This window comes from Asticcacaulis sp., from assembly GCF_051954415.1.
Lineage (GTDB): Bacteria > Pseudomonadota > Alphaproteobacteria > Caulobacterales > Caulobacteraceae > Asticcacaulis.
This window is the reverse complement of record NZ_JBQCHT010000004.1, coordinates 1-42,908: the sequence shown is the minus strand read 5'-3', so window position 1 is coordinate 42,908 and position 42,908 is coordinate 1. Positions and strand designations below refer to the sequence as shown.

At 59.8% G+C, this 42,908-nt stretch carries 43 protein-coding genes and 1 tRNA gene; 24 read left to right on the top strand and 20 right to left on the bottom strand.

All coding sequences use genetic code 11. The annotated features are described in order from the left end of the window. Positions 1 to 262: 262 nt before the first annotated feature. The 4 genes from ACTHND_RS01230 to ACTHND_RS01215 form a co-directional block, all read right to left on the bottom strand. Positions 263 to 2,134 carry a ribonucleoside-diphosphate reductase subunit alpha gene (locus ACTHND_RS01230; protein WP_440175439.1) on the bottom strand — a complete coding sequence of 624 codons (1,872 nt, stop codon included), beginning with the start codon at positions 2,132 to 2,134 and terminating at the stop codon, positions 263 to 265. Between the two features lie 242 nt (positions 2,135 to 2,376). Next, positions 2,377 to 2,754 carry an aspartate 1-decarboxylase gene (panD, locus tag ACTHND_RS01225; RefSeq protein WP_440175438.1) on the bottom strand — a complete coding sequence of 126 codons (378 nt, stop codon included), beginning with the start codon at positions 2,752 to 2,754 and terminating at the stop codon, positions 2,377 to 2,379. Positions 2,755 to 2,848: 94 nt separating this feature from the next. Continuing rightward, positions 2,849 to 3,391 carry a hemerythrin domain-containing protein gene (locus ACTHND_RS01220; RefSeq protein ID WP_440175436.1) on the bottom strand — a complete coding sequence of 181 codons (543 nt, stop codon included), beginning with the start codon at positions 3,389 to 3,391 and terminating at the stop codon, positions 2,849 to 2,851. Positions 3,392 to 3,492: 101 nt separating this feature from the next. Then, entirely contained in the window at positions 3,493 to 4,152 is a 660-nt protein-coding gene (locus ACTHND_RS01215; protein WP_440175435.1) for a TetR/AcrR family transcriptional regulator, read from the bottom strand. 274 nt (positions 4,153 to 4,426) lie between these two features. Here ACTHND_RS01215 and ACTHND_RS01210 point away from each other — a divergent pair, with 274 nt between their 5' ends. Beyond that, positions 4,427 to 5,506, top strand: a complete 1,080-nt coding sequence (locus ACTHND_RS01210; RefSeq protein WP_440175434.1) for a glycosyltransferase family 4 protein — start codon at positions 4,427 to 4,429, stop codon at positions 5,504 to 5,506. Between the two features lie 234 nt (positions 5,507 to 5,740). Further along, a complete protein-coding gene (locus ACTHND_RS01205; protein ID WP_440175432.1) occupies positions 5,741 to 6,400 on the top strand; it encodes a hypothetical protein in 660 nt (219 codons plus the stop codon). Between the two features lie 152 nt (positions 6,401 to 6,552). Here the strand turns inward: ACTHND_RS01205 and ACTHND_RS01200 are convergent. The 3 genes from ACTHND_RS01200 to ACTHND_RS01190 all read right to left on the bottom strand — a co-directional run bounded on the left by ACTHND_RS01200 (position 6,553) and on the right by ACTHND_RS01190 (position 9,139). Then, positions 6,553 to 6,629, bottom strand: a tRNA-Arg gene (locus ACTHND_RS01200). A gap of 61 nt (positions 6,630 to 6,690) precedes the next feature. Beyond that, positions 6,691 to 7,683 carry a LacI family DNA-binding transcriptional regulator gene (locus tag ACTHND_RS01195; protein ID WP_440175430.1) on the bottom strand — a complete coding sequence of 331 codons (993 nt, stop codon included), beginning with the start codon at positions 7,681 to 7,683 and terminating at the stop codon, positions 6,691 to 6,693. A gap of 49 nt (positions 7,684 to 7,732) precedes the next feature. Next, positions 7,733 to 9,139 carry a helix-turn-helix domain-containing protein gene (locus ACTHND_RS01190; protein WP_440175428.1) on the bottom strand — a complete coding sequence of 469 codons (1,407 nt, stop codon included), beginning with the start codon at positions 9,137 to 9,139 and terminating at the stop codon, positions 7,733 to 7,735. A 330-nt stretch (positions 9,140 to 9,469) separates the two neighbouring features. Here ACTHND_RS01190 and ACTHND_RS01185 point away from each other — a divergent pair, with 330 nt between their 5' ends. The 5 genes from ACTHND_RS01185 to ACTHND_RS01165 all read left to right on the top strand — a co-directional run bounded on the left by ACTHND_RS01185 (position 9,470) and on the right by ACTHND_RS01165 (position 13,669). After that, the gene (locus ACTHND_RS01185) at positions 9,470 to 9,622 is read left to right on the top strand and encodes a hypothetical protein (protein WP_440175426.1); all 153 of its coding nucleotides are present in this window, start codon (positions 9,470 to 9,472) and stop codon (positions 9,620 to 9,622) included. 6 nt (positions 9,623 to 9,628) lie between these two features. Continuing rightward, entirely contained in the window at positions 9,629 to 10,927 is a 1,299-nt protein-coding gene (aceA, locus tag ACTHND_RS01180; protein WP_440175425.1) for an isocitrate lyase, read from the top strand. An 11-nt stretch (positions 10,928 to 10,938) separates the two neighbouring features. Beyond that, complete coding sequence (locus ACTHND_RS01175) at positions 10,939 to 11,145, top strand: hypothetical protein (protein ID WP_440175424.1); 207 nt, start codon at positions 10,939 to 10,941, stop codon at positions 11,143 to 11,145. A 194-nt stretch (positions 11,146 to 11,339) separates the two neighbouring features. Continuing rightward, the gene (locus tag ACTHND_RS01170; protein WP_440175423.1) at positions 11,340 to 12,779 is read left to right on the top strand and encodes a glycosyl hydrolase family 8; all 1,440 of its coding nucleotides are present in this window, start codon (positions 11,340 to 11,342) and stop codon (positions 12,777 to 12,779) included. A gap of 86 nt (positions 12,780 to 12,865) precedes the next feature. Continuing rightward, positions 12,866 to 13,669, top strand: a complete 804-nt coding sequence (locus ACTHND_RS01165) for a DUF4253 domain-containing protein (RefSeq protein WP_440175422.1) — start codon at positions 12,866 to 12,868, stop codon at positions 13,667 to 13,669. A gap of 4 nt (positions 13,670 to 13,673) precedes the next feature. On the opposite strand, the gene ACTHND_RS01160 is transcribed toward ACTHND_RS01165, so the two are convergent. Further along, complete coding sequence (locus ACTHND_RS01160) at positions 13,674 to 14,948, bottom strand: MFS transporter (protein ID WP_440175421.1); 1,275 nt, start codon at positions 14,946 to 14,948, stop codon at positions 13,674 to 13,676. A gap of 88 nt (positions 14,949 to 15,036) precedes the next feature. On the opposite strand from ACTHND_RS01160, the gene ACTHND_RS01155 reads away from it, so the two are divergent. Next, complete coding sequence (locus ACTHND_RS01155; RefSeq protein WP_090649999.1) at positions 15,037 to 15,252, top strand: zinc-finger domain-containing protein; 216 nt, start codon at positions 15,037 to 15,039, stop codon at positions 15,250 to 15,252. A 116-nt stretch (positions 15,253 to 15,368) separates the two neighbouring features. After that, positions 15,369 to 15,824, top strand: coding sequence for a VOC family protein (locus ACTHND_RS01150; RefSeq protein WP_440175420.1), 456 nt, complete (start codon positions 15,369 to 15,371; stop codon positions 15,822 to 15,824). Here ACTHND_RS01150 and ACTHND_RS01145 read toward each other — a convergent pair whose 3' ends face one another. Beyond that, positions 15,825 to 16,115 (bottom strand): hypothetical protein, encoded by a 291-nt coding sequence (locus ACTHND_RS01145; protein ID WP_440175419.1) that lies wholly within the window; start codon positions 16,113 to 16,115, stop codon positions 15,825 to 15,827. Between the two features lie 203 nt (positions 16,116 to 16,318). Here ACTHND_RS01145 and polA point away from each other — a divergent pair, with 203 nt between their 5' ends. The 4 genes from polA (at position 16,319) to ACTHND_RS01125 (ending at position 23,394) form a co-directional block, all read left to right on the top strand. Beyond that, positions 16,319 to 19,177 (top strand): DNA polymerase I, encoded by a 2,859-nt coding sequence (gene polA, locus ACTHND_RS01140; RefSeq protein WP_440175418.1) that lies wholly within the window; start codon positions 16,319 to 16,321, stop codon positions 19,175 to 19,177. 190 nt (positions 19,178 to 19,367) lie between these two features. Continuing rightward, positions 19,368 to 21,050 carry a methyl-accepting chemotaxis protein gene (locus ACTHND_RS01135; protein WP_440175417.1) on the top strand — a complete coding sequence of 561 codons (1,683 nt, stop codon included), beginning with the start codon at positions 19,368 to 19,370 and terminating at the stop codon, positions 21,048 to 21,050. Positions 21,051 to 21,255: 205 nt separating this feature from the next. Continuing rightward, positions 21,256 to 22,938 (top strand): methyl-accepting chemotaxis protein, encoded by a 1,683-nt coding sequence (locus ACTHND_RS01130; protein ID WP_440175416.1) that lies wholly within the window; start codon positions 21,256 to 21,258, stop codon positions 22,936 to 22,938. 63 nt (positions 22,939 to 23,001) lie between these two features. Continuing rightward, entirely contained in the window at positions 23,002 to 23,394 is a 393-nt protein-coding gene (locus ACTHND_RS01125; RefSeq protein ID WP_440175415.1) for a VOC family protein, read from the top strand. On the opposite strand, the gene ACTHND_RS01120 is transcribed toward ACTHND_RS01125, so the two are convergent. Beyond that, positions 23,391 to 25,112: a hypothetical protein gene (locus tag ACTHND_RS01120; RefSeq protein ID WP_440175413.1), complete on the bottom strand. Its 1,722-nt coding sequence runs from the start codon at positions 25,110 to 25,112 to the stop codon at positions 23,391 to 23,393. The two genes, ACTHND_RS01125 and ACTHND_RS01120, sit on opposite strands and share 4 nt — an antisense overlap. A 251-nt stretch (positions 25,113 to 25,363) precedes the next feature. Here ACTHND_RS01120 and ACTHND_RS01115 point away from each other — a divergent pair, with 251 nt between their 5' ends. Together ACTHND_RS01115 and ACTHND_RS01110 are read left to right on the top strand one after the other, a co-directional pair. Further along, entirely contained in the window at positions 25,364 to 26,074 is a 711-nt protein-coding gene (locus tag ACTHND_RS01115) for a response regulator transcription factor (protein WP_090650010.1), read from the top strand. 184 nt (positions 26,075 to 26,258) lie between these two features. Further along, on the top strand, positions 26,259 to 27,824 hold the full coding sequence (locus ACTHND_RS01110) for an ATP-binding protein (RefSeq protein WP_440175412.1): 1,566 nt from the start codon (positions 26,259 to 26,261) through the stop codon (positions 27,822 to 27,824). Positions 27,825 to 27,849: 25 nt separating this feature from the next. Here ACTHND_RS01110 and ACTHND_RS01105 read toward each other — a convergent pair whose 3' ends face one another. The 3 genes from ACTHND_RS01105 to ACTHND_RS01095 form a co-directional block, all read right to left on the bottom strand. Further along, positions 27,850 to 28,530, bottom strand: a complete 681-nt coding sequence (locus ACTHND_RS01105) for a hypothetical protein (RefSeq protein ID WP_440175411.1) — start codon at positions 28,528 to 28,530, stop codon at positions 27,850 to 27,852. 84 nt (positions 28,531 to 28,614) lie between these two features. Next, the gene (locus ACTHND_RS01100; protein ID WP_440175410.1) at positions 28,615 to 28,905 is read right to left on the bottom strand and encodes a type II toxin-antitoxin system RelE/ParE family toxin; all 291 of its coding nucleotides are present in this window, start codon (positions 28,903 to 28,905) and stop codon (positions 28,615 to 28,617) included. Beyond that, positions 28,898 to 29,143: a type II toxin-antitoxin system ParD family antitoxin gene (locus tag ACTHND_RS01095; RefSeq protein ID WP_440175409.1), complete on the bottom strand. Its 246-nt coding sequence runs from the start codon at positions 29,141 to 29,143 to the stop codon at positions 28,898 to 28,900. The genes ACTHND_RS01100 and ACTHND_RS01095 overlap by 8 nt, the downstream gene beginning before the upstream one ends. Positions 29,144 to 29,308: 165 nt before the next feature. Between ACTHND_RS01095 and ACTHND_RS01090 the strand changes: the two genes are divergently transcribed. From ACTHND_RS01090 to ACTHND_RS01075, 4 genes are all read left to right on the top strand, one after another. Continuing rightward, positions 29,309 to 29,746, top strand: coding sequence for an HPr kinase/phosphorylase (locus ACTHND_RS01090; protein WP_440175408.1), 438 nt, complete (start codon positions 29,309 to 29,311; stop codon positions 29,744 to 29,746). A 207-nt stretch (positions 29,747 to 29,953) separates the two neighbouring features. Further along, a complete protein-coding gene (locus tag ACTHND_RS01085; protein ID WP_090649276.1) occupies positions 29,954 to 30,358 on the top strand; it encodes a PTS sugar transporter subunit IIA in 405 nt (134 codons plus the stop codon). 78 nt (positions 30,359 to 30,436) lie between these two features. Then, entirely contained in the window at positions 30,437 to 30,724 is a 288-nt protein-coding gene (locus ACTHND_RS01080; protein WP_440175407.1) for an HPr family phosphocarrier protein, read from the top strand. After that, positions 30,721 to 31,473, top strand: a complete 753-nt coding sequence (locus tag ACTHND_RS01075) for a hypothetical protein (protein ID WP_440175406.1) — start codon at positions 30,721 to 30,723, stop codon at positions 31,471 to 31,473. The genes ACTHND_RS01080 and ACTHND_RS01075 overlap by 4 nt, the downstream gene beginning before the upstream one ends. On the opposite strand, the gene ACTHND_RS01070 is transcribed toward ACTHND_RS01075, so the two are convergent. Next, positions 31,470 to 33,041: a DUF5060 domain-containing protein gene (locus ACTHND_RS01070; RefSeq protein WP_440175404.1), complete on the bottom strand. Its 1,572-nt coding sequence runs from the start codon at positions 33,039 to 33,041 to the stop codon at positions 31,470 to 31,472. The genes ACTHND_RS01075 and ACTHND_RS01070 overlap by 4 nt on opposite strands. A 175-nt stretch (positions 33,042 to 33,216) precedes the next feature. Between ACTHND_RS01070 and ACTHND_RS01065 the strand changes: the two genes are divergently transcribed. Beyond that, positions 33,217 to 33,414 (top strand): CsbD family protein, encoded by a 198-nt coding sequence (locus tag ACTHND_RS01065; protein WP_440175403.1) that lies wholly within the window; start codon positions 33,217 to 33,219, stop codon positions 33,412 to 33,414. A gap of 675 nt (positions 33,415 to 34,089) precedes the next feature. On the opposite strand, the gene ACTHND_RS01060 is transcribed toward ACTHND_RS01065, so the two are convergent. From ACTHND_RS01060 to ACTHND_RS01040, 5 genes are all read right to left on the bottom strand, one after another. Further along, the gene (locus ACTHND_RS01060; RefSeq protein WP_440175402.1) at positions 34,090 to 34,443 is read right to left on the bottom strand and encodes a hypothetical protein; all 354 of its coding nucleotides are present in this window, start codon (positions 34,441 to 34,443) and stop codon (positions 34,090 to 34,092) included. Positions 34,444 to 34,548: 105 nt separating this feature from the next. Then, the gene (locus tag ACTHND_RS01055; RefSeq protein WP_440175401.1) at positions 34,549 to 34,911 is read right to left on the bottom strand and encodes an endonuclease domain-containing protein; all 363 of its coding nucleotides are present in this window, start codon (positions 34,909 to 34,911) and stop codon (positions 34,549 to 34,551) included. After that, entirely contained in the window at positions 34,859 to 35,335 is a 477-nt protein-coding gene (locus tag ACTHND_RS01050) for an endonuclease domain-containing protein (protein ID WP_440175440.1), read from the bottom strand. The genes ACTHND_RS01055 and ACTHND_RS01050 overlap by 53 nt, the downstream gene beginning before the upstream one ends. Positions 35,336 to 35,627: 292 nt before the next feature. After that, positions 35,628 to 36,686, bottom strand: coding sequence for a ribonucleotide-diphosphate reductase subunit beta (locus ACTHND_RS01045; RefSeq protein ID WP_440175400.1), 1,059 nt, complete (start codon positions 36,684 to 36,686; stop codon positions 35,628 to 35,630). A gap of 343 nt (positions 36,687 to 37,029) precedes the next feature. After that, positions 37,030 to 37,890: a tetratricopeptide repeat protein gene (locus ACTHND_RS01040; RefSeq protein WP_440175398.1), complete on the bottom strand. Its 861-nt coding sequence runs from the start codon at positions 37,888 to 37,890 to the stop codon at positions 37,030 to 37,032. Positions 37,891 to 37,983: 93 nt separating this feature from the next. Between ACTHND_RS01040 and ACTHND_RS01035 the strand changes: the two genes are divergently transcribed. Then, on the top strand, positions 37,984 to 39,381 hold the full coding sequence (locus ACTHND_RS01035) for a leucyl aminopeptidase family protein (RefSeq protein WP_440175397.1): 1,398 nt from the start codon (positions 37,984 to 37,986) through the stop codon (positions 39,379 to 39,381). A 238-nt stretch (positions 39,382 to 39,619) separates the two neighbouring features. Continuing rightward, on the top strand, positions 39,620 to 40,483 hold the full coding sequence (locus ACTHND_RS01030; protein ID WP_440175395.1) for a C40 family peptidase: 864 nt from the start codon (positions 39,620 to 39,622) through the stop codon (positions 40,481 to 40,483). Positions 40,484 to 40,710: 227 nt separating this feature from the next. On the opposite strand, the gene ACTHND_RS01025 is transcribed toward ACTHND_RS01030, so the two are convergent. Next, positions 40,711 to 41,349 (bottom strand): c-type cytochrome, encoded by a 639-nt coding sequence (locus tag ACTHND_RS01025; RefSeq protein ID WP_440175393.1) that lies wholly within the window; start codon positions 41,347 to 41,349, stop codon positions 40,711 to 40,713. A gap of 297 nt (positions 41,350 to 41,646) precedes the next feature. Between ACTHND_RS01025 and ACTHND_RS01020 the strand changes: the two genes are divergently transcribed. Together ACTHND_RS01020 and ACTHND_RS01015 are read left to right on the top strand one after the other, a co-directional pair. Continuing rightward, positions 41,647 to 42,510: a prephenate dehydratase gene (locus tag ACTHND_RS01020; protein WP_440175391.1), complete on the top strand. Its 864-nt coding sequence runs from the start codon at positions 41,647 to 41,649 to the stop codon at positions 42,508 to 42,510. Beyond that, on the top strand, positions 42,510 to 42,710 hold the full coding sequence (locus ACTHND_RS01015; RefSeq protein WP_440175390.1) for a SlyX family protein: 201 nt from the start codon (positions 42,510 to 42,512) through the stop codon (positions 42,708 to 42,710). Before ACTHND_RS01020 ends, ACTHND_RS01015 begins: the two co-directional genes overlap by 1 nt. The last annotated feature ends 198 nt before the right edge of the window (positions 42,711 to 42,908 follow it).

Sequence of the window (42,908 nt, the reverse complement as noted above, 5' to 3'; positions counted from 1 at the left end):
CGCGCTACCGCGCGCTCACGCAGGTCCATGGACAAAGGACGACCCATCACTGCCTCCAGCAAAAAACGGCTGAAGGTAGTGAATCAAAATATCGCTGATTTGGGAATCCCGATTCAGCTAAAACTCATACCGCTCTAGCGTTTGGATGATTATATAACCAAATAAAAAGGGCCTCCTAAAGAGGCCCTTTTTATTTGGTATTAAGCCTGCCCATACGCGAATAACATATGGGTGCAGGGGCTGTGCCCCTGCGTCTTTCATCTTACTGACAGGCCAGGCATTCCTCATAGTCCGTCTTCGGCGTGTCCATCTTTTCGACGGCTTCCTTGGTGTCGCTGCCGGCGTGCGAGGCGCGCTGAACTGACTTGGAACGCAGATAATAGAGCGACTTGACGCCCTGTTCCCACGCCGTCCAGTGCAACATGTGCAGGTCCCACTTGTCGACATCGCCGGGCAGGAAGATGTTCAGCGACTGCGACTGGCATATTTCCGGCGTGCGGTCGGCGGCCAGTTCAACCACCCAGCGCTGGTCAATTTCGAAGGCGGTCTTGAAGACGTCCTTTTCATCCTGCGACAGGGCGTCGAGGTGCTGGACGGAGCCTTCGTGCTGGACGATCGAATCCCAAACGTCCGACGTGTTCAGACCCTTTTCTTCCAGCAGGTCGACGAGATAGGGGTTCTTGACGGCAAAGGAGCCGGAAAGCGTCTTGTGGGTATAGATATTGGCAGGGATCGGCTCGATGCCCGCCGAGGTGCCGCCGCAGATGATCGAGATCGAGGCGGTGGGGGCGATGGCCAGCTTGTGCGAGAAACGCTCCATGACGCCGCGTTCCTCGGCGTCCATACAGGCGCCGCGCTCTTCGGCCAGCTTGACCGACGCCTTGTCGGCTTCGCGGCGCAGGTGCTTGAACAGGCGCATGTTCCACGACTTGGCCATGGCCGATTCAAAGGCCACGCCCTGGCTTTGCAGGAAGGAGTGGAAACCCATCAGGCCGAGGCCGACCGAGCGCTCGCGCATGGCGGAATAGACGGCATTATCCATCGAGGACGGCGCGCACTGGATGAAGTCTTCCAGCACGTTATCGAGGAAGCGCATGATGTCTTCGACGAAGCCCGGCTGGTCGCGCCATTCCAGGAAGGTCTCGGCATTGACCGACGACAGGCAGCACACGGCGGTGCGGTCGCGGCCCTTGTGGTCGATACCGGTGTGCAGCATGATTTCCGAGCACAGGTTCGACTGACGGACCTTCAGCCCCAGCTCGCGCTGGTGCGCCGGCATGGCGCGGTTCACGGTGTCGGAGAAGATCAGGTACGGTTCGCCGGTTTGCAGGCGGATTTCCAGGATCTTCTGCCACAGCGAACGGGCGTCGATAAAGCGGACGATTTCGTTGTTCTTCGGCGAGCGCAGGCCGAACTGGGCGCCTTCGCGGACAGCTTCCATGAATTCATCGGTGATGCCGATGCCGTGGTGCAGGTTCAGCGATTTGCGGTTGAAATCGCCTGATGCCTTGCGGATTTCGAGGAATTCCTCGATTTCCGGGTGGAAGACATCGATATAGACGGCGGCGGAACCGCGGCGCAGGGAGCCTTGCGAAATAGCCAGGGTCAGCGAATCCATGACGCGGATGAAGGGGATGATGCCGGAGGTCTGGCCGGCGCCCTTGACCTTTTCACCGATGGAGCGAACGCCGCCCCAGTAGGTGCCGATGCCGCCGCCGTTCGAGGCGAGCGCGACATTTTCATTCCACACCGAAACGATGCCTTCGAGATTATCCGGCACGGCGTTGAGGAAGCACGAGATCGGCAGGCCGCGCTTGGCGCCGCCGTTGGAAAGCACCGGCGTGGCGGGCATGAACCACAGGCGCGAAATATAGTCATAGATGCGCTGGGCGTGGTCGGCATCATCGGCATAGGTGGTGGCGACGCGGGCGAACATGTCCTGGTAGGTCTCGCCCGGCATCAGGTAACGGTCATCGAGCGTCGTCTTGCCGAAATCGGTCAGCAGCGCGTCGCGCGACGGATCGGTGACAACCTTGGTGACCAGCTTGAACTCGGCGCGCTCCTTCGGGCGAACAGCCATGTTAACCTTACCGGCGGCCACTGTTTCACGCTTGACTGCTTCGTTCGCTGACATTGTCACTCTACCCTTGAAATCTCGAAATCGCTCCGGACCCGGAGCTACCCATATGGGAGACGTTAACAACTATATCTAGTGTCTGCGTCGGCCCGCCCGTCTATATAAGGGGCCATAGGCCAGAGTTTTCGTCAAGGATCAAGTCGATGTTTTGGCGAACTTTTTCGTTAATGAAGGGTTAAATTTCGGCTTTTTCCATACCGCTCAAGGGCTTGCGAAAGCCGGACGCTTTTTCGCCTCATTCACGATTCCTGTGTAAGAATCGTATGCGGCGTTTCGGAGAGATAGCGGTCAAGTTTATTGTGCCGATCGACGAGCACGACATTGGGGATAATCGGCTTGTCCGACAGCTCGAACCCCATGATGATGATCTGTTCCGACTCATTGATCAGGTGCGCCGCCGCCCCGTTCATGGCGATAACGCCGGAATCGCGTTCCCCCCGGATGACATAGGTCTCCAGCCGGTGACCGGAGGTATTGGAAACCACCAGCACACGCTCGCCCTCCCACAGACCGGCTGCCTCCATCAGGGCCTCATCTATGGTGATGGAGCCGATATAGGCGAGGTTGGCTTCGGTGACATAGGCGTTATGGATCTTGGAACGCAGGACGTGACGCATGATAAACACTCGGCAGTGACAGGACTGCCGCGCTTATGCGCGCCCCGACCCCGCGGGGTCAAGTCTATCGGGATCGGGGCGCGCCTGGCCAGGGTCAGTGCATACGTGTCATTTCAGCCGGGGAATCAGCGATGCCATATTCGGCGATCAGGGTCTGCTCGGCGAAGGTGGGAACGCCTTCCGCCTTGAGTTCTTCCTTGCGCGCCGCCATTTCGGCGCCCAGGGCGTCATAATCGATATCCAGCTTGCGCGCCTGCGGGAACATCTCGCCCTCTTCTTCCTTCACATGGTGCAGGACATTTTCGGACAGGACGGTGAACTTGGCTTCCCAGTGATCGTCGGATGCCTTCATGGTGCCCAGTTCGGCGATCAGAAGCTTGGCGACATGGTGCTCTTCGTCGGCTTCGTCCATCAGGCTGGTCGCCTCTGCCTTGCCGATGGCCTTGTTCAGCGCCTTGCGCACGGCCGGATAGAAGAGTTCTTCCTCGATCTGGGTGTGAATCTTCAACTCGGTCATGGCCTGGGTGGCGAGCTTCGCCTTTTCCCGTTTCGTCTCGGCTTTTTTGAACTGCTCGAACAGATCCTTGACGGCGCGGTGATCGGCCTTCAGCATTGCGATGGCGTCGGTTGTGCTCATGGTGTTTGGCTCCCAAATGTAAGGTGAAGCCGGACCCTACGCCTTCATGTGTTGGAAAGCGGTGGGGCATATGAACGCCGATTATAATTTTCCGGTGAGGGCTATTCGCCCCACAGATCCGTGACGTCGCCCTTGCGGTTGAGCATATGAATCGCACGCTTGATCACAGTCAGCACGTTCTCGATCCGCGCCTCGTTTTCATAAGTGAGGGCGGCGCGGTGCATCCCGTCGAGGGCAAAGCGGGCCAGGTCGCGGCTGGCCTGGAAGCGGGCATCATTGCCGGCCATGATGAAGCCCGGCGTGGCGCGGCCCATGGCGGCATTATCGAAGGCTTCCTGCGCCGGCTTGATCGCCTTGGCGACATCGGCATCCTGGCGACCGGCACGCTCAAGCGCCAGGAAGGCGGCGAAAGGCACGGAATCGAGCAGGCGCCAGTAGGCGTCAATCGCGCCATCCAGCGCATCCTGGCCCGGTTTCAGCTTCTTCGCCTCGGCCTCGAACGCGGCTTCGCGCGCGGCATGGATATGCCAGGCGGCGGCTTCGACCAGGTCTTCGCGCGTCGGGAAATGGTAGAGCATGGCGCCGCGCGTCAGGCCGCAGGCTTCAGCAATGGCGGCATTGCCGGCGCGGTCATAGCCCAGCTCGGCGAAGAGGCGCATGGCGGTTTCCAGAATCTGAACGCGCGTGCGCCGTGACTTGGGCGTATCCTTGGCGCCCCCATCCTTATCTCGCACCTGCGTTGTTCTTGCTCGCTCTGCCATGATTGCCTGTTTTGTCCGCCCCATGCACCCATTTGGATTATCCGGCGCCCTGAGGGGGTTCCTGACTTTAAAAATAAAGCTTTTTGACCTTTACGCAAGCGGCAAACGATCAATTCGCTTATCGCTTCCTTACAATTCGCACTTGTGCGCCGCACAAATGCAAAATTCGTCTGTCCGTGCCGGCAATCCGGCCGCCACCGGCTTTGGCCTTGCCAAACGGCGAGACAACCGGCATTGAAGGCGGAACATCCGAAACGCCCTGAGGACTGACGAATTGCGTATCTTGCTGGCAACCGATGCATGGGAACCCCAGGTCAATGGCGTGGTAACGACGCTTCGCCGCACCATAGAGGAGTGCGAAAAGCTCGGCCACGAGTTCCACATCATCGATTACAACCAGTTCAAGACCGTATCCTGGCCGGACTATCCGGAGGTCAAGCTGGCGCTCGGCTGCTATGAAGAGGTGCGCGAAATCATCCTCGATTACGAGCCGGACGCCATCCATATCGCCACCGAGGGCTTTGTCGGCATGGCGGCGCGGCGCGTCTGCCAGGAATTCAAGCTCCCCGTCACCACCAGCTATCACACCAAGTTCCCGGAATATGTCTCGGCGCGCCTGCCCATTCCCTTGAGTGTCGGCTATGCCTTCATGCGCTGGTTTCATAAGCCCTCCGGCCGGGTGATGGTGGCAACGCCGACCCTGCAAAAAGACCTGGAATCGCGCGGCTTCACCAATATTTCGCCGTGGACGCGTGGCGTCGATACGGTCACCTTCCGTCCGAACCTGGAGCCGATCTTCGGCGACCTGCCGCGCCCGATCATGACCTATATCGGCCGCGTGGCGGTGGAAAAGAATATCGAAGCTTTCCTGAAGCTCGACCTGCCCGGCACCAAGGTCATCGTCGGCAAGGGCCCGCAACTGGAGGAACTGAAGGCGAAATATCCCGAGGTGGTCTTTACCGGCCCGCGTTTCGGCGAAGATCTGGCGCGCTCCTATGCCGACTCGGATGTCTTCGTCTTTCCGTCGCTGACCGATACGTTCGGCCTGGTGATCACCGAAGCCATGGCCGCTGGCACGCCGGTGGCGGCCTTCCCGGCGCATGGACCGATCGACCTGATTCCCGGCTCCGGCGCCGGTGCGATCAATGACGACCTGAAGGTGGCGATCGAAGAAGCGCTGCAGATCGACCGCAAGGCCGTGCGCGCCTATGCCGAGAAATTCTCGTGGCCGGAATGCGCCGCGGAATTTATCCGCAATCTCGAACCCTATCCGGAGCCAGCCAAGACCAAGCTTTGGACGAAGCTGCGCCAGTTGCCGCGTAAAATTCGCCGCAAGAAAACAAACGCCGCCTGATTAACGGCTGGTTCGCTTTAGATTGTTAGAAAATTTATCTGACACGGTATTCCCAAATCAGGCGTGAGCGCACGCGTTAAGGCTGGTGAATCTGTGCGTACCGATTAAAGTGGCGGCGGCATAGCGTCGGTCCTTGTTTGCCAGATGGCCGCCGAGCGACATTGCCAGGCGGCTTGTGATCTCCTGATGTGCCTGACAAACGATCCGTCACGCGAGGGCCGCCGAATTGCTGTGATGGATATGGGAGCAGCAGACTTAGTGGCTATTATTCGAGATGGCGATGTCAAATTGGTGGAAAAGGCGCAGGCGGCTCTAGCATTGGGAGGCGGACTGGCCGACGGACAGCCTCTTCATCAAGCCGCAGCCGTTTTCAGAGCGCTTGAAGGCATCGGGTTTAGTTCCCACGTCTTCGTCACCTGTCAGGCCGCATGGCGGCTGTGTCGCAATCCGATGGCCCTTCTTATGCCGTTCATTTGGTTGGAATGGATCAAGGAAAAGGGGGGCGGGACTGCTGACGACCAAATGCCGGAAACTAAGATGATCGGTCGGGTTCCTTCATATGCCATTGACCAGTTCACGCGGGTCGGTGGTCAGGTCGCAAGAGCGTTTCTGGCTCGAAATCCTAAGTTGCTTGAAATGATGGACAGTCGAAATATTCATTCTGCGAGCCGTGCGAGAATAGTTGGCGATTTGATTTTTCTCACGGAAGGAGGCCGAGTGATAAATCGTCCGGTTTGGGACTTGTCCAATTGGTTGCGGCAGCCACAACGCCCCTTGCCGGCACTTTTCAGTCTCGGTGACCGGTTGGACGAAGCAATGGATTATATCACCGACAAAGCCTCGGACATCGAATTACTTCGCCGGCACTACCTTTCCTTAGCTAGCGCAGATTAGGGCGTTAAATGGCGCTAAAACGGCGCAAAACTGCAAAGACAGGGTAATCATAACTGCGCGGCTAAAATTTGGAATTTAGTTCCGGTGCTTCCGTAGCGCTTCCGTGAAATAAAGGCTTGCCAAGCGAATACTCAGCAAGCCTTTATTTAATATGGCGCACCCAAGAGGATTCGAACCTCTGACCTTTGCCTTCGGAGGGCAACGCTCTATCCAGCTGAGCTATGGGTGCCTTTTAGCCGGTCCAAGCTACCTAAGCGAAACCGCCCGCGCACTCAACCGCAAAAATGCGATTATCCGGATTTGTGGCGAGAACTCGCCCGGCGCACCAGTTCCGGTGCCACGATAATGCCCTGGCCGGCTGTCTCGTCTTCACCTTCCAGCGTCGCCACCAGCATTTCCAGGCCGCGACGCCCCAGGTCGAACACACCGACGCGCAGGGTGGTCAGCGGCGGCGAGGTGAAGCGGGCGATGGGGATATCATCGAAACCAACCACGGCGATATCTTCCGGCACGCTCACCCCCGCCTCGCGCAGGGCCAGCAGGCAGCCCACCGCCATCATGTCATTGGCGGCGAAGATGCCGTCCGGGCGCGCGTCAAGCGCCAGAAAAGCCTTGGCGCCGCGATAACCGGATTCCTCGGTGAAATCGCCCTCGAACACGGGCGGCGGTTCACCATCGAAAACCGACAGGAAGCCGCGCCGGCGCTCCTCGGCCTCGAAATTGCGCGACGGACCGGAAATCAGGGCTGGCCGGCGACAGCCCTGTTCGCGCAAATGACGGGCCGCCGTGACGCCGCCGCCGAAATTATCCACGCTGATGCCGCCGCGCCCGGCGCCAATTTGGCTGGCGATGGTCACCACAGGCAGATTGAGCGGCAGGGCAGTCGCCAGATCGTGAGATTCGACGAAGGGCGACATGACCAGCAGGCCGTCGACCCGGCCGCCCATGGCGCGCATGATGCTGAGCGCTTCATCCGGATTGCCGTGCGAGCCGGAAACCAGCAGATGCAGGCCGCGCGCCCGCGCCGCCACATCGATGCCGCGAATGATCTCGGCGAAGAATTCGCCGTAGATATCCGGCAGCAGCACGCCGATGGTATTGGTGCGCGACATGACCAACGACCTCGCGCCACCATGCGGCACGTAGCGCAGGCGCTTGGCAATCTCCAGGACGCGCTGCTTCACATCGTCGGCGACATTATCGAGACCATTGATGGCGCGGGAGGCCGAGGCGATCGACACATTGGCTTCGCGCGCGATATCTTTCAGCGTAGCCCCGGCCATGATGTCTCCTTCATTCCAAAATGTAAGAGGTTAAGAACCGGCTGTAAAGCTAGAAGGGAAAGGCTGTCACGCCCTTGATCCATTCATCGATGACCAGCGCCTTGACCGCCGGAGGGGCGGCGCGTTCACGGCAGTTGGGCCGTTCGCACAACCGGCACATCGGCCCGGTCTGGACGGCATTCGGCTGGGCCAGGTCGAGCCCGCGGGCATAGATCAGTTTCTCGGCATATTTCAGTTCGCAGCCCAAGCCGATCGCCTGTTCGGCATAGGCGCCATCGGCATAGGCGCGCAGGGAGCGGTCGAGCGTGCGCGACAGGGTGAAATAGCGCTGGCCATCGGGTGTTTCGATCACCTGGGTGATAATGCGGCCTGGCGTCTGGAACGCCTGATGGATATTCCAGCGCGGACAGGCGCCGCCATATCGGGAAAACGGGAAGTGTCCGGCGGCGAAGCGTTTGGAGACGTTACCGGCAGAATCGATGCGCATCAGGAAAAAGGGCACGCCGCGGCTGCCGGGGCGGGAAAGCGTGGTCAGGCGCTGGGCGGCCTGCTCGTAGGAAACTTCAAATGGCGCGCGCAGAAGCTCGATATCATAAGCATTGCCTTCGGCCTCGCTGAGGAAACGACCATAGGGCATCAGGGTGGCGGCGGTCAGGGCATTGAGCAGGGCGATCTTGTAAAGCCGCGCCGTCGCCAGGTCGGGGGCTTTGGCCTTTTCGGTCAGGGTATTGATCTCGGCGCCATATTCGCTGAGCGCCAGTTGGTAGAGGATGGCGAAGCGCCGCGAGGAGGGGCCAAGCGTTTCCGAAATCATCAGACGGCGGCGGTGCGGATCGAACCGGCGCTGATAGATCATCATCACCTGGGCCGGCATCAGGCGGATATCGATGCCGTATTGATCTTTCAAGCGCGCCTGTGCCGCCTCTTCGAGCGTATGCGGATCACCACCGAGCGTGGCGAAGAGTTGTTCGCCCAGCTCATCCAGTTCGGGGAAGAAGTTGTGATGGCCCTGAATCTGATCGCGTACCCAGTCGGTGGGCGATTGCTCGGTCTCTTCCGGCCCCGCCACCAGGGCATCGCGTTTGCGGCGCTCAGTATAGGCACGATAGAGCCGCGTCACGGCCTCGGCCGCCATGGGGGACGAGGCCACGAGTTCTGAAATTTCCCGCCGCGGCAGGTGCAAATCCTTGAATAAAGGATCGGCGAAGATCTCGACCAGATCGGCCTCGCCGGCGGGTTCAGAGTCGTCGGTAAAGGTGCGCAGATCGAGATCATAGGTCGCTGCCAGCTTGAGCAGCACCTGCGCCGTGACCGGGCGCTGATTGCGCTCCAGATGGTTGAGATAGGAGGCCGAAACGCCGAGGTCGGCCGCCATCTGGGTCTGAGTCAGGCTGAGGTCATAGCGCAGCCGCTTCAGCCGTCCGCCCAGGAAGAGTTTGCGATCCAGATCAGGCATTGTAGGTGCTCCCAAAGCAAGAACCCCCACCACCGCATCTCACCGCTTCGCGGCATCGTGCGGTCCCCCTCCCCGACAAGTCGGGGAGGTACAAGAATTTTACTTACCTATACCTCCCCAGTTTTACTGGGGAGGGGGACCGACGCGCACTTGCGCGTTGGTGGTGGGGTTTCTTGTTTCATGCTTTTTGTCATAAATTTACAAACTGTGCAATGTCACAATTTTCCAAATGACGCCATTTATGCGGCTACAAATCTATCTTTCCCAATAATATAAGCGCTTTATGTCTCCATACACATAGGCAGCACATCGCCGGAAAGGAGACATATTATGACACAAAAGCTTAAATCTACACCGATCATCACCCCCTGGGATATGGCAACCGTGTACGCGGCCTCCTTTGGGCTTTTCGCCCCCGGCACGCTGATGGCCGCCCGCCGCCAAGCCATGCAAATGACCTCCCAACCTCCCCAGCAAGGATAATTGACCATGACAATGTCTAAGACCACGTTCCAGGATTTAGTCCCCGTCGCCCCGAAAGGCCGTTTCGACGGCATAAAACGCAACTACACCCCCGAAGATGTCCAGCGTCTGCGCGGTTCCTTCCCGATCCAGCACACCCTGGCCGAGCGCGGCGCCAACCGGCTGTGGGAGCTGCTGCACACCGAGCCCTTCATCAATAGCCTCGGCGCCATGACCGGCAACCAAGCCATGCAGATGGTCCGCGCCGGACTGAAGGCCATCTATCTCTCCGGCTGGCAGGTCGCGGCCGATTCCAATACCGCGTCGTCCATGTATCCGGACCAGTCGCTCTACCCGGCCAATGCCGCGCCGGAACTGTGCCGTCGCATCAACCGCACGCTGCAACGCGCCGATCAGATCGAGCACTCGGAAGGTGGCAGCAAGCGTGACTGGTTCGCGCCGATCGTTGCCGACGCCGACGCCGGTTTCGGCGGTCCGCTGAATGCCTTCGAGATCATGAAAGCCTTTATCGAGGCGGGCGCCGCCGGTGTCCATTTCGAGGACCAGTTGGCGTCTGAGAAAAAGTGCGGCCATCTCGGCGGCAAGGTGCTGATCCCGACCCAGGCGCATGAGCGCACCCTGACCGCCGCCCGCCAGGCCGCCGATGTCATGGGCACGCCCACCCTGACGGTTGCCCGTACCGACGCGGAATCGGCGCAACTGATTACCTCCGATGTCGATGAGCGCGACCATCCGTTTATCGAGCGGGACAATCGTACCGTCGAGGGCTTTTACCGCCTGAAACCCGGCACCGGCCTCGATCACTGCATCGCGCGCGGCCTGGCCTATGCCGATTATGCCGACCTCTTGTGGTGGGAAACCTCGCACCCGGATCTCGACGATGCCCGCAAATTCGCCGAGGCTGTTCACAAGGTTCATCCAGGCAAGCTGCTGGCCTATAACTGCTCGCCCTCCTTCAACTGGAAGGCCAAGCTGGATGACGCCACCATCGCCAAATTCCAGCGGGAACTGGGCGCCATGGGCTACAAGTTCCAGTTCGTGACCCTGGCCGGTTTCCATAGCCTGAACAACGGCATGTTCGAGCTGGCCGACGGCTACCGCGATCGCGGCATGGCGGCCTATTCCGAGCTGCAACAGCGCGAATTCGCCAACGAAGCCGCCGGCTACACCGCCACCCGCCACCAGCGCGAAGTCGGCACCGGCTATTTCGACAAGGTCGCGGAGACGATCAGCAATGGACAATCTTCCACCACGGCCATGAAGGCCTCAACCGAGACGGCGCAGTTTGTCGCCGCCGCAGAATAGGAGATATGACAATGGAAACCAGTAATCGTGACTCGATCATCGCCTACTGCCTGGCGCCGCTGAACCTGGATGCCCACAGCGACGCCGCGCGCGAAACCATGCGCCGCCTCGATCATGCGCTCAAGACCTTCCAGTCTCAGGCGGCACGCCCGGTCTCGGTGGATTTCTCGAAGATGCCGTCATTGGTCATCAATGAAGCCGCTCACGGTTACGAATAAAACCCGGCATAAACAAAACTATAAGCGCCGGCACAAGCGCCCTCTTCGCTACCCCCCGCGAAGAGGGCGCGATTTTGCGCTCTGCTCTTTTCCTGAAGCGGATTGCGTGTCATGTTGCGGCCAGGAAACGTATCGGCGGCCATAAAAAGGATGATACCCCGCGCCGCGCCACTGACCAGGAAAGACAAACAGACATGAAGACGCGCCGCGCTCTGATCTCAAATGTTACCGCTATCATATTGGCTCTGACACTGCCGGTTACCGTACAAGCCGCAGCGCCCGCAACGCCCACCGTGAGCGATGGCGCCGGCGCCTACAAGACCGGCCAATATCGTAACCTGTTCGTTGAACGGCTGGGCCACACGGAGGCCGAAACGCGGCAGAAGATCGAAGACACCTTCCAGCAGCTCTTCCACGGCGACGGCCAGGAGCAGCGCGTCTATTTCGAGACCGGCGCCAATTCCGACGGTCCGCTGGCCTATATCACCGACTGGGCCAATAACGATGCCCGCTCCGAAGGCATGAGCTATGGCATGATGATCGCCGTGCAGCTTGATAAGAAGCGCGAGTTCGACGCCCTGTGGAACTGGTCGAAAACCTATATGCTGACCACTGATCCGGAAAATCCATCATACGGTTATTTCGCGTGGTCGATGGGCACGGATGGTTCCCCGCGCGCGGTGGGTGCCGCCCCGGATGGTGAGGAATATTACGCCATGGCGCTCTATTTCGCCGCGCATCGCTGGGGCAATGGCCAGGGCATTTATAATTATCAGGCCGAGGCCGACAAGATCCTGAGCGGGATGCGCCATCATCCGCTCAAAACCGCCACCACGCCCTTCCGCATCCATCCGGGTGACGCGCCGTTTGTCGAGCCGGACATGCCTTGGCCCAGTCCGAATAACCGCAGGGCCGAGGCCGAAGCGCTAAAAGCCGGCAAGCCGTGGCCGCCCTATCGTTTCCCTCACACGCCGCATGAGGTAACGGTCGGGCCGATGGTCGATGAAGACCACACCATGATCCGTTTCGTGCCGGAAACCAGCATTCCCGGCACCGACGCCTCCTATCACCTGCCGGCTTTTTATGAACTGTGGGCGCGCTGGGGGCCGGTCGATGATCGCGCTTTCTGGGCCAAAGCCGCCGATGTCAGCCGTAATTTCTTTGAAACGGTTGCCGATCCGAAAACCGGCCTGGCACCCGATCGCAGCACCTTCGATGGCCAGCCGGCCATGGGCTGGGACGGCAAGCCGAGCCAGTTCGCCTATGATAGCTGGCGCACGGCCAGCAACTGGTCGGTCGATTACAGCTGGTGGGGAAAGGACGCGCGGGCGAAGACCCGCAGCGACCATATCCAGGGCTTCCTTTATAGCCAGGGCATTGATACCTTCCCCGATCGCTATTCGCTGGATGGTCAGCCGATGTCCGATCGTCATTCCACCGGCATGGTGGCGGCCACCGCCGTCGGCAGCCTGGCAGCGACACCGGGCGAAGTGTCGAATGCCTTCTTGAAAGAGCTATGGGATACGCCGGTGCCGGCCGGCGAGCAGCGCTATTTCGACGGGATGCTGTACCTGATGAGCCTGATGCATCTCAGCGGCGAGTTCCGCATTATTGAGCCGGAGGGGCAGAAGTAGGCGCGTCTTGGCTATGTACATTTATCGTATTTGCATATGCAAAACGGCAGGTCTAAGGTTGCATGATGGATGCAGGGAGGCGGGATGTGACAGGATTTACCAAACGATGGGTGCTGAGTTTTTTGAGTTTTGCGGGCGCGCTGACCCCGTTCCGGAGTAGAGCCAAATCGCAGGATGCCATGCCCGAACCGCCTTCGCTGGATACCATACTGGCCTCCTTCCCCTATGAAGTAATCACCACCACGGGCGCAAAAGCTACGGATGACTGGACGCGCCTTAAAACGGCTGGCAAGGGCTGGCCGGTCGTGGTTGGAAATGATGACAACCTGCGCATGATACTTGAAAGTTTCAGTTTCCAGAGTGAACAGGCATCCCATGCGGCGGCTGATATCCTCAAAGCCGCTGAAAACCTTTCCATGGAAGATTTAAAGGCATGGCAGGCAAGTGACGGTTACGGCGAATTGGATGAACCCGTTGGGGACTGGCCGGTTGAAGCTCAAGGCGGCGACCTGGGTTTAAGTGTGGCGAACGATATCCTGACAGGCAAGCCCTATCCCAAGGTGCATATTATTCTTGTACCTACACAGAATAGTTGGGAAGCGCCGGCATATTTGTACTGGGGTGGCTGGAATGCCTGCCCGCCGCCAGAATACCATGTCGCTATATTGCGATCATGGCATGAACGGTTTGGTGCCGAGTTGGCCGGCCTGAGTGAAGATGTTCTGGATTTGCAGATCGCCAAACCTTTGCGTGGCAAGGCGGAGGCAATGATCGTTGCCAAGGAACAGTATATTTATTGCGCCGATATAGTCGATCAAGGTGTTGGCGATATTTCAACCTTGGCCGCAACTCTGATCGGACAGAATTGGTGGTTTTTCTGGTGGGATTAACATCCTATCCTTCATCTGGATGAAAAGCCATGTTCGCCTTAGTATCCGCCGTAAAGACGTAGACCAGCAATGACACGGCGATACAGGCGGTGACGTACCAGAAGAAGCTCTCTTCCGCGCCCGCCTGCTTCAGCCACAGCGCCACATATTCCGCCGAGCCGCCGAAGAGGGACACCGCCACGGCATAGGGCAGGGCGACGCCCAGCGCCCGGACATGGGCGGGGAACAGTTCGGCCTTCACCACAGCATTGATCGAGGTGTAGCCGCTGACGATGATCAGTGCCGCCATCACCAGTCCGAAGGCCGGCCAGAAGCCCTGCACATGGGCGAGCGCCGTCATGATCGGCACGGTGAAGATCACCCCCAGTACACCGAAGCCGATCAGCAGGGGGCGGCGGCCTATGCGATCCGATAAAGCTCCGAAAAGCGGCTGAGCCAGCATATAGAGAAACAGGGTCAGGGCTGACAGGCTGGTCGCCTCGGTCTTGCTCCAGCCGGCGGTATTGACCAGGAATTTCTGCATGTAGGTGGTGTAGGTATAGAAGGCGACCGTGCCGCCCATGGTCAGGCCGACCACCTGAAGCGCCTGCCAGGGATGCTCTTTCAGCAGGGTCAGGGTGCGGTTGCGCGTAAATTTCTGACTTTCCAGAAATGATCCTGTTTCGCTGATATGGCGGCGAATAAACAAAGCGGCAAGCGCCAGCAATGCACCGATGACGAACGGAATCCGCCAGCCCCAGGCCTCAAGCTGTTCATGGGTCAGCAGCCATTTTTGCAGCAGGATCAGCACGCCGAGCGCGATCAGTTGCCCCATGATCAGGGTGACATACTGGAAACTCGACCAGAAACCGCGGTGACGGCTGCCGGCCATTTCCGACAGATAGGTGGCGCTGGCGCCATATTCGCCGCCGACGCTCAGGCCCTGCAACAGCCGCGCCAGCAACAGCAGGGCCGGCGCGACGATGCCGATGGTCGTGTAGCCCGGCGTGATGGCGATGATCAGCGAACCGGCACACATCAGCAGGATCGACGCCGTCAGCCCGGACTTGCGGCCGTAACGGTCGGCATACCAGCCGAGCAACCAGCCGCCGATCGGCCGCATGAAGAAGCCGACCGCGAAAATGGCCGCCGTATTGAGCAGTTGCGCCGTAGGGCTGGCATTGGGGAAGAAGGCCGGTGAGAAATAGAGGGCGAAGGCCGAATAGGCGTACCAGTCGTACCACTCGACCAGATTGCCGATCGATCCGCCGAGTATGGAACCTAATTTTCCCTGTTTCATGCCATAAGGGTTTCACAGTTCAATTGACGAAACAAGGCGGTTTGTTTTAAGGATCGGCAACGGTTTTTCCGCAAGGTTATTAAGCATCATGAGCGATATCATCCCGCCCCCCGAAGTCATCTATGTCGACAGCCACAAGGTCGCCTGCAACGGTGGTGGCGGCGCGCTGGGCCATCCGCTGACCTATTACGAACTGGGCGAGGACGGTACGGCCGAATGCGGTTATTGCGACCGCAAGTTCGTGCATAAGGATCACGCGCATGACTATGTCGATCCTGCGCCGCGTCCGGAAGGCGAGCACTAAGCATAATCTCCTCCCCTGCGCAGCGGCAACTTCGTTGGGAGGGAGGTGTCAGCGCCAGGCGCGAAGCGCCGGTGTCGCTGACGGAGGGGGCAATTCACCCCGATTCGGAGTTATTTATGCGCTTTTTACATACCATGGTGCGGGTCCATGACCTGGACGCCTCGCTGAAATTCTGGTGCGGAGGCTTAGGTCTGATCGAGACCCGCCGCATGGACTCCGAAAAGGGCCGCTTTACCCTGGTCTATCTGGCCGCGCCGCTTGATGAGGATCATGCGCGGTCCTTCAAGGCGCCGGAACTGGAACTGACATATAACTGGCCGGATGCCGACGGTAACGCCGAGGTCTATACCGGCGGCCGTAATTTCGGCCATGTCGCCTATGAGGTCGATGACATCTATACCGCCTGCCAGCGCTTTGTTGACATGGGCGTGGTGATCAACCGCCCACCGCGCGACGGCCATATGGCCTTTGTCCGCTCGCCGGACGGCATTTCCGTGGAACTGCTGCAAAAGAACGGTGCGCTCGAACCGGCGGAGCCGTGGGTGTCCATGGCCAATACCGGTAGCTGGTGATCAGCTAAAAGCGTAAGGCGTCTCAACATACAGCACATGGGTCGTGGCCAGACGCACCAGATGCGTCACGGCGAAGTCGTGGTCGATCTCGCCGTTTGCTGCCAGGGTCAGTGTATCTGCCAGGCGTTGATTCATGCCGGGACCATTCAGGTGGCAGAGGTCCAGCCGGCAAAGGAGCCCCAGATCAGAAACAGCCTCACGCAGAGTAACGTGCTGCTGCAGGAAGCCTTCGAGAATGCTGCTGGCCTGGATGTGCAGGCGGTTCTGGTCGGTCTCTTTCATCATGGACATGGGGGTACTCCGAATTTACTGGGGCGGGCTGAAAGTTTATCTCGCACTAGCACAACGAATTTTATATTGCACTGCGGCACAAAAGCACTTGCCGACATAACTGATTTCAGAATGTAAATCCTGCCGTTACCTGTCGCTTTGAATTGGCATAGATTGCGGAACGGCCTATGAAGACAGCCGAATACCTTCCGAACAGAAAACGCATGTCAGACACCGAAAAACAGAAGCGCCTCGTCCTCATCGACGGCTCCGGCTATATTTTCCGCGCCTATCACGGTCTGCCGCCCCTGACGCGCAAGTCGGACGGCCTGCCGGTCGGGGCCGTCGCCGGCTTCTGCAACATGCTGTTCAAGCTGATCAAGGAACACCGCGGCGATGACGCGCCCTCACACCTGGCGGTCATTTTCGACGCCGGTTCCAAGACCTTCCGCAACGAGATCTACGACCAGTACAAGGCCCACCGCCCGCCGGCGCCGGAAGACCTGATCCCGCAATTCCCGCTGATCCGCGAGGCCACCCGCGCTTTTGGATTACCCGCCATCGAGATGGAGAATTTCGAGGCCGACGACCTGATCTGCACCTATACGCACCTGGCCAAAAAGGACGGCTTCAAGGTCACCATTATCTCATCGGATAAAGACCTGATGCAGCTTGTCGATGACGATGTCAGCCTGATGGACCCGGTCAAGGGCACACTGGTCGGCCGCGAAGGCGTGATCGAGAAGTTCGGCGTGCCGCCGGAACTGGTGGTCGATGCCCAGGCCCTGATCGGCGACTCGGCCGATAATGTACCCGGCGCCCCTGGCATCGGCGTCAAGACCGCCGCGCAATTGCTGCTCGAATACGGCAATCTCGATGCCGTGCTGGCGCGCGCTTCTGAGATCAAGCAGGAAAAACGCCGCCAGACCCTGATCGACTTCAAAGAGCAGATCCTGATGTCGCGCGAACTGGTCACCCTGCGCTGCGATAGTCCCACACCGGTCGATATCGACACCTTCACCCTGAAAGAACCCGAACAGGATGTCCTTTTAACCTTCCTCGGCCTGATGGAGTTCAACTCCCTGGCCAAACGCGTCGGCGGCAATTCCCTAAGCCTGCTGCAAGCCTCTTCGGCGCTGGATAAGCTGCCGACAGCGCCGATCCTGCGGCCGCTCTATGGCGCGCCGAAGCCAGGCCCGGCCGAGGCCGCCATCCAGCCGGTCCACCGCGAGACCTATGAATGCGTTCAGACCCTGGAGGCCCTCGAAAAGTGGATCGCCTGCGCTTACGAAGCCCAGGTGATTGCCATCGATACCGAAACCGACGACCTCTCGGCCTCTCACTCCGGTTTGGTCGGCATCTCCCTGGCCGTTGGGGTCAATCAGGCGTGCTATATTCCGCTGGCCCACACCTCAAATGAGGGTTTCGATTTTGGTGATGGCGGCGGAATCGAGCAGATCGATTTCCAGACAGCCATTGCCGCCCTGAAGCCCTTGTTCGAAGACCCGACCATCCTCAAGGTCGGCCAGAACATCAAGTACGACCTGTCGGTCCTGCACCGCCACGGCATTGATGTGGCGCCTTATGACGACACCATGCTGATTTCCTATGTGCTCGAAGGCGGCCAGCACGGCCACGGCATGGACGAGCTTTCAGAACTGCACCTCGGCCACACCCCGATCCCGTTCAAACAGGTGGCCGGCAGCGGCAAGTCGGCGAAATCGTTCAAATATGTCGGTCTGAAGGAAGCCACCGAATACGCCGCCGAGGACGCCGATGTCACCCTGCGCCTGTGGCATATCCTGAAGCCGCGCCTGCAACGCGAGGGCCTGGTGACGGTGTACGAGACGCTGGAACGACAAATGCCGGCCGTTTTGTCCGAAATGGAGCTGGCCGGCATCCGCATCGATCCGGCCATATTGCAAAGCCTGTCGCACGATTTCGGTACGCGGATGAATGCCATCGAACAGGAAGCCCAAGCCCTGGTTGGTCGGCCATTCAATATGAACAGCCCGCAGCAACTCGGCCAGATCTTCTACGACGAAATGCAGTTGCCCGGTGGCAAGCGCACGGCCTCCGGCCAGTGGGCCACTGACGTCAAGGTGCTGGAGGAGATCGCCGAGGGCAAGCCGGGCCTTGAAGCGGGCCAGCCGCTGGCCAGAATGCTCCTCGATTACCGCCAGATGGCCAAGCTGAAGGGCACCTATACCGATGCCCTCACCGGCTATGCCGACAAGACCACCCAGCGCATCCATACCAGCTTCCATCTGGCCGCGACGCCGACCGGACGCCTCAGTTCCAACGAACCCAACCTGCAGAATATCCCGATCCGCACCGCCGAGGGCCGCAAGATTCGCCAGGCGTTTATCGCCAAACCCGGTCACAAGCTGATCAGTGCCGACTATTCCCAGATCGAACTGCGCATCCTGGCCCATATCGGCGACATTCCGCAATTGAAGGAAGCTTTCCAGCGCGGCGACGACATCCATGCCATGACTGCCTCCGAAATGTTCAATGTGCCGATGGAAGAAATGACCTCGGAAATCCGCCGGCGCGCCAAGGCGATCAATTTCGGTATTATCTATGGCATTTCCGCCTTCGGCCTGTCCAACCAACTTGGCATCGAGCGCGGCGAGGCCGGCCGCTATATCGAGACCTACTTCGACCGCTTCCCCGGCATCAAGGGCTATATGGACGCCACCAAGGCCTTCGTGACCGCCAACGGCTTCGTGATGACCCTGATGGGTCGCAAGATCCATATTCCGGAAATCAATGGCAAGGGCGCGCTGAAAGCCTTTGCAGAACGCGCCGCCATCAATGCCCCCATCCAGGGCACCGCCGCCGATGTCATCCGCCGCGCCATGATGCGGATGCCGCAGGCGCTGCTTGATGCCGGCTTCAACACGAAAATGCTGCTCCAGGTCCACGACGAACTCATTTTCGAGGCGCCGGATTCGGAAATCGAGGCCGTGATCCCGCTCATCAAACGCATCATGTCGGATGCCACTTTGCCGGCGCTGGAAATGAGCGTGCCGCTGGTGGTCGAGGCCCATGCCGCGCTCAACTGGGACGAGGCGCATTAAAGCCCTTGCATTTGTAAGGCTTTGCATAACAAAGCACGGTTTTTACAGAATTTTTCAGCCATTACAAAGTGCGAGATAATTTCGCATTCTGTATGATATTTACCGCCTGTTAATCTGTGAATAGTCAAAAACAACGTTATATGCGCCTGCATTCGGTGGCAGACACTAATGTGCGTTTTTGGGGATCAACATGCTGAAGAATTTCACCATTCGCCTGCGCCTAATCGCGGCGATTTCTCTTCTCCTGCTGACGACGGTCGGGATCGGAATATTTTCCTGGCTCAGTCTGGACACAGTAAATGCACAGTCCAATGCCGTCGCCACCAACTGGCTGCCGGCGACACAGGCCATAGGCAGCCTGTCAGAAGATTTCGAACGCTATCGGCTGCTGCACGGGGTCGCCCTGCTGCGGAGCGGGGCGGATCGTGACGAAACCCTGGCCAAGGCACGTAACACGCTTGAAGAAATAGGGCAGGATTTAAAGGAATATGATCCGACCATAACGCAGGGTAAGGAAGAGGGGCTGGCAAAGGCAATGCACGCAGCCCTTGAGGACTATTTTGCTATTTCCGCAAAATTTGAATCCAGTCTGGCCATCAATGACACTGAAATGGCCACCAGAATATATATTGAAGACATGCAACCCATTGTCGACCGCGTGCGCGCAACTGTAACCGCTGATCGGGAATTTCAGGTGGAAATGGGCAATGCCGCGGCTACTGGCAGTATGCAAAAGGGCGCTCAAGCCAAGACCTTCATTATGGCGGCCATCGGCGTGGCGGCCCTGCTGGGCGGCGTCATTGGCTGGGTGATGATCACCGGCATTTCAAACCCTGTCCGCAAAATGACGGATGCCATGCGCACCCTGGCCGGGGGCGATACATCGGTGAAAATTCCCAATATCGGCGAACGCAACGAAATCGGCGATATGGCTTCCGCCGTCGAGGTCTTCAAGGACAACATGATCCAGAACCGGGCGCTGGAGGCAGAGACCCGTCAGGCGCGTGAAGATGCCGAAGTTCAGCGTAAAAAGACGATGTTCGATCTCGCCGATCAGTTCGAACATGCCGTCGGCAGTATCGTTGAAATGGTATCCTCCGCCGCCACTGAAATGCAGGCCACGGCCTCGCAACTGACCTCATCGGCGCAGGAATCGGCGGCACAGGCCACATCCGTTTCCACCGCCGCAGAAGAGGCCGGCGCCAATGTCACCTCGGTGGCCAGCTCAGCCGAGGAACTGGGCGCTTCCGTGTCCGAAATCGGCCGTCAGGTCGAACATTCGTCGGTCATGGCGCGTGAGGCGGTGCGCGAAGCCGACTCCACCGCCGCCATCGTTCAGGAACTTTCCGAAGCCGCTGACCGGATCAATGGCATTGTCGACATGATCTCCGGGATTGCCTCACAGACCAATCTGCTGGCGCTCAACGCTACCATCGAATCCGCCCGGGCGGGCGAAGCGGGGAAAGGCTTTGCCGTCGTCGCCTCGGAAGTGAAGGCCCTGGCCGGCCAGACCAGCCGCGCCACGGCGGAGATCAGCCAGCATATCGGCAGCATCCAGACCACAACAAGACGAGCGGTCGAGGCCATCGGCAATATCACCGGCACCATCCGCGATATCAATGACTCGTCCTCTACTATCGCCGCCGCCGTCGAACAGCAGGGCTCGGCCACCAACGAGATTGTCCAGGCGGTCAATCAGGCCTCGATGGGCACACAGGAAGTAACCGCCAACATCACTGGTGTGGCCCGCATGGCCGAAGAAACCGGCGCCGGCGCAGCGCAGGTGCTTTCCGCTTCCGGCGAACTGGCCCATCAGGCAGCCAATTTGCGTAGCCAGATCAACAGCTTCCTGGCACATGTGCGGGCAGCTTAAGACAGGCGTTAAGCTTTTTGTCATAGAAATGTAATAAATACAGGTGCATCCCCAGGGTTTATAATTAATACCTTCTTTACCATAGCTGCGTTATTTGGACAGGAATCGAAGTGGGCTGCGTATCAGGGCCGAGACCGATCCGACGCAGAACGCAGGCTGCCGGATACGATAGTGTTTGTGTATGTGCGGCCCTGGGGAAATGCTTATGTTGAAGAACATGACGATCCGGGTGCGCGTGATCGCTGCCTTCGCCCTGGTGCTCTGCGCCACTGTCGCCCTTGGGCTTTTTGCCATCCAGCGCCTGAGCGCGGTCAATGCCTCCGCCAGGGATGTCGGCACCAACTGGCTGCCCGCCGCCAACTTCCTCGGTGACCTGTCTCAGGATTTCGAAACCTATCGCTCCCGCCAGGGCCAGGCCCTGCTGCTGACCGGGGAGGCGCGCGAAAAGATGCTGGCGCGAATGCAGGGCTCGCGCGACGCGCTCGAAAAGGATTATGCTAGTTATAATGCCACGGTGACGACGGATGAGGAGCGCGTCCTCGCCGATGCCATTCACAGCAATCTGACCGCCTATTACGAGGCCAGCAAGCCGCTGGAAGCGGCGACTGCCGCCAATGATGTCGCCGGCGCCACCATCATTTACCTGACAGACATGCAGGCCGGAACGGACGCTCTGCGCAAGGCGATCCGCGATGACCGCGCCTATCAACTCAAGGAAGGACATAACGCTGCCGATAAGGGCATCAAGCTCGGCAACGCGGCCATGACCCTGATCATGATGGCGCTGGCGGCTACCGCCGCCATCTGTTTCGGTATCGGTTTCATGATGATCCGCACCATTTCCCTGCCGATCACGCGCATGTCCGGCGTAATGCAGAAACTGGCCGACGGCGATACCCAGGTCACTATTCCCAATGTCGGCGAGCGCAACGAAATTGGCGACATGGCCGGCACGGTCGAGGTCTTCCGTGACAACATGATCCGCAACCTGGCCCTGGAGGAAGAAACGCGCCAAGCCCGCGAAGATGCCGAAATCCAGCGCAAGAAGACCATGTATGAACTGGCGGATCAATTCGAAAGCGCCGTCGGCGGCGTGGTCGAGGCGGTGTCTTCCGCCGCCACCGAAATGCAGGCCACAGCCTCGCAACTGACCTCGTCGGCGCAGGAATCCGCCGCCCAGGCGACCTCGGTTTCCGCCGCTGCCGAAGAAGCCGGCACCAATGTCACCTCAGTTGCCGGTTCGGCCGAAGAACTGGGGGCCTCGGTGCAGGAAATCGGCCGCCAGGTCGAGCATTCCTCGATCAAGGCGCGCGAAGCCGTCCGCGAAGCCGACTCGACCGCGGCCATTGTTCAGGAGCTTTCCGAAGCCGCCGCCCGTATCAATGGCATTGTCGATATGATCACCGGCATTGCCGCCCAGACCAACCTGCTGGCGCTCAACGCCACTATTGAATCGGCGCGTGCCGGCGAGGCCGGCAAGGGCTTCGCGGTTGTCGCCGCCGAGGTCAAGCAACTGGCTCAGCAGACCGGCAAGGCGACCTCCGAGATCAGCCAGCATATCGGCAGCATCCAGTCGACGACGCGCCGCGCCGTGGAAGCCATCGAGAATATCACCGGTACGATCCGCGACATCAACGACTCGTCATCGACCATCGCCGCCGCCGTCGAGCAGCAGGGCGCCGCCACCAGCGAGATCGTCCAGGCGGTCAATCAGGCGTCGCTCGGCACCCAGGAAGTGACCTCCAATATCACCGGCGTGGCCCGCATGGCCGAGGAAACCGGCGCCGGCGCCGCCCAGGTGCTGTCCGCTTCCGGCGAACTGGCGCACCAGGCCGAAAACCTGCGCACCCAGATCAATAATTTCCTGGCGCATATCCGGGCGGCGTAAGCCCATAAGAAAGCCTAAAGGCGCGGCGGTTGCATATCGCCGCGCCTTTTTCTATTCTGCGGCATGACCGTCAAAACCCTCGACCACGTCAATATCCAGACCCGCGACATGGCCGGGACGATCGCCTTCTATGGCGACCTGCTGGGTCTTGTGGCCAGGACAGCGCCGCGCCGCAAGCCGGAGGAGCGCCAGTGGCTCTACGCCGGCGAACGCGCCGTCATCCACCTCAATCTCTTCGGTACGGATAATACTTACGAACGCCAGGTCATTCCCGGCGGCAATACCGGCGCCATCCATCATGTCGCGTTCGAGTGCGACGATCTGAATGGCATGGTGTTACGGCTTGAAGCGCGCGGTCTGCGCTATGAGCGCGCCGAACTGCCGGAAATCGGCCTGACGCAACTGTTCGTGGTTGATCCCAATAATGTGCTGCTAGAACTGAATTTTCGAACTTAAGCCGCCAGAACGCCTGCGGCCTGCATCATCGGTCGGAGCGTGGCCAGGATCTGCGGCTGCGCCGAAAGGCCGGAGCGCAGGGCCGGATCGCGCATCATCTTCATCACTTCGGCTTTCGCCTGTTCGCTTAAGGGGCCAAAAGGCGCGGACTGCCCGGCCGCGAAGCTCAGCAGCATCGAAAACTTCTGCATGGGGGAAGCGCCGCCGCGCAGAATATGGGCCAGCAGCTTCACGTCCGCGGCGATCTGACTGCCGATCTGGCCCAGCCGGCGGCTGACCTCTTCGCCATCCTGATCGATCAGGGCGGCGGCCGTCACGCGGCCCTGCATCTGCGCCAGGGCCAGCAGGCGTTGTGCCGCCGACTGCTGGCTTTCACGCATATGCCGCTCAAATTTTTCGGCGCCGACGATCTGCGCCAGCCAGCGCGCCGCCTGGCGCTTGTTGGCGGCGCCGACCATGTTTTCACACAGCCAGATCAGGCGGTCGGCCTCCTCGGCCGGCGTTTCGGCGGTTTCCAGCAGACTGGTGATGAAATCGGCCGACACCAGCTTGCGGGACCGGTCGGAAAAGGCCTCGGTGATATCATCCTTCTGGCTTTCGTCGCGGGCCGCAGCGGTCATGCACAGGGCCAGGACGCGCAGGATCTCGATCTCGCCCATCGGATCATTCGGGCGCAGACGACGCGGGCTTTTCAGTTCCTGCATCAGGCGCTTGGAAATATGATAACTCAGGTGCGGCAGGCGGTTGTTCAGGATCAGGTCATGGTAGCCGCCCAGAACACCACTGAGCGGCGGGGTCAGGCGGGCGACGCGGGCATCGGCGCGGGCGATCAGGTCCACCTCGCGGCCGGCGGCCAGGCGCGTCATGATCATCATGGCGCCACCAAGGTCCATCTCCTCGCCAAGCACATCGTTCAGGCTGCCGCGCGCGGCAAAAAGTTCCACAACCGGAATTTCGATCAGTTGCAGCGCCCATTCGCGCTCCGGGTGCGCATCGAGCCAGGCATTGATCAGGCCGGCATGGATCAGCAGGGTTTCCAGTTTCACCGATGGCCGGCGCTGGCCTTTCAGGGCGGCTGCCAGCGCGCCGCCGAAGACATAGGCGCGTTCGGGGTGGTCATGCAGGCGATCGACCACCTCCAGGCAATTCTCCGGCGTCAGTTCCGGGAAAAGCCCCTTGCGGCCATCCTGGATCAGGCGCGTACACGCCTTGTCGAACAGGCTTGACCAGCGCCGCATCAGGTCATGCAGGGCCTGGCCGGTTTCGTGGCTTTCCGGCACGGCCAGCTTTTGCACCACATGCAGCAGTTCGCTGCCGGAAGCTTCCAGCCGCTCGGCCAGGTCGGGCCGGTGCAGCAGTTCAAACGCCGTCACACCCTGCAGCTTCAGCCAGTCTTCCAGCAGACGGGAAATTTTCTCACGGGCAAGCGCACTGTAAAGATCCTGAGGGCTGGTGCAGACCGTATCGGTTGTGGGGGCCAGCTTCGGCTTTTTCGCCGCCACCGCCACGCCCTTGTCCAGCACGGTCACGCTGCTGTATTCACCGCTTTCGGGATCGAGCATTTCCTTGGTGACCCGCACCGCGGCGCGGCCGCTTTTCAGCATCTCATCCGCCGCGGCCACCACCTGATCGCGCGATTCCGACGCCATCTCCAGTACCCACGACGATTGCGGGGTGCGGCGGGAAAAGAGTTCGTAATGCACCGGGCGGTGGCTCATGTGGTCCTGAAATGGTCGTTTAGTGATTGATCTGCATGGAATTATTACACCCCCGACGTTAAATTATGATTTAGGCCGCAATTGCGGGCCCGAAGGCCAGAAAACGCCGTGTTCAGGCCCTGAAAAGACCGCAGCCATGCGTTTAGTGCCTTATAAGGAACTGCCAATGGTGGTTTTACACGCCAAAGTTCAATTGAACTTTGGAGATATGCGTTTATTTAAGAGACAGCTTTTTCAATTCCGGAGATCACATGGCCAAGATTACTTTGGTGGACGACGACGAGAACATTGTCACCAGCGTGTCGCTCGCGCTGGAAAGCGGCGGCCACACCGTCCAGGCCTATTATGACGGCGCCTCCGGTCTGGCCGCGCTCGAAAAGGATCCGCCCGACCTGGCCATTCTCGACGTCAAGATGCCGCGCATGGACGGCATGGAAGTGCTGCGCCGCCTGCGCAACACCTCCAACCTGCCGGTCATTATCCTGACCTCGAAGGATGACGAGATCGACGAGGTGCTGGGCTTCAATCTCGGCGCCGACGACTACATGCACAAGCCGTTTTCGCAGCGCCTGCTGCTGGAGCGCGTCAAGGCCGTGCTGCGCCGCGCCGGCATTGTCGAACAGGGCGAGGCCCCGGAAGTCACCGAGGCGCTCAACGCCAAGTCGCTCAAGCGCGGCAAGCTGGTGATGGACGCCGCCCGCCACGAATGCACCTGGGACGGCAAACCGGTGCGTCTGACCGTCACCGAGTTCCTGCTGTTGCACGCCCTGGCCCAGCGCCCCGGCTTCGTCAAGAGCCGCGACAACCTCATGGATGCCGCCTATGACGACCAGGTATATGTCGATGACCGCACCATCGACAGCCACGTCAAGCGGATGCGCAAGAAGTTCCGCCAGGTCGACCCGACCTTCGATTCGATCGAAACCCTCTACGGCGTCGGTTATCGCTATCGGGAAATCTAGCATATTTCCCCTCTCCCCACCTTGTGGGGAGAGGACGAGAGCCGAGCGCCGCGAAGGCGATCGGGTGAGGGGCCATTCGCAAGGACAAGCCCCTCATCCGGCCTTCGTTACACTCAGGCCACCTTCTCCCCGCAAGCAGGGAGAAGGGATAAGCATCGCATTTTAACCCTTGGAAAGCACTTTGGTGTCCAAACCCTGGCTAAAACGGCTCCCTTTCGGTCAATCCCGTCTGGGACGACTGATCTTCGGGCTGAATCTGCTGGGGCTGTTGATCATTGTCATCGGCGCACTGGTGCTGAGCGATTTCCGCGGCGGCCTGATCAACGCCCAGAGCGATTCTCTGCTGTCACAGGCCCAGCTTATGGGCGAGGTGATCGCCGAGGTCGCCACCGAAGGCGTGCCGGAGCCGCATCTCGAAGCCGAAAATGCCGCCATTGTGCTCGGCCGGTTTATCCCCTCCGGCCAGCGCGCCCGCCTGTTCGACGACAAGGGTAACCTGATTTCGGATTCCTATGCGGTTTCCGACACGATCGACGTGTCGCAGCTTCCACCAGCGCGGCGGCCCAATGACCCGCTGCCGGAGGATAAGTCCGCCAAGCGCCAGGCCCGCCGCGCTCTGGCCGAGCAGCAACTGCACGGCGAGGTGATGATGGCCCTGTCCGGCGCGCCACCCACGGCCGTCGTGCGTCTCAACGAGCGCGGCATCAAGGTGGTGTCGGTCTCCGTCCCCTTGCGCCATGTGAAAGAGGTGCTGGGCGTCCTGACCATCGAACGCGGCGATGTCGACAAGATTGTGGCGGCGCAGCGCTGGTCCATGCTGCCCTTCATCCTCGTCGCCTTCGGCGTCACCATGCTGTCGTCGCTGCTGTTGAACTGGCTGGTCAGCCGGCCGATCCACCGGCTTTCGGCGGCGGCGGATAATGTCCGCCTGGCGCGCACCCGCGCCATTTCCCTGCCGGATCTGGAATCGCGCAGGGACGAGATCGGCACCCTGGCGCGTTCGCTGGAATCGATGACCGATACTCTGTGGCGCCGCATGGAGGAAATCGACCGCTTCGCCGCCGATGTGTCGCATGAGATCAAGAACCCGCTGACCTCGATCCGGTCGGCGCTGGAAACTCTGCCCCTGGTGAAGAACGACGAAGCCAGGGACAGGCTGATGGCGGTCATCAACCAGGATGTGCGCCGTGCCGACCGCCTGATCACCGATATTTCCAACGCCTCGCGCCTCGATGCCGAACTGTCACGCGATACGCCGAAAAAGGTTGAGGTCGGCACCCTGCTGGAGGATATCATTTCGCTCTATCAGCAGAGCCATATTGCCGGACAGGTCGCCGTCAGTTTCAAGCGTACCCTGTCGCCGGCGGCGTCTCTGGTCAATGGCCGCGAAGGGCCGCTCGGCCAGGTCTTCCGCAATATCATCGATAATGCCCGTTCCTTCTCACCGGAAGGCGGCGAGGTCCGCGTCACGCTCGCCCACAGTAATGCCGATCCGGTGCGGCCGACGAGCATTGTGTTCGAGGATGACGGCCCCGGCATTCCGGAGGATAACCTGGAGACCATCTTCCAGCGCTTCTATACCTCGCGGCCCAAGGGCACGAGCTTCGGCAAGAATTCCGGCCTTGGCCTGTCGATTTCGCGCCAGATCATCGAGGCGCACGGGGGTAAGGTCTGGGCGGAAAACCGCAAGGACGAAACCGGCCATATCGTCGGCGCCCGCTTCTCGATCCTGTTGCCGAACGCGAATTGAGCAATCACCAGCCGTCTTAAGAGCCTTAAGGCTTTGTCCCTTGCGAAGTCATATCTATTACGGGGATCGATGCGGTCGTACACGCTTTCGGATCAGCGGCAGCGACTCTCCGTGCCGCCTTGGCGAGAAGCGCATCCCTTGCATCCCAATTGCCAAGATCGAATGTGGTATCCGAAAGCGCTTGTCCCTTTCGAATCAATTTTACACTCAGGCGCCCCCCCTCCGTTATCGCCGCCTTGATCGCGGACCAATCTTCATTTGGGAAAACGATATCCATTGCGGGCTGCGTCTCATCGTCACTCCCAAAATCGCGCCCATATTTTAGCTGTTCACGCTTAAACACGACGCTTTCGGTGGGCAGATCTAGGATTACCTGTGTATCGTCCGGTTGTGTTGGCGGCGGGATACGGAATCTAATATATCCGCCACTAGGGACTCTACCCATTTCCGCCAAGGTCGAATTTGCAAATTTCAAAGTGAGCCGAGGACTCATCGGTGCCGGCGCAGGTCGCCAGACGATTTGCGGCTTGTTGCCTTCTGGCCACCAGGCTGGGGCGAGAGTCTCATCGGTAAGAACCTCGACCGTGCCGCCGGTGTCAGAATGCTCTATGACATGGCAACGAAGAGGCCCCCCGAAAGCCACACCAGAAGAGAACACGACCGACGCAAACACCAGCGTGACGAATGACCAAGCTCCTTGCCTCATTGCTCTCTCCCAGATGTATATGTGTAAAACAACAGCTTGCACGTCAGTAATAGCAATACGACTAAACAAGTAGGTGCAAAATGGCTACAGATGGCGGCTGGCATCCATGCGATCATGTAAGATGCGCATAATATCAATGCCATTTGCCGCCTTGCGAAAGTAAATGACGTGGCGTTCCACATTGCGGCGTCTATACCCAATCCGGATATGGTCGCAGGCGGGCGCTCTGTCTGGCGTTTCGGCCAGTTTATCAAAAGTGGCGATCAGTTTGTCTGTATAGCGGTCAGCCTGATCGATGCCCCACGCCGTGACGGTGGTTCGCCAAATCTGTTCCATGTCGCGCTCTGCTGTCGGTGCAAGGCGGTATTCAGCCATGTGTTGATCGCATCCGACGCTTGAAGGCTTCCGGGTCGAAACGCTGCGGCTCGCCGCTGTTTTCGGCCTCAATGAGTGCGGCCCGGACGCGCTCTATCTCTGCCACTCGCTCCTGTTCACGCCGAATGAGGTCGCGGATTATCTCGCTGTCGTTGGTATAATTTCCGGTCTCGATCTGGGATTTAACCCACGCGTCTTGCTGATCGGTAATGGTGATGGTCTTGCGCACAGTCGCCATATCTGCTCCTTCACAAAATATCATACTATTGGTGCGATTTTACACATTATCCGTCAGTTGCCAATCTCCTTTATCCATTGAGACCAAATCGAGGTCAGGGCTTTTTCCTTACCTCCGCCGCTAGAAACGACTTTCACGCCCCGCCATCCGTGCCTAAATACCGGCATGAGCAAACTTATCATTCACGCTACGTCTTTAAGCCTGCATATTGGTCAGGCATGGCGCGGCGTGCTGATCATGGGGCCTTCCGGCAGCGGCAAGAGCGACCTGGCCCTGCGCCTGATCGAAACGGCCGGACATACCGGCTGCGCCCTTGTCAGTGATGATTGCAGCGTGCTGTGGACTTCCGGCGGGCAGCTTTATGCCGGCGCGCCCGAAACGATAGAGGGCCGCATGGAAATCCGCGGGCTGGGCATCATGGCGGCGGAAACGCGCAAGCTGACGCGCATCCACCTGGCGGTTCTGGCACAATCCGACCCCATCGAGCGGATGCCGGAAAACGAAATCACGCCCATTCTGGGACAGGCTATCCCCACCATCCGTCTCAACCCGCGCGAGGCGTCCAGCGTCAGCAAACTCCTTCACCGCTTGAAAATTGCTTAAAAAGACTTACCTATACGTAAGCTCTCGGACTAATTCATACCCTGTAAATGTCACCTCTGGCATATTTGGCACACCGGTCTATTGCGGCGCAAAATTTGCTGGAGACTCCTAAATCTCGTTTTGCAGTGCGATGAAATCGGGACTAGTATGACGGGCTACCCCGCTTAATGGTGACAAGCCCAAGGCGTTAGTAAGGATGTTGCTTTAATGATCGGACTGGTCATCGTGACTCACGGCAAGCTGGCTGACGAGTTCGTATCGGCGATGGAACATGTGGTCGGGCCCCAGACTCAGGTGGCCGCCATCTGTATCGGGCCCGAAGACGATGTCGCCCAACGCCGCAAGGATATTCTGGAGGCCACCTTTGCCAACGATTCCGGTGACGGCGTTATCCTGCTGACCGACATGTTCGGCGGCACCCCCTCCAATCTCGCCATTTCGGTCATGGAACAGACCAAGGCCGAGGTCATTGCCGGCCTCAACCTGCCGATGCTGATCAAGCTGGCGTCTTTACGTAAAAACGAAGACCTCGGCGCCTGCGTCTGCCATGCCCAGGAAGCCGGCCGAAAATACGTTACCGTCGCTTCCTATGTGTTGTCCGGCGATAACTGACGCTTCCTTTTTTCTGGACTAAAATCCCGAACGCCCGCATTCTCCGCCGCGATAAGCCCTGACTGAAGGGGGATGCGAGTGAGCGAGACTGAGCCCGGCGTGCGTACTGAGGTCGAAATCTGCAACATGAAGGGCCTGCACGCGCGGGCTTCCGCCAAGTTTGTCAAGCTGGCTTCGGCGTTTGACGCGCAGACCTATGTCATCAAGGACGATACCCGCGTCGATGCCCAGTCGATCATGGGCTTGCTGATGCTGGGCGCCGGCATAGGCACGGTTATCGGCATCGAGGCCGAAGGGCCCCAGGCCGAAGAAGCCGTGGCTGCCCTGGCCGAACTGGTCAATAATCGCTTCGACGAGGAAGCATGAGGGCCGCATTCAAGCTTTGCCTGGCGCTTATGGTGGCTTCCGCGCTCGGTGCTTCCGGCCTGGTCCATGCCGAGGGCGAGCCCTATGACGAAAACGCCCCCGCACCCAAGCCTGTGGTGAAGCGCAGGAAGCCCGCCGCCAAACCGGCGCCGGTCCTGACGACGCCGGTGGCACCTATCCCTTACGCCGCAGGTAAACTCAGCCCCGATATGGCGAAGGCCCTGACCCCGGAGCCGCCGGCCACGCTAGCCCCCCTGCCGCCGCCGATCGCCATAGCCCCGGCGCCCATCACCATGCAGCCGATTGCCGATCCGCCGCCGGCCCCACCGGTGGCCGCCGCATCGCATGTCCTGCCGCCACCGGATCAGATCAGCCTGAAATGCGAAACCCAGGTCACCGAGGGCAAGCGCTTCGTCTCGCAGGGCATCTTCTATATCGACCTGTTCCCTTCGCCGGTCTTTCCCGATGAACACGCCGATTTCAAGTTCCTGCGTGTCGATCCGGCGCATCCGTCGCTGATCCGTCAATCGATCTGCCTGGATGTCTTGTGTCCGGCCAATGTCACCGCCTCGGCCTATTACCTCGTCAATCGCGTGACGAAACATGGCAGCGCCCTGCGCATCACGCTCGATCGTTCCAATGGCGCTTTCTATGCCGAGGAGATCGACAACAAGCGCATCGGCAAGGACGCCCACCGCGGCGAAACCGGCTATTGCACGCCGCAAAAACGCCCGGATACCCTGTTTTAAACCCGCACGACCCTGACCGCCATCCAAGGCTGGCCGGGCAGGGCGATGACCGGCCGCGCCGAATCGTGGAAGCTGTAGTTGTCCTTCTTCTGCACAGTGAAAACGCCCTCAACAGGTGCCACCGTCATGTTCCAGGTATCGATCAGGTCGACACGGAACTGTTCGCCGCCGGCCAGTTCCTGCTTCGGCAGGTCTAGTGTCCAGTCTGACGGCGCCTCACTGCCGAAATAGCGCAGGTAATACTGCCCGGCCTGGCCGCCGATATGGCGGTCCCACCATTTATCGACCGGATCGATACCCGGCTTCGGCCCCGCCTCCATCACCGTTTTCAGGAAGGCCAGCCGCGGCACACTGGTGCCGAGCAGCCGCCCGCCGATGCCGCTCCAGCCGCCATCCGGACTGAGGTTTTCAGCGGTCAGCACCTCGCCATGCCCGACATAGGTGCCGGCGATCAGGCCATGCCAGAAGCGCGACACCATCTCTTCACCGGTGAGATTACCCCAGCGCAGGTCTGACTTGCCCTCGTAGCAGATCTCATCGAAGACCACCGGCTTTTCCCAGACGCTGCGGTAAATTTCAGCGCGGGTATCATCCTTGACCGACATGCCGTTCTGGATGCTGGAATGCGTCACCCACGGCTTGCGGTTATCGAAAAACGCCTTGCAGTTATGGATGGAGCGCAGGCGCTGGTGCGGGTCAGTATCGGCGACGAATTGCCCGATATGGTCCCAGTCCGCTGGCGATTTCGCCTTCACCAGGTCGAACTCGTTGGCCATCGACCACCAGACATTCCGATAAGCCCCCAGGCGGGCGATGACATAACGCAGGTAACGCTCATCATCGCCGCGGGCCATTTCGGCATAGCCATGCACCTTGTCATAAGGGTGATAGAGGATGATATCGGCCTCTATGCCCAGCGCCTGAAGCTTCGCCACGCGGTCCTCGAAGCGGCGGAAGAAGGCGGGGTTAAAACGCGTGGCATCCCAATCCCTAGGGCCGGTGCCGGTATAGATATAAGGCTCGATCGGCTCGGCTTTCACATTGGCGTAGACGCACATGCGCAACTTGTTGAACGGCGACGCCTTTAGCGTTTGCAAGGTCAGGGCGCATTGCGCGTCCGATTGCTGCGCCCAGGCATAGGCCGTGGTGCCGATCTGGCGGAAGGGCGTGCCGTCGGCATAGGCGAAGTGATAGCCATCCGCCGTGACGCGCACCGGGCCATGATTGCCGCCGCTGGCTGGCCACGCGGTAAAGCTGCCGCTGCGGCCAGCCAGCGCTTTCACAGGACTGATTGTCCGCCACTGCCAGGCGCCTTCGGTTTCGGGACTGAAGCGGATCTTGTAGACACCGTCACCATCATAAAAACCGGGCACGGTAATGGTTTGCGCGCCATTACTGAATTCCGCCGCGAGCGTGACATCGACAAACGGATTGCCGGTTTTCGGCCCGTCGAGCGTAATTTCATAGAAGCCCCAGCGCTCGATATCGGTCGTCTGGGCCTGAGCCGTACCTGCCAGGGACAGTGCGCCGCCCAGCACCATGACACCGCGCCGCGTCAGTTTCGACATGACAACCTCCCATTATATTTGTCAGTCATCATATGATTATAATGCAGGGAAAGGCAAGCCGTATGAGGGGCCTTATGCCTTCCTTATGTTGCGGGCTCCCTCAAGCGTCGAAAATTTAGGCCCGCACCGCCTATAGTGAGCACAGACATTAACCCATTGATTTCAGGAGATATTCATGAATAACGATCGAATGCAAGGCAGTTGGGAGCAGGTCAAGGGCAATGTCCAGAAGATGTGGGGCAAGCTGACCAATGACGATCTCGATGTGATCGAAGGCGACCGCAAGCTGCTGGCCGGCAAGATTCAGGAACGCTACGGCATCACCAAGGACGAGGCCGACAAGCAGATCGACGAGTGGAACCGGACGCACTAATCGCGTTTTAAAAATTTAAGATTGTCGCTTCTTTCCCGCCGGATGGTTGCGACGATAACGGGCGGAAAGGCGTTTCCTCAGATGCGTCTTTCCGCTCTATTTTTTTTTGGACGCTATCTTTCGATCTGGTTGTAGCCGGATGATACGCCAAGGCCAAAGGGCTAGTATCAGGATGAGTGATGCGCGCATCATAGCTCCCCGGCACGAGGCATATCAGCGCTAATCGCCGGGATTGTCCAGACGGAGAACCAGAACCGGCCGGGCATGGGACGGTGGTGCGTCACGACGCCTGAAGGCCGGCCCTGATCCGAGGGGAATTGAAGGGCCCAGGCGCGGCGCCGGCATAAACCCGCCACACACCGCGCCTGAGCCTTGAACCCGCCGGGTGTCCCGAAATCGGGTCTTCAGCGGCTGGGATCAACTTATGGGACCGAGGGTAAGAATACTGTTCCAGGCGCGTGGTCACGGCGTAAGAAATGAGTCAGTATGAGCGTGTGAAGAAAGATACCCCACCACCACATCTCGGCCTTTGGCCTCGTGCGGTCCCCCTCCCCAGTAAACTGGGGAGGTATAAAACAGGTGCTTATATCATACCTCCCCATCTCTGATGGGGAGGGGGACCGCGCCCTTCTTTAGGGCGTTGGCGGGGCGCGCAGCCTGGTGGGGTTTCTTGCTTTAACCGGCCTCACGCGCCATCCGGCGAGCGGCAGCCAAAGTGTCCAGACTGTGATTAAGCACCGCCTGCCAAGTGGTCAGGGCTTCGCGTTCGGCGGCGGGTTCGGCGGTCGTTACCCAGGCCGGCTTGGTCGGCAGGTCGTCGCGCGTCTCGGTATTGACGGCATCGAGTACCTTGCCGACGGCCAGCAGGGTCTTGGCGGCCTGCTCGGCTTCCTTGTAGGTGGCAGGCGGTTCAAGCGCTTCGACGGCGCGCAACAGCGCTTCCGCCTGATCCCGCAGACGCTGCTGCTGGTTGCGACGAAGCGCCTGTCTTTGTTCGGGCGTGGCGATGGGGGTGTTTGTCTGTTCCATGGGGACAAGCATGGAACGGGAATTGGCAGCGGGGATTAAATTTCAATCTCCTCCCCTGCAAAGCGGGGGAGGTGTCAGCGCGAAGTCACTGACGGAGGGGGCCTCTTAAATTCCCGCTCGCTCTTTCGCCAATAACCAAATCCCAAACGCTACTTCGTCAGGATCAGCCATAATCTCGCTCGCCGCAATCCGGTAAGTAACGATGCCCAGCTCCAAAAACCACGCATCACGCCGCTCGTCCCGTTCAGGATGATCCGCAATGGTGTGGATCAGGCCATCGACCTCAATGGCCAGCCTTGCCTTGGCGCAATAGAAATCAAGCACATAGGGGCCGATGGGATATTGTCGGCGAAAGCTGATGCCGGTGTCCCGCACTCTGAGCCGCGCCCAGATACGCGCCTCCGGTGGAGTCATTTCACGCCGCAGCTTTCGCGCAAACGCAAGCTTGGCTTTGTCCCGAACCCTCATGACCGAAACTTAACACCCTTCTCCTCCCTTGCAAGCCCTTGGGCGAAGCGGGGGAGCGGGGCGGCCCGTGCCGTGTCGAGCAAGGCCGGAGGCCGCGTCGAGACGGAGGGGGCCTCTTAAATTCCCGCTCGCTCTTTCGCCAATAACAAATCCCAAACGCTACTTCGTCAGGATCAGCCATAATCTCGCTCGCGGCGATTCTGTACGTCGTTATGCCCTGCTCCAAAAGCCACGCATCACGCTGCTCGTCCCGTTCAGGATGATCCGCAATGGTGTGGATCAAGCCATCGACCTCAATGGCCAGCCTTGCCTTGGCGCAATAGAAATCCAGCACATAGGGGCCTATTGGATACTGTCGGCGAAAGCTGATGCCGGTATCCCGCACTCTGAGCCGCGCCCAGATACGCGCCTCCGGTGGAGTCATTTCACGCCGCAGCTTTCGCGCAAAGGCAAGCTTGGCTTTGTCCCGAACCCTCATGACCGAAATTAACACCCTTCTCCTCCCTTGCAAGCCCTTGGGCGAAGCGGGGGAGGTGTCGAGCAAGGCCGGAGGCCGCGTTGAGACGGAGGGGGCCCTTCGCGCTGACAAATACTCCGTGAATCCAGGATTGAGAGCAGAGGCCCCCTCCGGCGGGACTTCGCCCGCCACCTCCCCCGCCGCGCTACGCTTGCAAGGGAGGAGAAATAAAAAAGCCCCCATTTCCGGGGGCTTTTCTTTAGGCATTCACACCGTTCTTTGTGGCTTCTGACCGCTTCTTGAGCAGCGTATCAAACGCCCCCCAGACGCCTTCGTCACCGGTCCATTGTCCCTTGGTGGCGGCCTTGGAATATTCCGTGGCGCGGGCCTCGAAGAAGTTGGCGTGTTCGACGCCCGACAGCAGCACCTGCAACCACGGCAGCGGGTTTTCCTTGCCGGCATTGAACACTTCCGGCAGTTCTAACTGGCGCAGGCGCCAGTCGGCGATATAGCGGATATAGGCCTTGATATCTTCAGGCGTCATGCCCTGGACCGGCCCCATTTCAAACGCCAGGTCGATGAACTTGTCTTCCATGTTCACCACGGTCTTGCAGCAATCGATGATGTCATCGGCCACCGACTTGGTGACGGCCTTCGTTTCGCGGTTGAAGGTATGGTAGAGCTTGATGATGCCTTCGCAGTGCAGGCTCTCGTCACGCACCGACCACGAAACGATCTGGCCCATGCCCTTCATCTTGTTGAAGCGCGGGAAGTTCATCAGCATGGCGAAGGAAGCGAAAAGCTGGAGCCCTTCGGTGAAGCCGCCGAACATGGCCAGCGTCCGGCAGACATCGGCTTCGGTATCGACACCGAACGTGCCCATATAGTCGTGCTTGTCGCGCATGGCCTGGTAATCCATGAACGCGCCGAACTCCGATTCGGGCATACCGATGGTTTCCAGCAGCAGGGCATAGGCGGCGATATGGACGGTTTCCATATTGGCGAAGGCCGACATCATCATCTTGATTTCGGTCGGCTTGAAGACGCGCGAATAGCGCTCCAGATAGTTATCCTGGACCTCGATATCCGACTGGGTGAAGAAGCGGAAGATCTGGGTCAGCAGGTTGCGCTCTGAGTCATTGAGCTTGGTGGCCCAGTCCTTACAGTCCTCGCCCAGCGGCACTTCTTCCGGGATCCAGTGGACCTGCTGCTGCTTGCGCCAGAACTCAAAGGCCCAGGGATAGCGGAATGGCTTGTAGGAATGGCTCGGGGTCAGGAGACCGGCGGATGAATTGGCCAGAAGAAGTGAACTGCTCATAGAAAACCCCGAATCGATACTAAAGCGCAAATGTCATGGCTATATCACCACATTTCGTGGTTAAGGCCAGGTTAACATCTACATATGGTATGTGGTTTTTGGGGATAATTTTCAATCCCGACACGAAGCGGTCAGATGACGCTTCGGCGCATACGGTAGCACAGGCTTCCGCGCGGCGCAGCGGCAAAAGTTAACGGGTTACAATTGGTGATGCGCCCCTCCGTCAGCGACACCAGTCCTTCGGGCTTCGCCGCGAAGAACCGGGCGCTGCCACCTCCCCATTTAAGAAATGGGGAGGAGATTTTAGCGCTATAAACTTACGGGTGCAGGGGCTGTGCCCCTGCTAACTACCCGACGCCCTGACCGAATCCCACGAGCGCGTCGGCGCGGTGGTCGAAGCCGGGGCGGCCTTCGCGGCCACCGCCTGCTGAAGCCATGCCAGGGCGGCATCCGCCTGTTGCGGTGGCAGGTCGCGGCGCAGCAGACTTTCGGCTTCCGGCATCTTGCCTTCGAGGCCCAGCACCAGGGCCAGGTTCTGGCGGATCTGCACGGTGACGCCCGGTTGCGCCACGGCGGTGCGCAAGAGCGGCTCGGCGCCGGTGAAATCACCACGGGTGACCCTGGCCATGGCCATATTGGTCAGGACGGCGGGATTGTTGGGCGACAGCGCGAGGGCCTGGTTCCACGCCGTTTGCGCCTCGTCCGGGCGCTTGGTCTGGTCATAGGCGACGCCCAGCAGGGAATAAGCCTGCCAGTCCTTCGGCTTCAGTTCGATGACGTGCTGCAGCGGATCGATGGCGAAGAAGGCGTTGTTGTCGGCGATATGGGCGCGGGCGGCGGCCAGCAGGATATCGGTATTATCGGGCGCGAACAGCAGGACGCGGTGGGCGATGTCGGCGGCTTCCGGATAGCGGCCGAGCGCGCGCAGGGCGTTGGAAAGGTAAAGCCCCATCTTCGCATCGGTCGGGTTATGCTCGAACTGATCGTTGAAGAAGACGGATTGTTGCAGCGGATCGGCGCGCAGGGCGGCCTCGATCTCGGCCTTGCCGGCGGGCTTGAAGGCGGGCGCTTTCGGCGCAGCAGATGCGGAAGCGGCCGGCGCGGCGTCTTTTTTAGCGTCGTCCTTGCCGAACAGGCCGGCAGAGGCTGGACTGGCCGTGAAACAAGCCACAAGAGCGGCGGAAACAAGCAGGCGGCGCAGCATGGCGAACCCCGATTAACGAACAGAATTAAGCTTTCGGTGACCGCTGTGAAGATATAGTTAAAGCTCTTAACAATCGTTAACGGTAGTGAATTGATGCCCAAACCAATCAAAGCCCCCAAAGCTGCCGCCGAGAACACGCTGATTGCGCTTTTTGAGGAAGAGGCCGCCGCGGCGATTGCTGCACTGACCCCGGCACAGGCGAAGTTCCTGACGCTTAAGGGCTTCACCGGCAAGGCGGGCAGTCTGATTGTCCTGCCGGAAGAGAGCGGCTGCCGCGCGTGGTTTGGCCTGGGGACGCGCAAAAACTACACGCCGATGAGCTTCCGCGCCCTGCCCTCGCAACTGCCCAAGGGATTATGGGCCCTGCAATATGACGCGGAATTGGACGCCGGCGCCATCCATGTCGCCTGGGGGCTGGGCGCCTACAGCTTCACGCGTTATAAATCCGGAGCGATGCCAGGCGAAGTTCGGGTCGATGACAGCGCGCTCGACGAGGCGACGAAGACCGCGGTGGCACGCGAGGTCAGGGCGCACAACCTGGTGCGCGACCTCGTCAATACGCCGACCAACGACATGGGACCGGCGGATATCGAGGCTGAGGCGCACCGCATTGCCGGGGCATATGGCGCCGCGATTAACGTCATTGTTGGCGAAGACCTGCTGAAGGAAAACTATCCGGCCGTCCATGCTGTTGGCCGCGCCGCCGGGCCGAACAACCAGCCGCGCTTTATCGAGATCACCTGGCAGCCGAAGGGCGTGCCGGGCCCGCTGCCCGTGGTGGCGCTGGTGGGCAAGGGTGTGGCCTTCGATACCGGGGGTTTGAATATCAAGGGCGGCGCCGGCATGGGGCTGATGAAGAAGGATATGGGCGGCGCGGCCCATGCGCTTGCCCTGGCCGACTGGGTCATGGCCAGCCAGTTGCCGATCGCCTTGTCCGTGCTCATTCCGGCGGTGGAAAATTCGATATCGGGCGATGCCTTCCGGCCGGGCGATATCATCGCTTCGCGCGCGGGGCTATCCATTGAAATCGGCAATACCGACGCCGAAGGCCGGCTGATCCTGGCCGATGCCCTGACGCGGGCCAGCGAGCTGGAGCCGGCCCTGACGGTCGATTTCGCCACCCTGACCGGTGCGGCGCGCGTGGCCCTGGGGCCGGAAGTCATTCCATTCTATACCGATGACGAGGACGTGGCGCGGCAGCTTGAGGTCGCCTCGATCGCGCAGAACGACCCCCTGTGGCGGATGCCGCTGTGGAAGGGCTATAATGATGCGCTCGACAGTGACATCGCCGATATCCGCAATGATCCGGCGGGCTGGGCGCAGGGTGGTTCGGTAACGGCGGCGCTCTTCCTGCAACGCTTCGCGCCGAAATCGGGCGCCTGGGTGCATTTCGACATCTATGCCTGGAATCCGCGCGGCAAGGCCGGATCACCGGTCGGCGCCGAGGCGCAGGCGCTGCGGGCCGTCTATCAATTGCTGACGTCTTATTGAAGTCAACCCTGTTAAGACCTGCTTCAGCTTTCATAAAATTCCGGATTTCTCAGGAAATCCGGCAAGGGCGACCGCCCGCCCGAGCTGATGCGAGGTAAGCCGCGCGGCGTTTGAGCGCATAAAGAATCTATTGACCTTGGCCGTTAAGGCGATCTTTGCATCCGTATCGTAGAGTGACCATATAAGGCGCAGAGTACGTGCGCCACGGTGATGTGACCTGCAGAAGGTAGACGGCTTTATGACGCAGATGAGTGATGATCCTTTCGACAAGCGCACCACGCCCTTCAAGGACGGCGTGACCGATCAGGCGCATGAGGGCCTGATCCGCGCCAAGACCTATGTCGCCGGCGAGGTTCTCTCCTGTTACGACGCCGCGGCGCCGATTCTGTCGCAGCCGGAACACGGCGCGGAGCAGTGGGATCAGCTCCTGATGGGCGAGCGCTTCAAGGTCATCGAGCGCAAGCATGACTATTTCTGGGGCCAGGCCCTGCGCGACGGCTATGTCGGCTATGTGCCGGTGTCGGCCTTCAAGCGCGACTGGTATCTGCCGACGCACTATGTCTCGACCTTGCGCACCTATGTGTTTGCCGGCCCCAACCTGAAATCCTCGACGCTGACCGCGCTCAGCCACAACGCGCTGGTTTCGGTGACGCGCTACGAGAACGGCTTTGCCTATATCAACGAAATGGGCTGGGTCTTCGCCAATCACCTGTCGACTTTCGAGACTTTTGCGCCGGATTTCGTCAGCGTGGCCGAAAGCTATATCAACGCGCCCTATCAGTGGGGCGGCCGCGAAAGCCTGGGCCTGGATTGCTCTGGCCTGCTGCAACAGGCGCTCTATGCCTCAGGCTATGGCTGCCCGCGTGATTCCGACATGCAGATGAAGCTGGGCTTGGCCCTCGATATCGGGCCTGACCTGCGCGGCCTGGTGCGCGGCGACCTCGTTTTCTGGAAAGGTCATGTCGCCATTATGACTGATGATGTGAATATCATCCATGCCAATGCCCACCACATGAAGGTGGCTATCGAACCACTGGCCGATGCGGTTAGTCGCATCGATTCATGCGGTTCGGGTATGCCGCTGGCGTTCAGGAGGCTGTAGAACATTATCCTCCCCTCTTGGAGGGGAGGTGTCGAGTAAGCGTAGCCGTCAGGCGAAGCATATCGAGACGGAGGGGTAAAACCGCCCCCCGCCACAAAGCCCCCTCCGTCAGCGACACCGGCTCTTCGAGCCTCGCGCTGACACCTCCCCCGCTTCGCAAGGGAGGAGATAAAACGAAAACCCCGCCGGAGCGATCCGGCGGGGGTTTGTTTTGCGTTTGTATCCGCTTATTTGGAAGCCGCTTCCGCGGTGGCAGGCGAAGCGGCAGCGCCTTCGGAGGCAGCCGCAGGGGCGGCACCTGCGGCCGGATTCGGCGCCGGTACGGCATAACCGGTCGAGCCCTGGCTATGCAGATAGGCGATCAGGTTGATGCGGTCTTCCGGCTTCTTGACGCCGACAAAGGTCATTTTCGTGCCCTTGACCACCTTGGACGGCGCGCCGAGGAAGGCATAGATGGCGTCCCACGACCAGTTCGGGACTTCCTTGGCATGCTCTTTCATGGCGTCGGAATAGTCCATGCCGGGGTGAGAGGCGACCGGCCGGCCGACCACGCCCCACAGGTTCGGACCGATCGCGTTCGGGCCGCCATTGGCGTTATTGTGGCAAGAGGTACACTTGGTCTGGAAGGTCTTTTCGCCGGCGGCGATATCGGCTGTCGGGATTACCGTGCCCCAGTCGGGCGGCGTATCGACAGCGGCGGCAGCCCCGCCTTCGCCACCGGTATCGGCGACTTCGATATGATAGCCGGCCTTTTCAGGCGCTTCACGATGATAGATGGCTTCGGCGCCCAGCTTGACGCCCATGATTACCAGACCGGTCGCCAGGACCGCACCGAGAATTTTGTTTACCTGAAGGTCGCCGCTCATGTCGCCAAGTTACCCTGTTGATTCATTAGTGCCCGGAGCTTAGGCCACCCGTGACGTGTGTCAATATGTGGCGAAAGCAAGGCTTATTGATCTACTTGCGTTTGGCTCTCTGACACGCTACCGCGAAAGACGCAAGCCGACTTTTACCGCGCAACAGGCAAAATGGCGGCTGGCGTGGCATTTCGTCGCACTTTGTTCGCTCAGGCGCCGCGGGGGCTCCTCGCATCAGCTCGGGCGCGCCTTGTGCTTGCCAAAACCCCACGGGTTTTGGAGTACTTGATTCAGAAGGTTCTTTAGATGACGACCCAAACTATTCGCAAGATCGCCTATCAGGGCGAGCCGGGGGCTTTCAGCCATCAGGCCATCAAGCGCTGGTTTGGCGAATTTACCCCGGCGCCTTACCCGACCTTTGAAGCCGCCTTTGCCGCCGTGCGCGATGACGAGTGTGAGCTGGGCATGATTCCGGTCGAAAATTCCGTGGCCGGTCGCGTCACCGATGTCCACCACCTGCTGCCCAATTCGGGCCTGAAGATCATTGGCGAGCGCTTCCTGCCGATCGAGATGATCCTGATGGGTGTGCCGGAAACGAAGCTGGAAAATATCCGGGTGGCGGCCTCGCACACCATGGCGCTGCTGCAATGCCGCAAGGCGCTAAGGGAACTGAACATCACCGCCGAGGTCTTCCATGATACCGCCGGCGCGGCCCGCGCACTTGCAGAAACCCGCGAACTGGACCGTGGTGTTATCGCCCCGGAACCGGCGGCCGAGCTTTACGGCCTGAAAATCCTGCGCCGTCATATGGAAGATGCGCAAAACAACACGACGCGCTTCCTGATCCTGACAACCGAGGATCGCGTGGTCGAACCCGCGCCAGGCATCGACTGCATGACCAGCTTTATCTTCCGCGTGAAGAATATCCCGGCCTCGCTTTATAAAGCGCTGGGCGGCTTCGCCACCAACGGCGTCAACATGACCAAGTTGGAATCCTACATCGAAAACGGTGTCTTCGCCTCGACCGTCTTCTATTGCGATGTCGAAGGGCGCCCGACCGAAGGCGGGCTGAAACAGGCGCTGGAGGAACTGAACTTCTTTGCGGTCGATGTCGAGATTCTCGGCACCTATCCGCTTGATCCGTTCCGTAACAGCGAGGGGCAGCGCTGATGTCCGATGACCGTTTGACGGCGCTGGAGGAACTGACAGCGCATCAGTCGAAGACCATAGACGAACTGTCGGAACAGGTGACCGAGCAGTGGAAGGTCATCGACCGGATGAAACGGATGCTGGAGCGCCTGGGCGAACGGCTGGAAACGATGGAATCCGGCACGGGCGAAGTGCCGGTGACCAAGCCGCCGCACTACTAAATCTCCTCCCCTGTAGCGAAGCGTACGGCAACTTCGTTGTGAGGGAGGTGGCGCGGCGTAGTCCGCGACGGAGGGGGCTTTCTTTCGGACCGGGGAATGCCCCCACCCTCCCCGACACCCGCGCTTCGAGCCGCGCGCGGACACCACCCCCCCTTAGCAGGGGGGGAGAGTATGGGGTCGGCGATATGCTAAGTGGTC

What these genes read in the sequence shown, in the direction of transcription:
- ACTHND_RS01230 (WP_440175439.1), bottom strand. Translation starts at nt 2,134, where the DNA reads ATGTCAGCGAACGAAGCAGTCAAGCGTGAAACAGTGGCCGCCGGTAAG.
- panD (WP_440175438.1), bottom strand. Translation starts at nt 2,754, where the DNA reads ATGCGTCACGTCCTGCGTTCCAAGATCCATAACGCCTATGTCACCGAA.
- ACTHND_RS01220 (WP_440175436.1), bottom strand. Translation starts at nt 3,391, where the DNA reads ATGAGCACAACCGACGCCATCGCAATGCTGAAGGCCGATCACCGCGCC.
- ACTHND_RS01215 (WP_440175435.1), bottom strand. Translation starts at nt 4,152, where the DNA reads ATGGCAGAGCGAGCAAGAACAACGCAGGTGCGAGATAAGGATGGGGGC.
- ACTHND_RS01205 (WP_440175432.1), top strand. Translation starts at nt 5,741, where the DNA reads ATGGATATGGGAGCAGCAGACTTAGTGGCTATTATTCGAGATGGCGAT.
- ACTHND_RS01195 (WP_440175430.1), bottom strand. Translation starts at nt 7,683, where the DNA reads ATGGCCGGGGCTACGCTGAAAGATATCGCGCGCGAAGCCAATGTGTCG.
- ACTHND_RS01190 (WP_440175428.1), bottom strand. Translation starts at nt 9,139, where the DNA reads ATGCCTGATCTGGATCGCAAACTCTTCCTGGGCGGACGGCTGAAGCGG.
- ACTHND_RS01185 (WP_440175426.1), top strand. Translation starts at nt 9,470, where the DNA reads ATGACACAAAAGCTTAAATCTACACCGATCATCACCCCCTGGGATATG.
- aceA (WP_440175425.1), top strand. Translation starts at nt 9,629, where the DNA reads ATGACAATGTCTAAGACCACGTTCCAGGATTTAGTCCCCGTCGCCCCG.
- ACTHND_RS01175 (WP_440175424.1), top strand. Translation starts at nt 10,939, where the DNA reads ATGGAAACCAGTAATCGTGACTCGATCATCGCCTACTGCCTGGCGCCG.
- ACTHND_RS01170 (WP_440175423.1), top strand. Translation starts at nt 11,340, where the DNA reads ATGAAGACGCGCCGCGCTCTGATCTCAAATGTTACCGCTATCATATTG.
- ACTHND_RS01160 (WP_440175421.1), bottom strand. Translation starts at nt 14,948, where the DNA reads ATGAAACAGGGAAAATTAGGTTCCATACTCGGCGGATCGATCGGCAAT.
- ACTHND_RS01155 (WP_090649999.1), top strand. Translation starts at nt 15,037, where the DNA reads ATGAGCGATATCATCCCGCCCCCCGAAGTCATCTATGTCGACAGCCAC.
- ACTHND_RS01150 (WP_440175420.1), top strand. Translation starts at nt 15,369, where the DNA reads ATGCGCTTTTTACATACCATGGTGCGGGTCCATGACCTGGACGCCTCG.
- ACTHND_RS01145 (WP_440175419.1), bottom strand. Translation starts at nt 16,115, where the DNA reads ATGTCCATGATGAAAGAGACCGACCAGAACCGCCTGCACATCCAGGCC.
- polA (WP_440175418.1), top strand. Translation starts at nt 16,319, where the DNA reads ATGTCAGACACCGAAAAACAGAAGCGCCTCGTCCTCATCGACGGCTCC.
- ACTHND_RS01135 (WP_440175417.1), top strand. Translation starts at nt 19,368, where the DNA reads ATGCTGAAGAATTTCACCATTCGCCTGCGCCTAATCGCGGCGATTTCT.
- ACTHND_RS01130 (WP_440175416.1), top strand. Translation starts at nt 21,256, where the DNA reads ATGTTGAAGAACATGACGATCCGGGTGCGCGTGATCGCTGCCTTCGCC.
- ACTHND_RS01125 (WP_440175415.1), top strand. Translation starts at nt 23,002, where the DNA reads ATGACCGTCAAAACCCTCGACCACGTCAATATCCAGACCCGCGACATG.
- ACTHND_RS01120 (WP_440175413.1), bottom strand. Translation starts at nt 25,112, where the DNA reads ATGAGCCACCGCCCGGTGCATTACGAACTCTTTTCCCGCCGCACCCCG.
- ACTHND_RS01115 (WP_090650010.1), top strand. Translation starts at nt 25,364, where the DNA reads ATGGCCAAGATTACTTTGGTGGACGACGACGAGAACATTGTCACCAGC.
- ACTHND_RS01105 (WP_440175411.1), bottom strand. Translation starts at nt 28,530, where the DNA reads ATGAGGCAAGGAGCTTGGTCATTCGTCACGCTGGTGTTTGCGTCGGTC.
- ACTHND_RS01100 (WP_440175410.1), bottom strand. Translation starts at nt 28,905, where the DNA reads ATGGCTGAATACCGCCTTGCACCGACAGCAGAGCGCGACATGGAACAG.
- ACTHND_RS01095 (WP_440175409.1), bottom strand. Translation starts at nt 29,143, where the DNA reads ATGGCGACTGTGCGCAAGACCATCACCATTACCGATCAGCAAGACGCG.
- ACTHND_RS01090 (WP_440175408.1), top strand. Translation starts at nt 29,309, where the DNA reads ATGAGCAAACTTATCATTCACGCTACGTCTTTAAGCCTGCATATTGGT.
- ACTHND_RS01085 (WP_090649276.1), top strand. Translation starts at nt 29,954, where the DNA reads ATGATCGGACTGGTCATCGTGACTCACGGCAAGCTGGCTGACGAGTTC.
- ACTHND_RS01075 (WP_440175406.1), top strand. Translation starts at nt 30,721, where the DNA reads ATGAGGGCCGCATTCAAGCTTTGCCTGGCGCTTATGGTGGCTTCCGCG.
- ACTHND_RS01070 (WP_440175404.1), bottom strand. Translation starts at nt 33,041, where the DNA reads ATGTCGAAACTGACGCGGCGCGGTGTCATGGTGCTGGGCGGCGCACTG.
- ACTHND_RS01065 (WP_440175403.1), top strand. Translation starts at nt 33,217, where the DNA reads ATGAATAACGATCGAATGCAAGGCAGTTGGGAGCAGGTCAAGGGCAAT.
- ACTHND_RS01060 (WP_440175402.1), bottom strand. Translation starts at nt 34,443, where the DNA reads ATGGAACAGACAAACACCCCCATCGCCACGCCCGAACAAAGACAGGCG.
- ACTHND_RS01055 (WP_440175401.1), bottom strand. Translation starts at nt 34,911, where the DNA reads ATGAGGGTTCGGGACAAAGCCAAGCTTGCGTTTGCGCGAAAGCTGCGG.
- ACTHND_RS01050 (WP_440175440.1), bottom strand. Translation starts at nt 35,335, where the DNA reads ATGACTCCACCGGAGGCGCGTATCTGGGCGCGGCTCAGAGTGCGGGAT.
- ACTHND_RS01045 (WP_440175400.1), bottom strand. Translation starts at nt 36,686, where the DNA reads ATGAGCAGTTCACTTCTTCTGGCCAATTCATCCGCCGGTCTCCTGACC.
- ACTHND_RS01040 (WP_440175398.1), bottom strand. Translation starts at nt 37,890, where the DNA reads ATGCTGCGCCGCCTGCTTGTTTCCGCCGCTCTTGTGGCTTGTTTCACG.
- ACTHND_RS01035 (WP_440175397.1), top strand. Translation starts at nt 37,984, where the DNA reads ATGCCCAAACCAATCAAAGCCCCCAAAGCTGCCGCCGAGAACACGCTG.
- ACTHND_RS01030 (WP_440175395.1), top strand. Translation starts at nt 39,620, where the DNA reads ATGACGCAGATGAGTGATGATCCTTTCGACAAGCGCACCACGCCCTTC.
- ACTHND_RS01025 (WP_440175393.1), bottom strand. Translation starts at nt 41,349, where the DNA reads ATGAGCGGCGACCTTCAGGTAAACAAAATTCTCGGTGCGGTCCTGGCG.
- ACTHND_RS01020 (WP_440175391.1), top strand. Translation starts at nt 41,647, where the DNA reads ATGACGACCCAAACTATTCGCAAGATCGCCTATCAGGGCGAGCCGGGG.
- ACTHND_RS01015 (WP_440175390.1), top strand. Translation starts at nt 42,510, where the DNA reads ATGTCCGATGACCGTTTGACGGCGCTGGAGGAACTGACAGCGCATCAG.